Below are 57,671 nucleotides of genomic sequence, written 5' to 3'. Positions count from 1 at the left end.
CACTGGTTTCGAGCTGTGGATAACCGGTGCGTCTAACTGTGGATAACTTGGGGTGTCTGTGGATAGTGTTCGGGCTTCATCTTTTATCCACAAAATTTACGAGTTGTCCACAGCTCTGTGCACGGAAAAACCGCAGTTAATAACAAGAATTCCGCACGCCGAACCCAAGGTTTTTAAGCCGTGCCGCGAGCTCGGTCTCGAATGCGTGTGGTCAGGTCGTTGACCTGATCCTTTGAGGGCTTCTTCTCCTGAATTTCCTTAACAATCTTGCGTTCAGCGTGCAAAACCGTCGAATGGTCACGATTTCCGAACTCCCGGCCAATCGACGGCAACGAAAGTTCAGTGAAGGACCTCGTCAGGTACATCGCAATCTGGCGTGCATGAGCGACCGGGCGAGTTTTACCGGGCCCCACCAAATCCGCAACCGTTAGGTCGAAGTACTCAGCCGTGGTGGAGATGATGATCTCCGGGGTAATCTGCACCTCGATTTCGTCGGCACCGAGGATCTCCTGCGCAAATTTCAAGGTCACAGGCTCATGAATCATGGATGCGTGAGCGCTAATCTGCAGTAGCCGCCCCTCGAGCTCACGAATAGAAGACGAGGTGTTTTCCGCGATGTACTGAAGTACATCATGCGGAACGACCAAATCAGACAGCTGTGCCTTCTTCGACAGAATTGCGATTCGCGTCTCCAAGTCCGGGTATTGCAGATCCGGATTGAGCCCCCACTGGAAGCGGGTACGAAGGCGATCCTCCAGGGTCTTAAGCTCGCGTGGTGGGCGGTCCGACGACAGCACAATCTGGTGATTGGACTGGTGCAGGGCATTGAACGTATGGAAGAACTCTTCCTGTGTACCTTCCTTGCCCTCCAAGAACTGGATGTCATCGATGATGAGCATGTCCAAATCGCGGTAGCGACGCTTGAAGGATTCTTGGGCGTCGTCACGCACGGAATTAATGAAGTCGTTGGTGAACTCTTCCGAGGAAACGTAACGAACCCGCAGGTTAGGGTACAAATGCTTGGCGTAGTGGCCAATGCCGTGGAGCAGGTGCGTCTTGCCAAGACCCGAACCGCCGGAGATAAACAACGGGTTGTAGGTGCGCCCCGGAGACTCCGCAACAGCGACGGCGGCTGCGGCGGCGAACTTGTTCTGCGGACCAATAACGAAGGTCTCGAAAGTGTAGTTCGGGTTGAGGGTGGGCTCCTCGAAAGGCATGCTCATCTCGGTTGGAGTGCCGTGGCTCTCGGAGCGGAAAGGACTTGTGACCTGGCGCTGATCAGCAATAGTCATCGGATTCTCGGCAGATGAATGCGAAAGCCCCTGCGCCATTGAATCTACGGCGTCCATCGATCGGCGCGGTGACTGGGCACTCGGCTGATTATGGATATTTGGCTGGTGCGTCTGCGGCACCTGTGGCGTCTGCGTCGATCCCTGGTGCTGCTCGTGGAGATTGAAGTCGTTCGCATCTGCATTGGGGAACGGATAGTTACGGCCAGACTGGTGCTGGTGCTGCTGCTGGTTTGGCTGTTGACGCTGAGTTTGCTGCGGACGCGAAGCTGCAGATGGGGTCTGCCCCGAGTGCTGTGCAGGTGGTTGAATGGCCTCTGCTGGCTGGCTATCTTCAGCGTCGTCAGCAGGATCGGCTACGGTGATGACCGTTTCCAACTCCTCGCCGGTCAGCGAAGCTAAGACGGCCTCGATAATGCCCTTGAGCTCTTCTTTTACCAGCGCCTGCACCACTGGCGATTGAGTGCTGAGCAGGAAAAAACCTGGAAAGTCACCAGTGTGCGTCACTGACCGCAGCAGTGCCTTGTGTGGCGGGCGTAGTGGTGCAATACCCAACTCCGGCGCACCTTCTGGTGAAGTCAGGATAGAAACGACCTGCTCCCAGAGTCCACCTGGCAATTCTGGTTGTTCGCTCACTGTGTGAATGTCCTTTTACATGTTTACGTTCATCAAATTTATCGAGGCGACCTGTTTCTGTGGAGTGTTTTTGGCATGGCGAGAGCGCCATATCTGCCCATTTGGGGGCTATTTCTTGTAATTCGCCCTGTGGGGTGTTTCTACACAAGGCGCTATACGCCCCGAGCAGGACTTCCACATGTTTGTCCACACCTGTGGATAAACTTCGTCGCTAATTGACTAACAGTTTATCCACAGTTTGCCCACAATGAAAAACAGCCCCCTAGCCTGTGTTTACCTAGGTAAACGCGTTATTTTCCCTGCTCGCTGTGATTCATGGTGTGGAAGTTATCCACAGCTGATTGGATAAACACCCTGTGGATTGCAGTGCATAGGTCTGTATTTCCACAGGTCAACATCGGTACCGTCGAAAAACTTGGAAAATGATTCTCCAGGTAAATCCGGCGTGTTGATTTGAATTTCTCGCTCGATTCGACGTACTCTATCTGGGTGTTTCATATCCATTGAGATATGAGTCCGAGCTCGTGCTTGGACCCGACAGAACGCTTGTAGCTTTCAATCTGTCGGTAAGTAATTTTTCCGTGCATCACGGGAATGCGTCAGACGCATCGCTGCCTCGCACTCGAAGCGAGGGGTTTATTGGGGTGTGTTCAGCGTGGACTCGTGGTCGTTTGAGTTTCAAGGAGTGTCAACCGTGTCGAAGCGGACGTTCCAGCCGAATAACCGCCGTCGTGCACGCGTGCACGGCTTCCGTACCCGTATGCGTACCCGTTCCGGTCGCGCCGTTGTGGCAGCACGCCGCAGCAAGGGCCGTGCCCGCCTGTCCGCTTAAGTAAGAGGACGCCGATTTCGGTGCTCCCTCAGAGCAACAAGCTGCGTTCTTCGCGTGACTTCACGGTCACGGTACGACGTGGACGCCGAATCGGACGCAAGACTTTGGTCTTGCATATTCGTGACACCGCCGCTTCTGGCGGTGAAGATAAGACCGATACGCAGATTGCCAGGTTTGGTGGTCCGCGTGTCGGTCTTGTCGTATCTAAAGCTGTGGGTAACGCCGTGACTCGTCACGCTGTATCCCGCAAGCTCCGCCATGTTATGGCCGCGGCCGCGCAGGATCTCCCGTCCACCATGGACATTGTCGTTCGCGCGCTGCCCGCATCTGCCACAGCCACCAGCCAGGAGCTGTCCCACGATGTGCAATCGGCACTCGCCGCATACGAACGTCGGCGCTAATTCGCTTGACGACGGCCCGCTCGCCCAGACTCCCGGTGCACGTGTGGCTGAGAGGGCGATTCTGTTCTACCGCCGTCGTATTTCTAACCTGAAGCCAACGAGCACATGTCGTTTCGAACCGACGTGCTCCGCATATGGTCTTGAGGCCGTGCGCCGCTTCGGAGCAATTCGTGGCCTGTGGCTGACTCTCCTGCGTATCTTCCGTTGCGCACCCTGGCATCCGGGTGGCTGGGATCCAGTTCCTGCCACATTCCCCGGCCTGGGTTCGTGGTTGAAGCGAATGCACAGGTAACCTCTAGTAATGCTTAGCCTTTGACAGGGCTTTGTAGACGAAGGCGCGAGTGCGCTGTCCCCTAAAGAACGGAGTGATCTTAGACCGTGCTCAATTTCGTGTATTGGCCGATTTCGGCCATCCTGTGGTTCTGGCATAAGGCCTCAGGTTTCCTATTCGATCCCTCCTCGGGTATCTCATGGGTGCTGGCCATTATTTTGCTTGTGGTCACCATCCGTATCCTCCTGTTTAAGCCGATGCTGAACCAGCAGCGTTCTGCCATCAAGATGCAGCAGCTCGCTCCTGAGATGCAGGCCATCAAGGAGAAGTACAAGAACGATCAGCAGGCTCAGGCTCTTGCTATGCGCCAGCTACAGAAGGAAATGGGTGTCAACCCGCTCGGCGGCTGTTTGCCGATTCTGGTTCAGATGCCTGTGTTCATTGGCCTTTTCCACGTGCTGCGTTCGTTCAACCGAACGGGTACGACGGGCAATGCGCTTCGCATGTCGGTGGAGCAGAACTGGAATACGCCTAACTACGTCTTCGGTGTAGATGAGGTGCGGTCCTTCCTGCTGGCTCGTGTGCTCAATGCTCCACTGTCCAGTTCGGTTGGTATGGGCGAGGATCAATACGCAGCCTTTACTGTGCCTGGTACGCCTGCGGACTTCACCCGCATGGACATCATGATCGTTGCCATTCCGCTGATTGTTATTGCGGCACTTGCAACGCACTTCAACGCTCGCATGTCTGTTGACCGCACGCGTGCCCGCCAGGAAGCCGGTCTGGTGAAGCGCCAGGAAGGCGTTATGGGTCAGCAGATGGACATGATGAACAAGATGATGCTTTGGTTCTTCCCGATCATGATTCTTGTTACCGGTGCTTTCTGGCACATCGGTCTTCTTGTCTACATGGTGACTAACAACGTCTGGACCTACTTCCAGCAGCGCTACATCTTCGGCAAGCTGGATGAGGAAGAGAAGGAAGCTGTCGCAGCTAAGAAGGCTGCCAAGCGCGAGGCACAGGAGAAGCTCGCTCCGAAGGTTGGCCAGAAGCCAATCAATCCGAAGAAGGGTGGCAAGCGTCAGGCAGCGCAGAATGCGCAGCAGGCGCAGTCCGGTCAGGCCTCTGCAGCGAACAAGGCTTCTAGCCATCTTCCGGATGGTAATTCGGGGAAGGGACAGCAGGGCCCAGCCTCGAAGCCAGCGCCAGGACAGAAACCCGCAAATCGGAAGAACCGGAAGCGGAAAAAGAAATAGCTGAAGTGGAATCGCCCTTCGTCTACATAAGTTAATTAATCGAAACGCCCCGCAGTTGATGCGGGGCGTTTTTGCTTGCCTTCGTGCTCTATCGAGCAAACAACGTCACTGTTATTACAGGCATGTAATTTTCTCCGGGGCCTGGAGTTTGGCATCCAACTTTGATCAATGTTTCACGTGAAACATCGCTGTTGCACTGTCGTACACTAGGGGTAATGAAAAGCTCGACGGGTGACGGCACAGCTGCCCCATTGGAAAGGTTAGTGGAACTGTTGAGTAACTCCGCGAAAGACGTCGATAATCAAGAAGCCTCCGCAGGTTTGGTCGATGCGGATCTGCGTTCGGTGATAGATACCGTGTTTGGAGGGAATGCCGATCGAGCATACCGCTACCACTCATGGTTGGCTGAGGAGGCTACAGTCCGAGGTTTGATTGGGCCACGTGAAACTCCAAAGCTGTGGGATCGGCACATTATCAATTCTGCGGTAGTTGGAGAAGCGATAGGCAAAGGGCTTGTAGTTGCGGACATTGGTTCGGGGGCAGGCTTGCCCGGGATTCCGCTTGCTCTTGCACGACCAGATTTGAAGGTGGTTCTTGTAGAACCATTGCTGCGCCGTACGACTTTCTTGAACGAAGTTGTGGAAGATCTCGAGCTGGACAATGTGACCGTGGTTCGCGGCCGCGCTGAGGAGAAAGTGGTTCGCGCTGAGGTTGGCCAAGTAGATGTCGTCACTTCTCGCGCTGTTGCCCCTCTTGGGAAATTGGCGGGCTGGTCGCTTCCTTTAGTTAAATCCGGAGGCGCGATGGTTGCACTGAAGGGTGGAACTGCGCAAGAGGAGATTGATCGGGACGCAAAGCTTATTGCCAAGGCGAAGGGAACTAATCCCCGCGTTGTAGAGGTTGGCGGTTCCGTGTTGGGAACTTCGACGTACGCCGTGATTATTCAGAAGAAGTAGGTTGTAAGTCCCCCTCCCCTACTCCACTGCCGGTTCGCTTGTGTTTTGGTTTCGACATTGAGGCGCGTAGTGCCGTCGGGCTAGAGTGGGATAAGTATCGCGGTATGGCAAAGTCCTACCGGCCAAGGTGGATGTTTCACGTGAAACATTTCCACAATCGTCGGCGTCTAACGCTTGTTGGGGCTTGATGATTACGCTTTTGCAGATAGTTACTAAGTTTTTATTCGCACTCCAGTGGCCATGATTGGTGATTGCTGTGCTTGTAAGGGGAATAGTTAATGAGCCGGAAGTCCTGGCAAGACACACCCATCGCTGCGGCAGCTCAACGGGCAGCGCAAGTTAAGGCCCCGAACCGTTTATCGCTTCCACGCCCCGAACGCCCGCGCCGTATTACTATCGCCAACCAGAAGGGTGGCGTGGGCAAGACCACTTCGGCAGTCAACATCGCGTCGGCGCTCGCGCGGCATGGTCTCAAGGTGCTAGTCATCGATAATGACCCGCAGGGAAATGCTTCTACGGCCCTGGGGATTGAGCATGTTTCCGGGACCCCGTCGACGTATGAGCTTCTAATTGGCGAACTACAGATTGACGATGTCATCCAGCGTTCCCCTGAATCTGAGAATCTCTTTTGTGTGCCAGCGACGTTGGACTTGGCGGGCTCCGAGATTGAGCTGGTCTCGCTCCTGAACCGTGAGCGCCGACTTCTCGATGCAGTGTCAGATCAGTACCTGATTGACAACGGCTTTGACTTTCTCATTATTGACTGCCCTCCTTCGCTCGGTCTGTTGACTCTGAATTCGATGACTGCCGCCAACGAGGTTTTGATTCCGATTCAGTGTGAGTTTTACGCCTTGGAGGGTGTGACTCAGCTGATGAATAACGTGCAGATGATTCGTCAGCATCTCAATCCGGAGCTACATATTTCTGCTGTGCTGCTCACTATGTTCGATGGCCGCACCAAGCTTTCGGAAGAAGTTGCCAATGAGGTTCGTAACTACTTCGGTGAGGTTGTGCTACGTAATCTCATCCCTCGATCCGTGAAGGTATCGGAGGCGCCGGGATATTCGCAGACCGTAATTTCCTACGATCCAGGGTCTCGGGGCGCAGTTGCTTATCTTGACGCCGCGAAGGAATTGGCAACGCGTGGCGACTATTCCGCAGTTCCGGGTGGAAGTGCGATTGGGCAAAAACCAGCTTCCTCCCCTACCCCGTCCAATTCCACTGAGACAAATTAAAGCCACTAGGAGTAGTTACCGATGTCGAATCAAAAAAAGGAGAACCGCAAGGGAGGGCTCGGTCGCGGTATCGCCGCGCTGATCCCAACTGCTCCGGCGGCTAACCCCTCGGTAGGTGAGAGTGCCGCGGATATTATCTTCGGTCCCCGCCGTACCCAGGGGACGAAGCAGCCTGGAAGTAGCGGAGTTGCCGACGTACTGGGGGCAGCCGCGACGGGATCCGGCACCTCGTTGACTGAAGGCAAAAACGCCGGAAAATCTGCAAAATCCGGCCAGAGCAAACCTCATACCAATGAGGCGCAGAAACGTCACAGTGACGATAAGGTTATTGGTAAGTCTAGTGATGTTTCACGTGAAACATTGCCCTCGACGACGTCGGGAGCAGCGGACCATGGCAGCGCCGAGGCTACCGATGTTGACGCTTCGGCCGCAAACGAGTTTGGCGCGACCTATCGCGAGATCAACTTGAAGCTGATCACGCCGAACCCGAAGCAGCCACGAGAGGTCTTCGATGAGGAGCCCCTAAATGAGCTCGCTCACTCTATTCGTGAGTTCGGTCTATTGCAGCCGATTATCGTACGACCAATCTCTGAGGATAGTCGTGCGGCCGCACTCGAGGCAGCGCGCAAGGAAGATCCGAACGCGCCGCAACCCGAGTTTGAAATCATCATGGGTGAACGTCGCTGGCGTGCTTCTCAGCGAGCTGGGGTCGACACGATTCCCGCCATCGTTCGCGATACTCCAAACCAGGACATGCTTCGCGATGCCCTACTAGAGAACATCCATCGCGTTCAGCTGAACCCACTCGAAGAGGCCGCTGCGTACCAGCAGCTACTCGAAGAGTTTGGTGTAACTCAGGCAGAGCTGGCGGATCGAATCGGTCGCTCGCGGCCCGTTATTACCAACATGATTCGACTCTTGCAGTTGCCGGTGGAGGTACAGCGACGAGTAGCGGTCGGTGTTCTGTCGGCTGGTCACGCACGTGCCTTGCTTGGAGTTAAGGCAGGTAAGGAAGAACAGCAGCGCCTCGCCGAGCGAATTGTTGCTGAAGGACTATCCGTCCGTGCGACCGAAGAAGCAGTGACATTACTCAATGCCGGCGAGCGACCGAAAAAGCAGCACCGTGAGCCCACTCCGCAGCCGGAGGTCCTTCACAATTGGGCTGACCGCCTGTCCAATTCTTTTGATACGAAGGTGACTGCCCAGATGGGCAAGCGTAAGGGCAAAATCGTTATCGAATTCGGCAACCTCGAGGACTTTGATCGCATCATGTCACTGATGCATCTCGACGAAGAGTAAACCCGGTTACTGTGACTGAAGTATTCATCGAGAAAATTTCGCTGGCCGACATCGAGGGAATCTATCCAGAGACGATGTTAAGCCTGTTTTGGGAACAGGGCATGGAGCATATCCGTACAGCAACTGCCCTACCCCAGTTCTCGACTGAGCCGCGCGAACCTAATTTGGACCCCAGCACGCCAGAAGAGGATGAAGCGCCTAACGGTGATTTAAAGCATTCGGACGGCCAACCCCCTACTCGGCCAGGCGGAGCTAGTGAAAGCCTCTTAAATGGCGATTTAAGCCCTGATTTAGCCGCCCAGGTGCGCTTGGAGAAGGAAGCATGGCTCAATACCGTCTACCTTTCCTGGGGACCGTGCGGATATTCGCTACGACGAAAGCCACCGGCATCACTTATCGATGGGAAACCTGAGACCGTCGGCACGCTGCTCTTTGCTCCGCCACGCTTCTGCCCGACGACATTTTCCATGCCTTCCGGACCAATATCGCCGGATGCGATTGCGCTGACGAGTCTGCATTACAACGCTTTAGAGGTTGACGATGACATGCTCCGCGTGCTCATTGTGACCGCTCTGCACAAGCTCGCGCTGCGCGGGATTTCAGCGGTAGAAGCGTTTGGTTGCAGTGGCACGGCGGATTCTATGTCGGCATTTACGCCGTCGTCGCCAACGCCTGACGACGGTACGGAGAACCTAATCGCTGATTTCGAAGCGCAACTTGAAGAAAAGCTAAATCCTAAGCCGTGTATTTCAGATTCGTTGGCGGCGATTAACCATAACGCCGGTGATTTGATTCGTACGCGAACCCTTCTTGACTCCGGGTTTCGGGTGGTCACTCCACATCCGATTCATCCGAAACTCCGTATCGAGTTGGATGCGGAATTGGATTGGGACGAAGAAATCGGCCATGCGTTGGATCTAAGTGCGAAAGAACCCTTTATGCGCTCAAAGCTGTTCAGTCTTTAGCGCCGGGTTTGATTGATCAGCCGTGTTTAGGCTTTTTCCTCTTCAATCAGCTGCGCAAAGCTGTAAGCGCCGGTCATTGGCTGCTGCTCTTCATCGCCCAGGTACAGACGCTTTACAGCGACAACGATAGATTCGGCAATTACGTCACGCTGATCTGGGGAAGAAAGAATTGCGACGTCATCCTCGTTGGTCAGGTAACCAACGGCGACTTCCACCGTGGGCATCCTGGTCAGACGGAGGAGATCCCAGGTACGGGCGTGCGAGCGGCAGTCTACCAGGCACGTACGGGCAACAATCTCTCGCTGGATAAGGCCAGAGAGCTGTTCGCCCAGAATGGAGTTGGAGCCCTTCATCGAGCCAAAGTAAAAAGTCGCAATACCGCTGGCGCGGTTGTTGTGATAGTGGTCGGCCTGCAGGGAGATGAAGACGTCAGCGCCAAATGCGTTGGCCATCTCAGCGCGATCCTCGATGGACGGATTGTCGGTACGAGGACGAGACAGAATAGTCTCTGCACCTGCCGCGACAAGGCGACCCTCAATGCGAGAGGCCAAATCCCAAAGAATCTCTTCTTCAGAAATCTGACCGTAAGGGCCGTCGACCACAATGCCGGGCTCCCCTGCCCCAAGACCTGGATCAATGACAATGCGCTTTCCAGAGAGCTTCGGCCCCATCGTGCGCAGTATTTCCTTCTCGTGGAAGGCGTTTACAGAGCCACCAGTAACCCTCCTGCCCAAGTAGCTGAGCGCCCGGAGAGTAACGGGACCACAGATACCGTCGGGCTCCAGCCCGTAATTGAGCTGGTATTCACGTACAGAGGCATCGGTCTTCGGGCCAAAGTGGCCGTCTACTCGGGCATCGTGGAAGCCGAGTTCCTGCAAGGTAGCTTGGAGAACGCCTACGTCCTCACCGGTCATTTGTGACAGTGGATCGTAGGACAGTACGCGGGTGCCCAGAGTGTACGAGGCTTCTCGCAGTAGGCGCAGGGTGCTGTCGCGGATGATCCCGTCGGCATAGACACCGCGGGACTGTTGGAACGCCAGGAGAGCGTTGCGCATATCCTCATCAAAGAGGTCATCGTCACCAGACCACTGAGGCGAGTTCTCCTCCGCGGCTGAGCCCTCCCAATTGGGCAGAAGCCCAAGACGAGCCAGGGTAGAACGTACCTCGGCTACACGAGGTGACCTATCGCCCACCTTCAGAAACTCTGGCACGAAAACTCCCTTCCGAACTCCACAATTATGTTTAGGCCGTTGTGGGTCCTCACAACACTTAATCAGTATTACTGGCCAGTGAGCTAAACGAAACTTCAGTTAAGAAATCTCGCGCACTCTCAGAGGATATGGTCAGCAATACCTCTCAAGTTGGCGGCAACCTGGTTCCTTCACGGTATTAAGGAAGACGTAAACCGCCATTTCCAGCAAGATTACCAGGTCGCAGGCGCGAATTGATTGTTACGAGGGCGCGTCGGCTAGCCCGACGGCAGAACCCCAGGACTAACTCTAAATCACAACCACAACTTCAGTCACATCATAATGGGGTGTGTCCAACGAAGGTGGCAATAGCGAAGTGGCGGGTGGGCAGTCGTAACCTCGTATCGGATAAAGAGCAACCCCAAGTTCTTTTAAAGGTGCTTTTCGATGAGCGACGTGATTTCGCCCTTCGGGCGGACTCCGCGAATCTCTTCGACCTTCTTGCCGTCCTTGAATAGGAGCAGGCTTGGGATGGACATGATCTGGAACATGCCAGCCAGTGCACGCTCCTCATCAACGTTGACCTTGGCGATGACGGCCTTGCCATCGAGCTCGGTCGCAACCTCGTCCAAAACGGGAGCAATCTTCTTACACGGGCCACACCACTCTGCCCAGAAATCAACAAGCACCGGCTTATCGGATTCGAGGACATCGGACTTAAAGGTGTTGGCGGTGACGGTTACCGGAGCCATGAAATTCTTCTCCTTAGAATGAGCTCGTTTGAGTTCTTAGTGGTTTTGTTTTGTGGTCTTGATTCTAATTTTTCAACCTAGCTTCTTCAGCCTCGCGTACGGATTTGGCGCTCAAGGCGTCAAAAATTAGGGCTTCCGGTGGTGCGAGTGAAGTACTAAATTGTTAATTAATGGTGTTCTTGAGAACGCTGCAAGTGCTCGATGAGTACGGGGCGTACCGGGCTATAACACGTCCTGCTGCGCCCTGATTGAGCTACAGCTAACAACAATTGGGCTTACCGGCTATCGGATATTCCCCATAGTTGGATATCTGCAATCGTAGGGCTTATCCAACAATTGCGATACCCCAACTATTAGGTGTTTATCCAGCTAGTGCGACTGCCCTGCTGTCAGCTACCGAGCAACAGTTTCCAAGTAGTGCTCAGCATCCAGCGCAGCCTTGCAGCCAGAACCAGCGGCGGTAATTGCCTGCTGGTAATGGGAGTCAACAACATCGCCCGCTGCAAAGACGCCCTTGAGGGAGGTCTGGGTGCTCGGAGCGGCTACCTGAATGTAGCCATTCTCATCGCAATCCAGCTGATTGCGAACCATCTGCGAACGTGGCTCGTGGCCAATTGCTACGAACATGGCAGTCACATCCAGGACGGACTTCTCACCAGTGACGGTGTCTTCCAGCTCGAGACCGGTAACTGAACCCTTGTCCTCACCAAGAACCTGGGACACAACCTTGTTCGTCGCAAAGCGAATCTTGTCATTGTTCTGCGCGCGCTCGACCATGATCTTCGACGCCCGGAACTCATCGCGGCGATGGACAATCGTCACCGAGCGGGCGAACTTGGTAAGGAAGGTTGCCTCTTCCATTGCGGAGTCACCGCCGCCGATGACGGCGATATCGTGGTCGCGGAAGAAGAAACCATCACAGGTGGCACAGGCGCTGACGCCATGACCAAGCAGCGCCTGCTCGCCCGGAGCGCCGACATAACGCGGGGCGGCACCGGTTGCCAGGATGACAGCGTGAGCCTTGTGCTCTTCTTCACCAACCCAGACAGACTTGATATCGCCGGTGAGATCCATGCGATCGACAATCTCCATGCGCAGGTCAGCGCCGAAGCGCTCTGCCTGTGCGCGCATCTGATCCATCAGCTCTGGTCCCATGATGCCCTCGGAGAAACCTGGGTAGTTCTCCACATCGGTAGTCGTCATAAGCAGGCCGCCAAACTCGATGCCCTCGAACACCACAGGCTTCAGGTCGGCACGGGCTGCGTAGGTGGCAGCCGTGTAACCGGCGGGACCGGAACCGACGATGATCAGGTCGTGAACGATATCGCTCATGAAGACTCCTATAATTTTTATCTCTCACATCACATGGCGCACAGTGATGCTCAGTAGTAAGCAAATTTTTCAGCTCCGGGAAAGAAATTACCGGAACCAGCCACCTCAACCAACGTGAGGTTAGCCATCTCTATTCCCCCAGCCTCTCCCCTGCTCCGCAGTTGTTAGGCCACCTGCACTTCTTCCAATTGTCGCCGAAGCGTACGACGCGCCCGCGCCCGCCGAGACTTCAACGTCCCGCTCGGCTGCCCAATACTGCGAGAGGTCTCCTGCAGCGAATATCCAAAGATGTCCAAGTACAGCAGGGCATCCCGTTGATCCGTTGGCAGCTGCTCCAATGCGGCGGCCATAGTCACACGTAGCGGAACATCCGGGCAGGGAATCGGCTGTGAACTCATAAACGTCTCAAAATCCTCCTCCTTATCGCAGAGAGGGATCTCCCCGAAACGACCGCGGTTGTGGTCAATACACGCATTCTTCACGATGCACGTCAGCCACGTCGCCACCGTCGAACGCCCGCGAAAACTCGCCGCCCCCGCAATTGCCCGCGCCAGCCCCTCCTGTACCCCATCCAAGGGATCGAAATCATCCCGACGATAGCGCCGCGCCATCGCTACCAACTGCGGATAATAACGCCGTGCCAACACCGCGAACGCGCGACGATCCCCCGCCAGGTGCGCCTTCAATAATTCACGATCGACCTCGTCCGCAGATGCATGCTTTTGCATACCGACGACGCCACAATCCCCCAGTCGCCGACCCATGCGGGCCTTACGGTGACTGTCCCCAATTCGATTTCTTCCCCCAAAGTTCATGGCTCCTATGCAAACACGAAACCCGCGCTCTCCGCTTGGCAAAACTGCTGTGGAGACCGCGGGCTGTGGATGAATTTCAAAACGTCCCAGTAGCTGTGGATAACTTGGGACAACTTGAACTGTTGCCACCTAAGGCAAGCTCAGAGCGTTATTCCGTACCACGCACCTGAATGTCGCCAATAGCAACTGGCAGCAACGAATCCGGAGATTGCTCAGCCAGATTGCGGTCGCCGACAAGTGGGTTGTCCGCATCGGAATTCTGCGACTCAGCATCAGCATCAGCATCTGTATCAGCGTCAGTGTCTGAGTCGCTGTCGGCTACCGCTTCCGCAGCCGTCGGCAAGCCGGAGATCCAGACAACAAGGTTCTTCCACTCAGTGTCGCGGCTATCGATTTCAATGGTCGTCGTATCTGAGGTGGCAGTAGCGCTTCCGAGAACCGTTGTGTCATCCAAGTTCGTCGAGTCAGCATCTCGTAGGCCGCGAACTTCAATGTGTGCGCCCGGGGTCGCCGCGACCTTAAGTTCTCGAATGGTTGCCGGTTCATCCAGAGTGACCCGAATACCAACGCCAGGTTTGAAGTCCTCTGGACGATTGCCGAACTGGCTGAGGTAAGTCGAAGTTACCCAGAAGCTTTCCTCGTCACTATCGATGGTCAGCTCAGCCATGTCCGGATTGTCTGGACCGGCTGCCGGGTTGTCGCTGTCGGCCTGCCACTCGTTAGCGTCGGCAAGCGAAAGCGTCGTGATCGGAGCCGGGCCGCGTCGTACGGACTCGGAGTTAATCGGTGCGTCCGAGGAACGGTTAACCAGACCAAAGATGCCCGCGGCGACAAGTGCACCGACAATGACTACACCGACAACGACTGCGCCGGTGCTGAATGCGCGGGTGCGATTCTTGGTGTGGCGAGCGTTTGATTGGGCTACACCGTCGGCATCGACGGATTCGCGCGCACCGGTGTCGGGGTCGATTGCGAGAAACTCCGAAGAGTCGGGGCCGAGCGCTGCAGTGCGCAAATCCTCCGCGAGTGTGCGAGCTGGCGACTCCTGTTGGTTGAAGTTCTCCGGGCGAACCTGCTTCGCGCGGTCGATGGCAGCAGAAATATCGGAGGGGATATTTGGCACGTTGTAGAACAGCTCGTCGATGACAGAAAGCAACGCGTTGTAGTCCGAACGTTGCGAGCTATCGGGCAAAACGACGGGGAAAGCGTCGTAGATGTGGCCGTCGCTGCTGATGCGCAATTGCCCAGGCTTGTTTGTCAGGCCAAGGCAACGTCCAGATTCGTGGGCGTCGGCGATTGTCTCGGCAAGTGATGCTACTGCGAGTGCCAGGGCATCCGGGTGGGCGGCCTGATCGAACCGCTCAATACCGATACTGCTGGTCCAGTCGGCAACGATGAGCACCTCGGTGCGTGTCTTCGCCACGCTATGAATGCGGGACATCCCGGTGCCGGCCAGGTCACGCAGCTCGTTGGTCGTCGTGGCAATCTTCTGGGCAGCAACCGATGGCGAAGTGTCGTAGTACGGCAGTGCAATCGTGTCGACGAAGACAAGTGCGACATCTGAGTTGTCGGGATCTCCCATATCCATGGCGCGCCACAGGCGCAGACCTGGGGAGGTCGCGACTTCAGAACGCAGACGGAAACGACCACCTGAGACCATCTCGCCGGGTACATAGCGGGTCGGGCGAGAACCCTGCGTCGGCATCGGCGGCAACAGCGGCGAAGCGGTGAAGCCCTCGTTTGCCAGACCCGTGGCCTCGCCAATCAGGTTCGACGGGGCAATCGAGAAAGCATCAGCGGCGAAGCCACGTTCGCGCTCCATATCCTCACGGTCGGCGACGGCATTGTCGGCTGCATGAGGCTGCGGAGCAAAGCGACGTAGACCCGGAATGCGGCCGAGGAAGCCACCCAGAACGCGGACCTCTTCCAATGGAGCCTGAGCGAGCACCAGGCCGGTACCGATGAGGAAGACCACGCCGGTGACGATGGTCTGCAGTAGCACACCGAAGGAACCGAAGAAATCGAACAGCACAAGGTCGGTCAATGCGAATGCGCCCCAAGCAACGGCGACACCGACAAGCGACGCCCCCAGTGCCCACAGCACGGTGTGGACGGTCGCCTTACTGTCCAAGTGTCCGAGAGTGCGGCGCAAGAGCAAGAAGCCAATTATTGCGCCGGCGACGAAACCGAAACCGTTGGCGGCACCGAGCAACACGACGACGGTCTCATCGTCAGAAGCCAGACGAGGAGCGAAGAACGACAGAATCACCTTGACGGTGGTAATGCCGAGGATGATGAAAGTCGGGGTCCAGGCCTCTTCACGGGCGTAGAAAACACGCAAGTGCAAAAGCACAATGGCGTATGGAATAAGCGAGAACGCCGAGAAGGACAGCGTCCAGCCGAGAATCTCTGCGGTTTCGCGGGGGAACTCCAGATACGCGAAAAGACCGACGGCGATGGGGCGGCCGAATGCGGTGAAGAAGGCAACGATCGGCACCAGCGCAATCATGGTCAGGCGGGTACCGATGGACAGATCTCGGACCACTGCCCCATCGTTGCCGTCGGCTGCATTGCGGGACAGTCGCGGCATGATGGCGGTCAGCAAGGTAACGCCGATGATGCCGTAGGGCACCTGCAACAGCAGCCAAGCCTGCTGGTAAATCGTCGGCGCTGCCTTGGAGGCAGTCGAGGCAATATTGGTGGTGATGAAGTAACCAGCCTGGGAAATTGCCACGTAGGTGATAATCGCGACACCCATGCCGGTGAACTGTTTGATGCGGTCGTCGATACCCCACAGCGGACGCAAATCAATGCCCGCGCGCTTGAGGTAGGGAATCATGATGGCTGCCTGAATGACGACACCCAGGGTGGTACCAAGACCCAAAAGCAGGATGTGCGGATCGGAGAGTGAACCGTCCGAATCCGGACTCAACTGGCCGGGCAGGAACAGATATAGCAAGAGCGTGGCAATGGCCACGACGTTGTTAGCGACAGGTGCCCACGCACCGGGTTTAAAGATTCCCTTGGTGTTTAGCACCGCCATGAGCAGCGCAAATATGCCGTAGAAGATAATCTGCGGCAATAGTAAGAACGCAAATGACGTTGCCAGCGGAACGTTGACCTTACCGGCCTCGTTAAGGCTCAATCTGGTCAACAGTGGCGCACCTATCACCGCCAGCACCGTCACCACTGCCAACAGCGTCATAGAGACAGTCAAGAGACGTCTAATGAAGGCGGCACCGTGATCTGGATCCTCCTTCTCCGCGCGCACCAACACTGGCACCACCAGAGAAGTCAGCACTGCGCCGAGGACGATTTCCGTAATCAGGTTCGGCAGTGTGTTGGCGACGTTGAAGGCTGAAGCCACAGCCGGACCCAGCGTCGCGCCGATGAGCAGGTTTCGCAAAAAACCCGTAATGCGCGAAATCAGGGTAGCGATTGCCATCGAGCCCGTGGAGGCGACGATGTCCGAGTTCGACTGTCCCTGATTTGCGTCCGCCGTCGAGCCTGCGGAGGAATCGCTGGAAGCGGTTGCTGTCGCAGTTGCCGCCTTTGCTGGCGATGGTGATGCCGATTCCGTCATCGCGTCAGCGGCGGTATCGGCATTTGCCTTATGGCCGGATACGCGAGTTAGGTCCGGGGCCGCTTCGGCCGGCTGAGATTCAGCCGTTGGCCGCGCCGCCGGAACTGGGGCCGGTGGCGCGGGGCGACGAATGCGGCCTCGAAGTCCAGATTTATGCGCGTCTGAGTCAGTCACATGTCCTATTGTTGCTTAAAAGGGGGTCTATTTCCGAAAGTACTGAGACCGTTTTGCGGCAAAAAACCCACCAACAGTGACGATGACGAGGGTCACGATAGCCAAAACCCCAACCGAAGCGCCCGATTGCACGGAAATACTCACTGATCGAGAAATCGGCGTGCCGCCAGGTGATTCGAGCCACAGCAACAGGTTGTGGGAGTTGTCTCCACTATCCCGTGGCCGGTCTCCCTCTGGAGCATTGGTCGCCGGAGTGGATTCTGCATCATCACCCGACTTCGGAGTGAACTGAACAGTCACCGACCCCTTGGCGGGGATGGCGGCCTCATACTTCTCCTCCAACACCGAATCTCCAGCGCCGACGCGCACGAACGCGGGAACCGGCAGCGGCAGGCCATTACGAGCCAGCACCGCAATCGGCGACAGCTGCGTTGCGCGGGTGTAGACACCGCCGGGAGCTACCAACGTCACCGAATTGCGCAGGCGTCGATTCATAATCAGTGCCTGGTCGCTGAGTTCTTCGCTCCGCCGCTGCACGTCAGTTGACTGCAGCTGATTTCGCCGGCCGAGAGTTGTAAACGAGCGCAGCAAGTCGTGCCGCAGGGGACGGGTGAATTCATACCGCGTCAGCGCGACATTGGGATCGTTGGACATGATTGTGGTCAGGTCGGTGATCTCGCGGGAGGCCGTCTGAGCCTTCTCCACGAGCGTCTCACTCACTGGCGCGGGATCGGCAAGCTTGTCAATTGGAGTAACCGAGCCCGCATCCAGGTCGTGAGCTGAAGCGGTGATGGAGTCCATCAGCGGAGTCAGCTCAGCCAGGTTATCGTCCACGGCTTTCCGGACCGCGGCCATGAAATCTTCAGCGTCGCTAGCGCGTGGATCCCAACCGGACGGTGGTGCTGCCACCACAGCCGCACGAGGGTCATCCGAATCAGTCAGTGATTGGAACAGAGTGCCAATCGCTGTCTGCATCCGTGCAGCTTCGGAGTCGATTCGGAAATCGTAGCGTCCGAGCAGATTCGAATACGCCACAGTCTGGGGAGACCGTCCTGTTGCAGCCAGAGAGGTTGTCAGTGCCCCAGGGAGGGCGAAGGCGCGGCTACCGTCGGCAAGCACGCCACTATGGCCGGGGCGCAGTGTCTGACCATCGGCGGTGAAGGCGGTGTTGTCTGCGACTAACACGGTGGTGTCGTGCGCGGCTTCGGGTGGAGTGGGCGACGGTGGCATCGTCTCGCCGGTATCTACGCGGTTTTCGAATGCGCGCTCCGGGGTGGTCCCGTTCAGGGCCGTGGCCGCCGAGTACAGCGGGGCGCTTTCCGACGTCACGTATCCCTCGGCCGGCAAATAGAGGCCCGGCAGTGCCTGAACGTCCAAATGCTTGGCGATAGTCTGCCGACCAGCGGCGAGTGCCTCCATCGAAAGCTCGTGATCCCCCACGCGAGCCACGGCGCTGGCATCGGTGCCGCCCCACGGCAGTGACAGTGTGCAGGTGTCCTGTGTGAGATCGTGCAGCCGATTGAGCCAGGCGGCAGCATTGTCACTGGCGGGCATATGCGTGAGATTGGTGTCATCCGCGTTTCCCCAGGAATCCCGCAGTCGCGGAGAGGACTCCACAGGACTTGGGCGGCTGGTGCCAATCCAGTATTCGCGGGTCATCCTGGAGATTGCGTCGAGGGTCTCCGGGTCGATGGCGATGCAGGTCGATTCCCGCAACCTCTGCCCATCCGGGCCGGCAAAGCCCTTTTCCAACGAGGTGAGCAAACCGTCGAGGCGGCCACCGCGTTCGAGAGACTCGGCCAAAGAATTGTCGGTGAGGATGAGATTCGGCGACGAGGGTGCGTCACCGGTCTCACCGCCGACCAGTGGCACTGGCTGGCTGATGGGCCAAATCAGCGAAAACAGCACTGGGTCGCGGCGGGTGGGCGCATCGGAATTGTCGGTCTCATCGTTGTCGTTCTCATCACCGGCAGGCGGTTCCGGCTCATCACCTTCCGCTTGCGGATCCGTCACCGGAAGCAGTGCGCGTGTTTCCGCCAGCAGGCGGTCGATGTCATCTGCCGGTTGCCCGTTAGCATTGATGAGCAGCGGAAACGTGCCGGCTTCCGTGATGTCGAGTCCTTCTGGAGCCGGTGCGGAGATAGGAACACTTAGCGTAACCTCACGCTTCTCCCCCGCTTTCAGCTCGATGGGGGCACTGAAGGTCCCAGCCACATCAAACACCGATTCAGGCTCAGCGAGAATCGTCCGCGCATCTGCAGAGGAAGCCAGTGCGCCGGCCCGCTGTGGGCGCAGCGCAACATTGCTGATATCCGCATCGGAGGTGTTGTGCACCTGCACCTTGATGGTCAGCGTCGAATGTAGAGCCGCGACATGCGGAGTGAAGCTGGTTATCGAAAGCCGAAGGGGTCCCTGTTCACCGACTCGATTGGTACCACTGCCCCACAACTGCTCATCTTGCGCAAAAGCTGGGGGCGCAACGGCCGTCGGCAAGCACAGTATGAGCGCTGCGGTGGCGGCCGTGACTTTACGAACAACATTCCTTGGCAACTGCAACCTGAACATGCGCAATCACCTCGGCGTCTGCCGGCCTGCTCGCTTTTCCGCGCGGGCGAGATCGGGCAGCAGATTGTGCGCGCGCCGGGCCAGTTTGCGTTCGTCAGCGTAGGCCAACCGCTCCACCAGGGTGTCTACCGGGACCCACATGACCTGAGTGACCTCGGGATCTTCGTCGTTCAAATCGCCATCGACGTAGCGCAGAAGGTGATGGTGCACGGTCTTGTGAATCCGCGTGCCATCGGAGACAAACCAGTAGTCAATCACACCGAGCTCTTCGATGACCTCGCCGCGAATGCCCGTTTCTTCCCACACCTCACGTTCGGCGGTGGAATCGAAAGCTTCGCCGGGTTCGACATGGCCCTTAGGCATCGACCACAGCAGGCGCCCGCGACGATCGTGCCGACCAATCAGCGCGACATAAATCCGTGACAGGTTGACTTTGCCGCCATCGCCGACAGCCTCAGCAAGCCCCGAGACGACCAGTCCGCCCGCCGAAGTCTCAATCGAGGTCTGCATCGGCGCTGCATTTTGCGCGCGCGACGAGTGCGCACGGCGATTGTTTGTGCGCTTCGTCTGTGCGTGACGACGGCGATTGTTCCTATCCTGACCGTTCTTACGGCCACCGCGGTTGTTCGACTGCTTCGAGGGTCGTGCCGACTTCGGTGATTTGGAAGATTTCTTGGCGCCACCGGAGTTTGGCTTGGCCTTTTGGGGGCCATTGGCACCGGAGCCACTACGTTTCGCAGAATTTCCGCTGGTAGTAGCGTTGCTAGTGTTGGTGGACGAGGAAACGCCACCCCTTCTGCGCGGTCGCCGACGACGTCGACGGCTCTTCGCCGCCGAGTTGTCATTGCGTACCACGTTGTTCATTCCACTTAGACTACCGGGTTTATAGGTATAAGCGGGTATTGTGTCGGTCGTGACACAATCGACTCCTTCAACGACAAATGGTGACCAGCCCGGGGGGACTACACCTCACGGTGCTACTCCGGCGACTGCTGACGCAGACCCACAGGTGCGCAGGACGGCAATGCTGGCAGTGGCGGATCAGGCGATCGCCAAGGAGTCGGAGATCCTCGATTCGCTGGCAGCCGCGTTTAGTGCAGCTGGCCATCGCCTGTACCTCGTGGGCGGTTCTGTGCGCGATGCTCTCTTAGGGCGACTGGGCGTGGATCTCGATTTCACCACCGACGCGCGCCCGGAGGTGACACGCGCAATCCTCGATGACTGGGCGGACATTGTCTGGGATACCGGCATTGAATTCGGCACACTCTCCGCGGAACGGCATGGCCGTCAGGTGGAGATCACCACCTTCCGCGCGGATACGTATGACCAGGTCAGCCGGAATCCGGAGGTCACTTTCGGTGACACGCTGGAGGGCGATCTAATCCGCCGTGATTTCCGCTGTAACGCCATCGCCGTGGAGCTCCACGGTGACGGCACCCGCACCTTCCTCGACCCGCTCGGAGGTTTCGAGGATCTTGTCGCGGGTGTGTTGGACACCCCGGGGGCGCCGGAGGTCAGTTTTGGCGACGACCCCCTGCGGATGCTGCGTGCCTGCCGCTTCGCATCCCAGCTGGGGTTCGACGTGGCACCGCGTGTGCTCAAAGCGCTGAAGGAAATGTCCAGCGAAATTGACCGCATCACGGTCGAGCGCATCTCCACCGAGCTGAACAAGCTCATCCTGGGTGCGGACCCAAGCCGAGGTATCGACCTGATGGTGGAATCGGGGTTGGCCGACCGCGTGCTGCCGGAGATCTCCGACATGCGCATGACGCAGGATGAACACCGCCAGCACAAGGATGTCTACCAACACTCTCTGCAGGTCATGCGGCAAGCTATTGACCAGGAAGAACCCGGTGAACCGGACCTCGTACTGCGCTGGGCGGCACTGCTGCACGACTGCGGCAAACCCGCTACCCGTGCCTACAACGAGCAGGGAAACGTCACCTTTTACCAGCACGAAGTTGTCGGCGCGAAGCTGGTGCGACGCCGCCTTCGGAAACTGAAGTTCCCGAAGAAGACCAACCACGAAATCTCGCAGTTGGTCTACCTGCACATGCGCTTCCACGGCTACGGCGAAGGCAAGTGGACGGACTCGGCGGTGCGACGTTATGTCAACGACGCCGGAGATCTGTTGGAACGACTCAACAAAATCGTGCGGGCCGACTGTACGACGAGAAACCGTCGTAAAGCAGCACGCCTCGCACGAGCCTGCGACAGCCTGGAAGCGCGAATCAAGGAGCTCGCCGAGCAGGAGGACCTCGCACGCGTCCGCCCCGACCTGGATGGCAACGAAATCATGGAAATTCTGGACCTGAAGCCCGGCAAAGAAGTCGGACAGGCCTGGAATTACCTGAAAGAGCTGCGATTGGAGTCCGGTCCGCTGGAGCGTGAAGATGCTATCTTGGCGCTGAAGAAATGGTGGTACGAGCAGTCCGGTGAGCAGGCTGAAAGCGAAAGTGAGAGCTAATGGCATCGATTAATCCGGAAAATCTCTACGGCGACCGGCTTTTTACCAGCCTCGAGCGCAACGACCCGGCTGCCGGTATGCTGCTGCTCGCAGCACCCGGCATGCTCTCGCCGGAGTTTTCCCGCTCGGTGATTTTCCTCATTGAGCACGATGAACACGGCACCCTTGGTGTCGATCTCACACAGCGTTCGCAGACGCCGGTGCACAATGTGCTCGAGCCTTGGGCGCCGCTGATGGCCAAGCCGCCGGTGCTCTACGTCGGGGGTCCGGTCAACCAGACACAGCCAATCTGCATTGGTGTGGTGCGAAATGGTGCCACCCTCCCAGAGGAGACCGACAGTATTACCGGTGCCCCGCTGATGGAACGCATCGCTCACAGGTTTGCGCTGGTCAACCTCGGTGCGGAGCCGGAGGGCGTACGCGACCGCATAGATGGCGCACGCATCTTCGCCGGTTACGCAGGCTGGGATCCGGGGCAGCTGGAAGACGAGCTCGAGCGCGGTGACTGGTACGTCGCCCCTGCCCTGCCCTCAGATGTACTCGCGCCTGCTGCCGCAGACATCTGGGGTGATTGCATGCGCCGTCAGCCCTGGCCGCTGCCACTGTATGGCACCTATCCCGTAGATGTACGTGACAACTAGATGAGTGAGCACATCAATACCGAAGGAATCAGCGCTGAAGGAAGTAGCGCCACAACCACAGCAACTGGCGACCGCAGCGACATAGCTGCCGGCATCCGGCAGACACTGCCCGTGGGCATGGGACTCATTCCGCTAGGGCTCGCATTCGGCCTGCTCATCGCACAAACTGGCTTTAGCTGGTGGTGGGCACCCATCTTCTCCTTCGTGGTCTACGCGGGGTCGATGGAGTTCCTCGCTGTTGGCCTGGTTATGGCGCATACGGGTCTGCTCGGCTGTGCCGTGACGTCCTTTATGGTCAACTTCCGCCACGTCTTCTACGGACTGACGTTCCCACGCGATCGGATACAGTCTCGTCTCGGCCGCGCATACTCCACATACGCGCTTACCGACGAGTCGTATGCCATCGTCTCTGCAGCAAATCCGACCGAAAAGATGTCGGGCCGCCGACTGTTGACAATTCAGATTCTCTGCCAGTTATTGTGGGTGGGCTCCGGTATTGTCGGGGCTCTAACCGGCGCAGCACTGCCCGAGGGTATCCGCGGTGCCGAGTTCGCACTGGTGGCGCTCTTTACGGTGCTGGCCATGGACGCGTTTGAGACTTCCAAGGATTGGTCACTGCCCCTGTCCGCTATCGTCTGCACGCTGGTGGGCTGGCTGATTAACCCGAACCAGATGCTGGTTATCGGACTGCTGATGTACTTCGGCCTGCTGCTGTTGCGCGTGTGGTCGCCGCGGGTGGATCGGGTGATGCGCATGACGTCGGCAAGCAAGCCGCGTACGACGGAGGGAGAGCGAGCATGACTGCGTTGCCCGATTCCGGCTATGTGCTTGCCGCGCTCTTTGCGATGGGAGCGGTGACAGTTGCGCTGCGTGCGCTGCCGTTTGCGTTCGTGCGCACTCTGAAGGGGTCTCCCCTGTTCGAGTTCCTCGGCACGACCATGCCGGTTGGAGTCATGGTGGCGTTGGTTGCCTACACCGTCTTCGGGCGGCTAGGACTCAGCGGTGAGAGTGGCGACCCCGGCGCTGCCTGGGCCGTGCCCGTAGCACTGGTGGTCACCATTGGCCTGCACTGGTGGCGGCGTAACACCGTGATTTCGATTTTTGTAGGCACGGCGCTGTATATGGTCCTCGTGAACCTTGTCGCGTGAGGTGCGCTGTGTGTGGGACGGTGCCAGCGGACCAGTGGCTAGCGGCAGTGGCTAGAACTGTGCCGGTACCTGACCAGTGAAGTCCGGTAGTCCCGGAATCTGGGGCAGCTGCGGGGATTCCGGCAGATTCAGTAGTTCGCCGAGATTCGGGCTCTCGGGCAGGTTCGGGACGCCTGGGATGTCCGGCAGGCTCGGGCTGTCGGGCAGGCCAGGCAGCGATGGAGTGCCCAGCGTGCCGTCGAAGGCATTCTGAACATCACTGGTGTGAGTTTCCTTCGTGCCGTAGGTGTTAGCAGCGACGCTGAAGTCAGGTCCAATGGATGCCGAGGCGTGAACGCTCTGGCGGTCATCGGACCAACCCCACTTTGTGCCAATAACACCCGGCAGCGTGGCGGTGCCGTAATCCTGACGGTAGCCATCCGCTGCCACAGGTGACGCGGTGCTCATAGCAACCAGCACCGGGTCAGAAGAGTTCTCACGCTTCTTGGCCTCCAAGAACTTCACAGTGTCCGCGCTGGACGTTGTTGAATTTCCCCAGTGATCTGCACCATGGGTGTTGCTGAGGCCGTACTCACGCGCAGTGGCGTTGATGGAATCCGGGTAACGGCCATAGAGCTCACTGGCGATATTGTCATCGGAGTAGCGAATCATCTCTGTGGCCTTCGCCTTGTCCGCCTCTGTGCCATGTTTGAAGACGTAGTCCGCAATGTAGAGCTTGACAATCGAAAGCCCCGGACGAGCCTCATTTTCGTTCGCCGTACCGTAGTGCGTGCCACTTGGGGTGTGGGTAAAGCTGATCTGGGTTCGCCCCGGAGCATCAATAGTGCCCTGCGGAGTCAGTTTTGGCTGCGGAGCCGCAGCGACGTTTCCAGCTGCCAGCGGAAGGCTGGTGACAGCGATGACACCGGTAAGACCCATGCGAATCGCGCGGGAAGGCCGTGGAGTAAGACGATGAGTCTTTTGCGAAACTACCCACCCACCTGCAACGACCCGAACCACAGCTATGGTTTCCGTCGGTTTCCGTTCCCGGTTCCGTCGGCAGGTGGGCCGGGGCGGTGTCGGAGGTGGGGGCACACCACGTGGTTCGTCCCCAGTCCTAGCCCCTATCCGCGAGAGGGACAGGATAACGCCACGACCGGAGACACACCCCGCCGCCAAAGTCACAAGCAAGTTTATGTTGCTGGAGGTCTACGCGACGCGCTTAGCGCATACGCTGTGACAGCCCATAGCGCGGAGCCAAAACCACCGCGCCCCTTGTTTAAGGAAGAGCCTGATTACTCGGGGATCTCGCTGAGTTGGGCCTCAATCCGATCCAACCGCTCGGTGATGTTGCGTAGGTGCTCCACGATGAGTTGGTTGGAACCATCGATCGCCGTCGCCGTTTCGCGTCGTGCGCTGGTGACGGTGCGTACCACCCAGACGGTAAGAGCAACGAAGATCGCGAGTGGTAGTGCGGCGGCGAGGATGACAAGAAATACGGTAGCGGTAAGTGTCACGAAGATTCCCTTTTCTGTTCTTGATTAATCAGGTGCCTAATGTGGTCTGGAGTTACTTCAAGCTGAAACGGAGCGACCCAGTAGTGCTTCCTCACTCGGCTCTCTCCGAGCTGTTCCAGGCCACTCTCGATGAGTCCAGCAGCTTCCAAGCGGTTGAGGTGCTGGTAGAGCAGTGGCCGAGACATCCCGAGTCGGCGGGCCAGCTCACTGACATGGGTCGAATCCGTCTCTAGGGAGGCGATAATTCGCAACCGAGGCTCACTTCCGAGAGCACTGAGCATCTGAGCGAGCCGTGCTGCGTCCATCATCCCTCCGTATCGTAATCGAACGATGTCAGGTGTAAGTATATGCTTACAGTCGGCGGTGTGCAAGTTCTGCCGGGTCTGGCGGAGACGCTGCCCGACTTAAGACGTGGCCGGTGTCCCATCACGTCCCCTCTTCACCCTCCCCAAGAAGAAACCCAGCCGCAGCACACACCACAGCTGGGTTCCTTCATGGCTTACAGCGTAGCCAGCAGCTACAGCCGCTCGATGTCTACATCGCCATCGAGAATCCTCGGCTCTACCTCCATGTGGATCCCGCGGTAGGGAAGTAGTGCGCGGATAATGTCGTGGGTGATGTCGATGCCTGGAGATGGTTCGTCCCGCAAAAGGTGGTACAGGCTAGGGCAGTAGTCCACGCCGGGAAACTCGTCCTTTGCTTCGGGAACGCACCCGTCCGGGTCAAAAGTCGTGCAGCGAATGATCAGGTCGTCGTGGACACTATTGGGTAGATTGATGGTGAGTCCTGGTGTGGTGGCAGACGTGTCTGCAACCGTGGCCTCGTTTACAGACCGGGTAAGCGGGATTAGGCCGCGGGCGGACTCACCGCCTTGGATGCGGGTGAGTCCCGCACGGTTTCCGTAAGTGTCGGCCAGGGTGACAAACGTGACGCGCACGGGGGCTGTGGCTACCGCGAGCGCCGAGAAGCCGGTGAGCACTCGGTCGTTGACCAGCCTCTCCGGTAAACGTCAGAGTGTGGTTGTAGAGCGCGGCGGTGGCCATTGACACCATGGTGCCTTCCACCTGCTTTCGCTCTCGCAGCGTGGCGGTGATGAGTTCGAGTTCATCCACGGTGGTTTCGGCGGTGAAGTACTGGCAGTACAGCGGTGCTGTGAGGTCAAGTGTGGACATGGTTCGTCCCCTTTCTTGTGTGGTGTGGACGGGTGCTGGGCGCAGCGTGCAGGCGATTAAATTGCGTATCCGCAAACTGTCCGCGCGGTGGATCGGGCTACACCGCGCAGGTACTGGAGTCGGTCGTGCATCGGTCGTAATTGCGTATCCGCAAACTGTCCCAACGATGGTCACGCTAGACGGCTCGGGTCGTGCGTCAAGCTCCACGCAGGTCGCGGGCTGGGCGGCTAACCACAACCGGGGGCAGTGAATCTACATGTTGGGGTGGCCTGTCCTTCAGGCCACAAGACGGGGCTGTGGTGGGCGTGGTGGGTAGGGTTAAGGCCGCGAATGTCGCCGCCTCGGGGGTACTAAATATGGCATGTCCCTTTGTCGATTTCCCCAACATGGTGTGGTGGTTCGTCTCGGCACCGATTGCGGAACCGCAAACATGCAGGTCATATAAGGAGTTTGTGTGACGTTGGCGAGATAAACCCACCGCCTTGCCAGATTGCAGATCGGCAAACAAGACTACGCGTAGCGGGATGCACTACTTGACTCTCAAGACGTAGCATCAGCTACACCCGCTGCACTCCACTCTCAAAGGTCAGGGAGGAAAGACCGAATGCCCAGCAACTACACCGCCGCCGACTTTGATGCGATCATCGCCAACTACACACCACACGCGGTTCGCTCAGAACCGTGGAGCCACGTTGCCGACTTCACCCGCGAGTGCGTGCGCGCACTTGACCTCACCCCGGACAACACCAGCCGCGACGCACTGCGCAACACGCTCAACTGCGTGTCCAAGCTCGCCGCGTGGGTGTGGGTGAGCTACGGCGTGGTCACCGTCGAGACCGTATTCCACCCCGACATCATCGGAAACTACTTCCTTGCCGGTGACGGCAAGAACCTCAGCCCATCTACCGCAGGAACCCAGCGCTCGCTACTGTGCCGGGCGGCAGAAGTGCTCAACGACGACTGGAATCCCGACTACCAGCACCCGATCACCTACGAACCAGCACTCCAGCCCTACGACAGCTATGCCACCGACCGGCTGTGGGACTGGGCTGAGTCGCAACCTACCGCCGCCCGCCGCCGCAACTTCACCACGGTGCTAGCGCTCACCCTGGGCGCGGGGCTACGCGCGGGAGAAATTTGTACGCTGCGCGGCAAAGACGTACGTGTTGACGGCGACGGAGTGCTGCTATTTCCGCACGGATACCGCGGTGCTGGCCCGCGCGAGGTGCCACTGCTGAAAACTCATACCGAGGTACTTCAGCCGGTCATTATGGCGACCGGCCCGGAGGACTACCTGTTTAGACCAGGCCGCGACAACGAGAATGTCAGCCAGCTCTCGGCCTATCTTCGCCGGGTAACACCGAGCACGTCGCCAGAGATGGTGCCGGATACCCGCAGGCTGCGCAACACCTGGATCATCGACCGCATTGCGGCCGGAGTTCCCGCTGATGTGCTGTGTGCTGCGGCAGGACTAAAGTCCTTGCATCAATTCGAGGATTATGTGGTTGAAGCCGGAGCTAACCGCCGCCACGCCTACCGGCTCCTTCTCGCAGGTGGCTCTACCCACGGCACCCCAGGTGGCGGGCTGTACGTGCTCTAGCGCGCCCGCATTATCCTGCCCTGAATCAGGCCAAGTGAATTGCGGATACGCAAAAGTTAATTGCGGATACGCAAAACTGGTCTCATGGCGCGCCGTGTACACCAGGGACGAACCACTCTGTGACCTGCGGGTTTATAGAAGAGCTGCGATAAGAAGGCACCGCCACCTATTTCATGGTGCGGGTGTGCTCACCTCGTGAGCCATGAACGACAGCTTTGTAACTAATACCCGCCTCACCAGTGTCGGAAACATGCAGTTTCCAACCCTCGGGTCACTGACTGCCGTATCGGTGGCTGCTATGGCGCGGCCACAAGGGCTTGCCTGTGGTGACCTCGATATTGGCAATGACACGTCCCGTCGGGATCATCTCGCCGCGGATGATCCGGGTGATGGTGGAGGTGGGGATACCGCAGGCCTCGGCCAAGTCCTTGGCACTGGGGTAGCTCCCGTCCAGGGTGAGCTGCTGGACGTTGCGGGCAAAGTCCTGCAATTTCCGCATGACCGGATCGTGGGCCTCGATATGGGCATTAGGCCAGTTGGCGTAACGCCTGACCGGAGCCTCGGCGGGAAGGTCGGAAGCCACGAGACCACTTCCTTTGAACAAGAAGAAAAAGACGAACCGCCTAAGTCTAAATACAATGAGGTCTACGCTGTGATCGACACACTGACGACACGCGGATTACTGCCACCTACAACTCCCACCGCCCAGCGCAACCGCAAGCGCGTACTCGCCACGTACTTTTGCTACATGCGCGACCGCTGGTACGACGACATCGACGTGGACGGCTGTATCTACCTGCTGCGCGATGGCGGAAAGATCCGCACCTACTTACAAGCCCGTGACGAGGATTTATCCAAGCCCAGTCTCAATGCCACCCGCCGCATCCTCAACCGCTGCGCAAGCCATGTCATTGGGCTTAAAGGTGCGCTGGAGTGGGCAGAAGAATTGCCGGAGGTCTTTTACCCGGCAGCTAAGTCTCAGCGTCTCGCCTACAACGCCAGCGAACTTATCCGAATCGACGACTGGGTTCACTCCCGCCCGCGCCGCGAGTCGCGGCGCGTGGCCTGCGTTATCGTGTCACTGGCTTTAGGTGCTGGCATGTCCACCGAGGAAATCTATCACTGCCGATACGGCGACTTCACCGACTTTGGCACGGTTCTAGCGGTTCATGCCCGCGGTGGTCGTGGGCTAAAGCCGCGTACAGTTCCGCTGACTTCACCTTTCGACGACCTCATGCGCCAAGTGCTGCATGGTGTGGGCGAGGATCGCAGGGACGAACCACTGGTAAAACCCAACTCAGCGCGCCGCCGCAACGATGCCACAGGCCCACACCTGATTGCTGACTTCATCCACAAGACCAGCCAAAACCCATCGAGTACCGGCCTTGCCCCGACACTGCCCAGGCTGCGCTATACCTGGATCGCTACTCATGCCGCCGAGCGCGTGGACTTTAACCAACTGGTCTATGCCACCGGATACATCCAGCCCTTCCGCGACACGTTTCACCACATGATCGTTGAATCTGGCGCGCTCACCGAGACCGAATACCGCGAGTGGATAAGCGGTAGTAGGGACGAACCGGACTATCCGCCGCTGCGACTCGTCGAACCGAATACAGGGGGCGAAGGCTAGGTGGCGAACTTCAACACCACACCCACCCCGCTGCTGCGCCTGGACGGAGCTAGCGTGTCCTGGGCGCTGAGCATCATCGACCGCACCGACATCTGCCACCACCTTGACACCTGGCGGCGCGTAGACGGCTACGACCCCTCCAAAGGAGGACGGCCAACAACCGTCACCGACCGCACCATCCTCGCGCTCTACCTGATTCTGGCCCGCTCTGGTCAACCCATGCACTTGACCACCATGACCACGCTGCTGGCCTCGCCCGACACCACTGAGAAAGCCCTGGAACTGCTTAACCTGCCCAGCCGCGATAGGGCACGACGGGTAGGTGATAACTACGCCACCCAGCACAACATCTGGTATCACCGCCTGTGGCGAGCACTGCACAGCTTCCTGCACGTCATTGATCCCTTCGACAACATCACTCACCACGCCCGGCTTACCCGCAGCGAGTTCAACCGGCTGATGGACGAACAATCCACTGAGCGCCGCGAAGAAAAGTGGCAGCGCGCCACCTATGTCTTCAACGAACTGGTCATGTCCAGTACCGAGGACATGCCTGAGGAATACCGCAACAACTGGCAGGGAGACCTCACCCTAGATGGAACACTTATTCCAGGTGTTCGCCGTGGCAACAACCGTTGGACGAACCGGCCGGACGATCTTATGTCTTCTGAGCCGGAAGCAGGCTGGTATTCCCGCGACGAACAGCAGGAAACACACGGCGAAAACAAGCGCCGGAAGAACGCCAAGCACGTCTGGGGTTGGGAGGCCACACTTGTTGCAGGTGTCATTCAAAATCAAGGCCCATATCGTCAGCCACACCTGATTATGGGCATGGCTTTTGACCGGCCCAGCCACAACCCTGCGATCCGCGGGCTGGAAGCCATGCGGCACCTCACCGACGATCCTGAGACACCTAAGGGCACAGTGGTAGGAGATCGTGCGTACTTCGCGGTGGCTAAGACCAAACACTTCCATGAACCACTGCGTAAAAAGGGATACACGCTGGTGGGGGACTATAAATCCAACCAGCTGGGAAAGCGTGGATCCTATGAAACCATGGGGCTGGTCGAAGGCCACTGGTATTGTCCTGCCATGCCGAAACCGCTGGTGGAAGCCACTGAAGACTTCTATGCGGGACGCATTGACGAGGCCACCTACAACCAGCGGATCAACGAACGCCGCATGTTTGCCATGCGAAGAAAAGGCAAGGATCTCTCTGGTGATAGCCAGATGTTTATGTGTCCGGGACGAGGTAAAGGAAAGACACTGGCATGTCCCTTGGTGGAAAAGAGTCAGCGCCAGGACGCGAAAGCCAAAGGACTACCCACGATCTCCGGGCCAAACCTCATTGCTGCACGCAAAGAAAAAGGAAAGTGCTGTACCAATAAGGCCTCGGTAACCATCCCAAATAAGGAAGGTATGCGCTACCGGCAAACTGGCCCTGCTTTCAAGACACCGGAATGGAAGAAGATTTATGGCATCTGGCGCAATGTGATTGAAACTCGCAACGACTATGTAAAGAACAACCGCGGTGGTGCAGCAATTGGTGACCACACGAGAAGACCTGTGCGTGGTTTCGCTGCGGCTTTCTTCTATACGGCTTTAGGTGTGGTTGCGGCCAATGTATCCATGATCCGACGTTTTCTTGGCCGGGTGGAGCGAGACGAAAAGACCCCACCGCCTGAAAGCCGTGAGCCACAGCCGCCGCGCGATCCGGCGCGCGAGAAGGCAAGCCCGAACGCGCCGCCTGTGCGCGAGGCAGCTTAAGACCAACTAAATACTTTTATCCATCTAGCTCGGAAAACCGATAAGGGGTTCCGGGCTAGAAGTCGTTTTAGAGGGGACGAACCATGCTGTGTTTGTTATTGGTCAACACCCGGATCAGAGCGAAAACGACCAAACCCACCGCGGTGAAGCGGTGGGTTTAGCTATGCGGAGCAGTTTCGCAAATGATTTAAGCTAGATTCGCAAAACCGTCACGATGACGAGCGTTCATAACAAAAAAACCAATCTACACGCGCAGGTGACCGACGCGCTGCCAAGCTGGATCGTAAGCGGTGTCGACAACGTGCTCTCCGTCGGTCCACGTCTGCGCAACAGCTCGCAGACCCGCCTCCGCATCAGATGCCGGGTCAATAAAGAAGTGCAGCAGAGCCATACCGTCGGACTGCTCAGTTGCGACAAAAATACCCTTGTCCTCAGCGATGGCTTCAGCGGCAGCGGTATTGAACTCGGAGAGGGATTCCTTCGACTCGTCCGTCGGCAAGCCCTTGTCGTCAATGTGAGCGAGCATGAGCTGAATCAGCACATGCTGCGTCATAGTCGGGCTCACCAGCTGCGTAATCGGAGCGCGAGTAGCGACGACGAGCGGCTGGCCGTTGGCTTCGGCATCAATGGTGAGCCACTCCGGGCACTCTTCCGCGAGCTGCTCGACGACACCGCCCAGCTCCGGTAGCGGGATAGCATCTTCCGGCTCCTCGCCAGCGAAGGCGAAACCGCGCAGCCACAGGCCGAAGTCCTCCTCTCCCAGAGCCAGCTGCAGCAGTGTGAAACCTAGCTGAGCTACCAAGCGCTCACCGTCCTCCAACTGAGCAATTGCCGGGAACAGCGGGTGGAATAGGCGAACGTCCACTGCCCCATGACCACTGCTAACAGCCACGCGGGCGTCTGCCGGATCGACCTCGGCGGGAGCATCGGCCTCGAGAGCACCCTGTGCAACCAACGTAGCTGCGACATCCCCCAGCGACAGCTTCATCGCCGGATCCGCTTGGCGGAGGTCGGTGAAAGACCACACCGCGCCGTCGTCAGGCGCGGCCTCCAGCCAACGGCGAGCGACCGGGCGCAGCTCCGGATCGCCGGCAGCGCTCACAGTCAGAAGATGGCGAGAATACGGAGCGCCAGCCTCAAACCCCCAGATGAGCCGGTCATTAATAGCGGCGATGCGGCCGCCGACCTCCTTCTGGACATCAATAATGTCCACATCGGCGGCGTTCGGGGCACCATCGATACCGAGCTGGACACTAAACATCGAGTCGAGCGCATCGGCGCCAAAAGAGTTCCACCACGACCAGAACTCATTGATCGCGGTCTCTTCTGCGGCGCGCTGTTCCGGGGAGAACGGAGCCGGATTCTCGTTAGCCATGCTGAATCTCACACTTTCGTTTGCTCGTTTAAAACCGAACCTTATGTTGTGCGCCCCAGTATATGTGCCAAGCCGGATTCGCCCCTCGGGTCCATGCGCTAGACCGCGTTAAGCGGGTTGTGGCTCCGGCTCAGCTTCTGCTTCCTTGCCCCAGCGAGCGGCGTAGACCGCACAGATCATCAGCTGAATCTGGTGGAAAATCATCAGCGGCAAAATGTAGAGGCTGGCATCGGCACCGAAGATAACGGCAGCCATGGGCAGACCGGTGGCCAGGGACTTCTTCGAACCGCAGAACTGAATCGCAATGCGGTCCTTGCGGTCGAAGCCCATCTTATTTGCGATGAATCCGGACAACCGCAAAACGAATTCCACCAGCACGACCGAAAGCACACACAGGATGACAATGTCCCCTGCCGGCACCTTCGACCAGATGCCCTGCACCATGCCCTCGGAGAAGGCTGCGTAAACGACCATTGCGATGGATAGGCGGTCAACGTTCTTAGTCGTCTTCGCGGCGGCAAACTTCAGGGTCCAACGGCGAGTGAGCTGGCCGATTGCGAATGGCAGCAGCAACTGCAGCGAAATATCCAAGAACACCGACGAATCCACATGAATGCCGCCACCGGTGGCCATCAACAGCATCACCAGCACCGGTGTGACCACAATGCCCAGCAGGTTAGATGCCGAGGCACTGACGATGGCGCCGGCGACATTGCCCTTGGCGATGGACGTGAAGTTCACACTCGACTGCACCGTCGACGGTGCCAGCGTCATGTACAAAATGCCCAGGTAGAGGCCAGGAGAAAGAATCCAATCCAGGGGTTTCATCAGCAGGCCGAGGATTGGGAACAGCACGAATGTGAAAGCCAGAATGGTTATGTGCAGCCGCCAATGCTTAACACCGGCCAACGCATCCTGCGGGCTCAGGCGCGCGCCATAGAGGAAGAACAAGAAGCCAATGGCGATCTTTGTGGCCCAGCTGAAAACCTCAGCGGTAGTGCCGCTTGCAGGAAAAATAATCGCCAGTATCGCTGCAGCAACGATACCGACGATGAGGGGATCTGGACGCCAATTCACAATTCGTTGCCACATGGACAAATAGCTTAGTGGGCAACCAGATGTTGTCTTACTATTTTGCAGAAGCTTTTCTCTGCAATAATTTTTTACTTCTTCTGCTCAGCTGCCTTGCGCAGCGCATCCTTGTCCACAGGCTTGAAAGTGGCATTCGCGGATGAGCCCTTGTCCGTGCACAGTCCTTCCAGGCCACAGGAGCTGCAGCCACCGGAGACACCGCAGTCTGCTGCCGGGTTGTCGGAGCAGCAGGCATCATCAGCCGCAGTGTCGGCGGCATCAGTGGCGGCGGAGTCACAGCCACAGCCGCTGTCACCGTCACCGCACCCACAACCGGAGCCGGACTCGGCGGAGACCTTGGCGTCGTAAAGCGCGATGGTGTGCGAGCCGATAGCCGCACCAATGCCGAGCATGGCGATACCGGCGAGCAGAGCGACGGCGTACCACAGCCACATCCAACCAGAGGCCTCCGGGCGGATGGCGAGGAAGCCGAGCATGGTGGCACCGAGGAAAGCGACAGCGGACACAGCCCACGGCGGGCCGGCAACGCGGTGCGTAATATCCCAGTTTTCCTGGGACTTTCGAGCCTCAGGCGCACGAATTCCGATCCAGTTATTACCCGGTAGCTTCGCCGACCATGCCAAACCAGCGACAACGGCTATGCAAACAGCCAGAACCAGGGTAATTACAGGGATGACAATCATGCTTCCAATTTATATAGGTGGTTGAGCACGTGCCAAACGCACCTATTAGACTGTGAGACCATGACCAACAGCGAAAAGTCCTCGTCCTCGGCAGAAGCCACCGACTACCGCTACTCCCCCGAGCTGGCGACTCAGCTAGAGGGAAAGTGGCAGGCGTATTGGAAAGATAACGGCACCTTCTACGCCCCCAACCCGGTGGGCGATTTGGCAGCTGCCGACGGCTCGACTCCGCCGAAGGACAAGCTTTTCGTACAGGACATGTTCCCGTACCCGTCCGGTGTCGGTCTGCACGTAGGCCACCCGCTGGGATACATCGCCACCGACGTCTTCGCGCGCTTCCACCGCATGCAGGGCGCAAACGTGCTGCACACCCTGGGCTACGACGCCTTCGGCTTGCCGGCGGAGCAGTTCGCAATCCAGACCGGTACGCACCCGCGCGTGACGACGGAAACGAATATCGCCAACATGGAGCGCCAGCTGGGCCGCCTGGGACTTGGCCATGACCGCCGCCGTGTTTTCGCGACCACTGACCAGGACTACTACAAGTGGACGCAGTGGATTTTCCTGCAGATTTACAACGCCTGGTTCGATGAAGATCAGAAGAAGGCTCGCCGCATCGATGAGCTGATTCCACTGTTGGAGTCGGGCGAGATGGCTACCAAGGATGGTCGCGTCTACGCTGAGCTCAGCGAGACCGAGCAACGCGAAGCCGTGGATGAGTTCCGTCTGGTCTACCAGTCGAATTCGATGGTCAACTGGTGTCCGGGCCTCGGCACTGTGCTGTCCAACGAGGAAGTGACCGCCGAGGGCCGTTCGGAGCGCGGTAACTTCCCGGTGTTCCGCAAGCGGCTGGGCCAGTGGATGATGCGCATCACCGCATACGCTGACCGTCTGGTCGACGACCTGGAGCTGCTGGACTGGCCGGACAAGGTCAAGTCCATGCAGCGCAACTGGATTGGCCGCTCCCGCGGTGCCGAGGTCGACTTCACAGCCGAGGTCGGCCCGAAGGTCTCCACCAAGATCAGGGTCTTCACCACTCGCCCGGACACTCTCTTCGGAGCCTCCTACATGGTGCTCGCTCCTGAGCACGAGCTGGTGGATCAGCTGGTCGAAGCCGGCAGCGGTACCTACGAGGGCGTGGATGAGCGCTGGACCTTCGGCAAGGAAACCCCAGCCGAGGCCGTCGCCGCTTACCGCGCCGCAATTGCCTCCAAGTCCGACCTGGAACGCCAGGAGAACAAGGAAAAGACCGGTGTCTTCCTGGGCGCTTACGCCACCAACCCGGTGAGCGGTGAGCAGGTGCCGGTGTTCATTTCCGACTATGTCTTGATTGGCTACGGTACCGGTGCCATCATGGCTGTCCCGGCCCACGATGAGCGCGACTACGAGTTCGCCACTGCCTTCGGTCTGCCAATCCGCGAGGTTGTTGCAGGTGGTGACATTGCAAAGGAGGCGTACGTCGGTAACGGTACGTGCGTGAACTCCGCCAATGATTCCGGCCTGGACATCAATGGCCTGGACAAGGACACCGCCATCGCCACCGTCATTGAGTGGTTGGAGAAGGAAGGTGCTGGTCACGAGAAGGTCCAGTACAAGCTGCGCGACTGGCTATTCGCCCGCCAGCGCTACTGGGGCGAGCCCTTCCCCATCGTCTACGACGAGGACGGTCACGCCCACGCGCTGCCCGAGTCCATGCTTCCGGTCGAGCTGCCAGAGGTCGAGGACTACAAGCCGGTCACCTTCGACCCGGACGATGCCGACACCGAGCCAAAGGCTCCACTGGACAAGGCCACTGACTGGGTCAATGTCGAGCTCGATCTCGGCGATGGCAAGAAGAAGTACCGCCGTGACACCAACGTCATGCCGAACTGGGCAGGTTCCTCCTGGTACCAGCTGCGCTACATCGACCCGAATAACGCTGAGGAGTTCGTTGACCTGGAAAACGAGCGCTACTGGACCGGCCCCCGCCCAGAGACTCACGGTAAGGACGACCCAGGCGGCGTCGACCTCTACGTCGGTGGCGTCGAGCACGCAGTGCTGCACCTGCTCTACTCCCGCTTCTGGCACAAGGTCCTCTTCGACCTCGGCTACGTGACCTCCAAGGAGCCGTACCGCCGTCTGTTCAACCAGGGCTACATCCAGGCTTACGCCTACACCGATGCCCGTGGTGTCTACCAGCCGGCGGATCAGGTTGTTGAGCGCGATGGTAAGTTCCTCATCCCGGGCGGCGCCGAAGACGGCTCTGACCTGGAGGTCTTCCAGGAGTACGGCAAGATGGGCAAGTCCCTGAAGAACGCTGTCTCCCCCGACGAGGTCTGCGACAACTACGGCGCCGACACCCTGCGCGTCTACGAGATGGCCATGGGTCCGCTGGACACCTCCCGCCCGTGGGCGACGAAGGATCTGGTCGGCTCGCAGCGCTTCCTCCAGCGCGCTTGGCGCCTGGTGGTCAATGAGGACTCCGGGGAGCTCGCCGTCACGGACGCAGCGCTTTCCGACGACGACCTCAAGGCGCTCAACCGCACCGTGGAAGGGGTTACCTCTGACTACGCAGAGCTGCGTGACAACACGGCCGTCGCAAAGCTCATTGAGTACGTCAACTACCTGACTAAGACCTACGGTTCGGCCGGTGCACCGCGCGCCGCCGTGGAGCCGCTGGCCCTCATGCTTGGCCCTGTGGCGCCGCATATTGCGGAGGAACTGTGGAGCCGTCTCGGCCACACCGAGTCCCTGGCACACGGCCCGTGGCCGGCAGTTGACGAGAAGTGGCTGGTCGACGACACCGTTGAGCTGCCAGTTCAGATTAACGGCAAGGTTCGCGCTCGCATTGACGTGGCTACCGATGCTTCCCGCGAGGACATCGAGGCCGTCGCGCGTGCCGACGAAAAGGTTGTCGCAGCTGTGGAGAACGCCGGTGGCAATATCGTGAAGGTCATTGTCGTTCCGGGCAAGATGGTCAACCTGGTTGTGAAGAAGTAGCCGGGAGGCTAATGCCTACAAGAAAGTGTCTGGGTTTATGTCAGTTTGAAGCCTAAAATCGGCTCAAATTTGACATAAACCCAGACACTTTCTCGCTTGAGACTTTCTCGCAAAAGCCTCAAGGGGTGGCTCCGAGGCTGGCCGCCTCTTACCCCTACTTAACGCCCAGAATCAGGACGCCGAATGTGGAGAGCATCCACATCAAAGTGAAGGGCATGAGCACCCAGCACATAGCGAGCCACGCGCGCCAGTTGCGGAAGTTTTTCCACTCCACGTAGGTCTGCCAAAAGCCCAAAAGGCAGCCGACCAGGGAGATTACGCCCGGGACAACGGGGAAAAGGATCTCCCAAGTGCGGGAGCAGAGGAAGCTGGACTTACCCGCATCACAGGTGGGGCCACCGACAATGGCGCCGGCGATGCCAATAATGAGGCCCGCGAGCAGCGTCGTAAGAATCACACCCGCGGTGTAGATGTAGGCGCGCTTGCCGGAATACATCTTGCGCTCAAGCTCGTCGAAGATTTCATCCTCATTGCGCCCTGGTGTACTGCGTTCCGATGAATTATCCACCATCTGCTCCCCTCGCCTCTAAATGCCGTCTGATGTGCCTGCCATACTAGGCCGGAGTAATCAGCATTGGCACCGGGCTGTGGCGAACGATGTGGTTAGTCGACGAGCCGATGAAAATTCGCCCGAATGGGCCAAGAGTAGACGAACCCAAAACGAGCAAGTCTCCCTTTTTCCACTTGATGGACTGAATGGCCTCTTCCCAACCGTTGCCGGACGCCACTTCCGCATCAACGGAAAGGTCTGGGTAACGGGTATGTGCGCGGTCGATACCGCGGTCGAGCAGCCCCATAGCCTGCTCGCGCCACTCAATCATCAGGTCAGAGGAGGGGCCGTAGCCGTTCTCCGTCGGGTACATGGTCGCACCACGCGGCGTAAACGAGACCAAACGCAGGGGAACTTCCCAGCGATATGCCAGGTCAGCAGCCTTATTCAATGCGTGGTGCGACTGTGGGGTGTCAATGTAGCAAATGCTGACACGGGTCACACCGTGCTTAGAAAGCTTCGCGCCGGGGATCGCCAATCCCAGCGGGATTGGCGAGTAATGCAGCAGCGCATCCGAGGTTGATCCCGCAGTAAAGCGACTGCGGTTCTTGGCGGTCCAGTCCTTGGTATTGCTTCGGCGGGTGCCAAGCAAAACCACATCGGCTTCGAATTCTTCGGCTTCGTTGCAGATAGTTGTGGATTCGCTGGAGGATTCGATGATCCGTACGGCATCGTCGTCAAGCATGCCCTTGCGCAGGCCAGCGAGCTTTAGCTCATCCTTGATGATTTTTTCAAGAGACTCGGTTTCGTGGGAAACCCAGGAGTCATTGGTGCTCAACCGAGCCAGTGAGGTCAGCGGCCAGCCACGCGACAGTGCGCTGACAACGCGAATCTGCACCTTCGTGGTGCGAGCTAACCAAGCGGCGTAAGCAAGCGTTTCGGTGCCGTACTCGCCTGGACGCCACGCAATCATGATACGAAGCGGGCGGGAAGCCATCGCTAATCCTCCTGTGATTACTCAGAAATATCCAAGTGGTGCTTCTGGGTAATAGCCTACGTGGATAGGCGGGCATATTTAAAACGGCACCGAGGAAGTGTAAAAGCTATGTATCCTGCCTGTGGGCTTAAAGGTGGCAGGGCTAGCTGGAAAAGAGACTAGACGCTTGGGTTTGTCTTTGGGTGCTCCGGGTAGTTTTCGAGGATCTTGGACAGAATCGTCTCAAGACCAGCGCCAAACTCCAGCTCTTCCTGGGTCAGCGTGCTGAACATCTCAGCCATCTGCTGATTGCGCTCTTCAGAAACGCGGTGCAGCTCTTCACGGCCACGGTCGGTCAGTTCAACGCGGACGCCACGGCGGTCTTTGCTGTCGCGGACGCGCTCCACCATGCCGGCGACCTCCAAGTGGTGCACGGCGTTGGAGGCGGTGGGCATGCGGATGGCCTCGGCCTCAGCCAACTGGCTGATACGGCAGGCACCCAGTGCCTCCAGGGTCATCATGATGGACAGCTGCGCGCGGCTGAGCTGGGACTCCGAGGAGCGGCGGCTGTAGAGCAGCTCAGCGCGAGTCAGAAGAGGGCGAATGCGCTTAGCGAGCGACAGAGGAGTAACGGCATCAGGATTGCCAATCGAGCCCGAAGATAATGTCATAGCGACGATGTTATATGCGAACAGTGCTAGTTGCCAATACGAAATTTATTTGGGGTGCTATTTATTTTTCTACAACTGGTGATTTCGGCAATGAAATCACCAGGAATCTTCCACCAATCATCTAAAGCCCCAGTACAAAGCATTAAACCTATCTGCGTATAAGGTTTTTTCGGTGCTGGCAGAAACCCCCTAAAGTGTCACTTCTTCTGTACTTAGAACTTTGGGTTGGAGGTAGCCATGCGGCTACTCTCGCGAACCCTTTTGGCTTGTGATATATCTCGCGGATCAACCCTCGCGGGTGTATTGCTGTCAGCTTTACGACGACTGCAGCGCACGCATCCATGGCGGGGACGAGATGGGCGCAGCAGCGAGTAGGGCGAGAAGGCGTGGAAGAGACGCGGGGAGGATAGGGGAGAGAGAAGCACAAAAGCGCCAGCGGCTACCGCATGGGTAACCGGCTGACGCTTTTCAAGGAACATGCTCTCGGAGCTGCTGGCTTATACCTTTGAGTGCTTGTGCCTTTTAGTCTTCGCCCTTGATGAACGCTTCGAGCTGTGCTCGCGCAACATCGTCGGCAAGCTGCTTCGGCGGGGACTTCATCAGGTAGGAAGAAGCGGCGTAGACCGGGCCGCCGATGCCGCGATCCTTGGCGATCTTGGCAGCGCGAACAGCATCGATGATGATGCCAGCGGAGTTCGGGGAGTCCCAGACCTCGAGCTTGTACTCAAGGTTCAGCGGCACCTCGCCGAAGGCCTTGCCCTCGAGTCGGACGTAGGCCCACTTGCGGTCATCCAGCCAGTCCACCCAGTCGGACGGGCCGATGTGGACGTTGCGGTCATCGATCTTGCCGGCCAGTGGACCGGTGAGATTGGAGGTGACGGCCTGGGTCTTGGAGATCTTCTTGGACTCGAGGCGGTCGCGCTCGAGCATGTTCTTGAAGTCCATGTTGCCGCCGACGTTGAGCTGCAGGGTGCGCTCGAGGCGAACACCGCGGTCCTCAAATAGCTTGGCCATGACGCGGTGGGTGATGGTTGCGCCGACCTGGCTCTTGATGTCGTCGCCGACAATCGGAACCCCTGCGTCTTCGAACTTCTTGGCCCACTCCGGGTCGGAAGCGATGAAGACCGGCAGGGCATTGACGAAAGCTACACCAGCGTCAATGGCGCACTGTGCGTAGAACTTGTCAGCCTGTTCTGAACCGACCGGCAGGTAGGAGACCAGGACATCGACCTTGGCATCCTTCAGCGCCTGAACAACGTCGACCGGTTCAGCCGGGGATTCGTCGATGGTGTCCGCGTAGTACTTGCCAACGCCATCCAGGGTCGGGCCGCGCTGAACCTCAACGCCGAGAGTCGGGACATCGGCAATCTTGATGGTGCAGTTCTCGGAGGAAACAATGGCCTCGGAGAGGTCCTTGCCGACCTTCTTGTCGTCAACATCGAAAGCTGCGACGAACTCGACATCGGAGACGTGGTAGTCGCCGAAGACGACGTGCATGAGGCCAGGAATGGTCTCATCGGGCTTTGCATCGCGGTAGAACTCGACACCCTGCACCAGGGAGGAGGCGCAGTTGCCGACGCCGACGATAGCGACGCGAATTGAACTCATTTGGTAATTCTCCTTGAAACTATGTGCTCGGAGGCTTTGACCTCGCGCCGGGAACTCACACCGGGAACTCGCATCAGAACCTAGCATCAGAACCCGCACCAGGGCCTTACGCCAGCGGTGCGGCCGTGAGTGGGTGCACGCATTGAGGTAACGAGCGTGACGTTATACCTTTATGCGTTTTTTGCCGATGCCCGAACCGTGAGGGGGCATGTGTTTACCGATAAAGCGGGGGTGAAATCAGCCCGCACGCGCCTGCTAATCTGTCTTCGTGATGACATGGCAGGGCGAGATCGATCACTCCTTGCTCAAAAAGCAGTTATTGGAGCAGTGGCGTGCAGGGGAGATTTCACGGAAATCACTCTGTGATGCCGATGCTCGGCTGGTCGCTGCCGCGCGTTTTCACGGCAGAAAGTCCCAGGAAGAGTGCCCAGTATGTCGCAAATTCGACCTCCGACTCGTATTCTGGGTGTTCGGAGAAAACTTGGGCCGTCGTTCCGGCTCTGCTTGTACTGAAAACGAATTATCCGCAATAGTTAATGAATATGGTTCGTGCACCGTCAAAGAAGTTGAGGTGTGCCCCGACTGCAAGTGGAGTTTCCTGACCCGGACACTTCAGGCAGCTCGAGAAGAGTCAGAAAACTAGGGAGAGCACCCGTGAGCAATGATCGACCCGATAGTCCAGGCGGTCCTAACAGCCCTCACGAGGGCCAGGGTTCTAATTCATCAGGCGAGTGGTGGGATCAGCCGGATGCTGATTCCTTCAATACGCACGCACGCTCCGATGACGCATCGCTTGACGACGATTCCAGCGACAGCATTGATGCTGTTTCGGTCGGTGGCAGTGACGAGGGTCTGGCTACCGATTCAGAGATGACGTCGGCAAGCGAGCCGGACCCGGAGAAGGGGCAGTACGCCCCAGATGACCATGAACCAGATGACCATGAAGAGGAAAGCTCGATGGCGCAAGAAGAACAGCCGACTGATAATAAGCGGCGAATTTTAGCGTGGCTCGGTCTAGCCGTGGCGCTGGTCGTGCTGTTGCCGGTAGTTGTGTTCGGTGTTGCTTATGCGACAACGGACGTGCCGGAGCCAGAGGAGTTGGCCAATAGCCAGATTGCGGTGATTTATGACCGCAGTGGTGAAAAGGAAATCACGCGCATCGTCCCCGAGGGCGGTAACCGAAGCAACATCACTATCGACAAGGTGCCGGATGCTGTACGCAATGCAGTGCTGGCAGCTGAGGATCGTGATTTCTATACCAACCCGGGTTTTTCCTTGACTGGTTATGCCCGTGCGGCTCTGGGAGTCGTGACTGGTAATTCCAGTGCCGGTGGCGGCTCGACCATTACGCAGCAGTACGTCAAGAATGCTGTGGTGGGCAATGAGCGCACGCTGACCCGTAAGGCCAAGGAACTGGTCATGTCGGCGAAGATGGCGCGGGAGTGGACTAAGGACGAAATCCTTGAGGCCTACCTCAACACGATTTACTTTGGTCGTAACGCATACGGTATCGCGGCAGCGTCGAAGGCCTACTTCGGTAAGGAAGTCGGTGAGCTGAATGCCGAAGAGGGTGCTGTGCTGGCAGCCTCGATTCAGCGTCCATCTGCACTGGATCCGTGGACTAACCGCCCGGAGGCTGAGCAGCGTTGGAACTACGTCCTCGATGGCCTGGTGGAGATGAACATCGTCTCGCCGCAGGACCGCGCGGGAATGCAGTACCCGGAGACCATCGATCCGGCGTTGGCGCCGAAGCAGGCTCCGGAGCCCGGCCCGGCTGCCATGATTAAGAATCAGGTTCTGGCTGAGTTGGAGCGCGAAGGTATCTCCGAGCAGGAGGTCAACACTGGCGGTCTACGCATTACGACGACCATTGACCCGACGGTGCAGCAGGCTGCCCTGGATGCGATGGAAAACTACGTCGATCAGTCAACGGGTTTGCGTGCCGCCATCGTTTCGGTGGAGCCGAAGACCGGTGCTGTCCGCGCCTACTACGGTGGCGACGATCCGACTGGTTGGGACTACGCAAACAGCGGTCTGCAGACCGGCTCTACTTTCAAGATTTTTGCGCTGGCAGCAGCTCTCGATCAAGGTATTCCACTGACCGCGCAGTACTCTTCGGCACCTGTGCAGTCCGGTAACGTCACTCTGCACAACGACGGCGGTGCCGGCGGTGGCGTGCTTCCGCTTTATGAGTCCCTGAAGCAGTCGCTGAACACCCCGTTTATTCGCCTGCAGCGCGACCTGAAGAATGGTCCGGATGACACCGCCAAAATGGCTCATCGTCTGGGCGTGGCTGAGTCCATCCCGGGTATTGAAAAGACTCTGATGGACGACAACGGTCACTCGCAGGACGGTATCGCCCTGGGTCAGTACCTCTCACGTCCGCTGGATATGGCCGTTGGTCTGGCTACCCTGACTAACGATGGCGTCTATCAGCAGACTCACTTCGTAGAGAAGGTCGAAAACTCCAAGGGCGAGATTGTTTACGAGTCCAACGCTGACAAGGGCGACCGTCGAGTTTCCAAGGCAGTGGCCACCAATATGATATCGGCCATGGAGCCTATTGCCGGTTACAGCAACAAGCCCTTGAGTGGTGGTCGCCCGTCGGCCGCCAAGACCGGTACTACGCAGTTGGGTGACACCGGCCAGAACAAGGATGCGTGGATGATCGGTTCGACACCGCAGCTGTCGACTGCAGTGTGGGTTGGCAACGTCGATGGTTCGGCGCTCTACAACTCCTATGGTGGCATCATGTACGGCTCGCAAACCCCGGGCGATCTGTGGAAGTACACCATGGATAACGCACTGTCTAACGAGGACTTTGAGTACTTCACCAAGCCGGAGCCAATCGGTGGTGTCGCAGGTGCGCCGCAGTACCAGGCGCCGTCGACCTCTGACTCTGGCTATGACCAGGGCTATGCCCCGGAGACCACAGAAGAGGAGTCGGCCGAGGAGTCGACCTCTGAGTCCTCCGAGGAGCAGCCTGCACCGCTTCCGGTTCCGGGTGGCGATGGCGGAGGCGGTGGCGGCGGAATCGCTGACCTACTGCCCATCCCGATTCCGGGAGGCGGTGGTTTCGGCGGTGGCAATGAAGGCGGCGGAGACCCCGGTAACCCTGGAGGTGGACAGTAAGTGGACACGTGGGTGATTTTCACCATCGTCTGCGTCGCGATTGGCTTCCTGATGTTCGGCACGGCCTTTTGGGGCTTCATGCAGAAGTGGAAACCGGCAATCATTTGGGCTCTGTGCCTGGCAGCTTTCCTATTCGCGACAGTCATTCCGGTGATTATTGCGTTGGCACATGCTTCCTCGACATCAATGTAGGACGCAGGCCAGGTAGTCAGTTGCTAGAGCGTTAACTGCCCACCAAGCACGCGACAACTTCACAATTCAAAGAGGCGCACGCAGTAGCTCTGTGTGCGTCTCTTTCTATTCGGCGCCCTGACACCGCTTGCCAGTACTGCTTGCCGATGGCGCCTGCGATTAGGACATATACCTCTGCCTGCGGTACCCTGGCAGGGTTGCTTGACGCAACGATCCTCCTGCTGCATAGCGGTTGGCATGAAAGACAGTGCCAGCGCACCACGCTGTGTAGCCGAAATACAAGAACTAGACCATAGGAGGTGATGAGGTCCGTGCGTCACTACGAAGTAATGATTATTATCGATCCGTCTCAGGATGAGCGCACCGTAGGCCCGTCCCTGGAGAAGTACCTCGACGTTGTCCGCAAGGAGAACGGCAAGGTGGAGAAGGTGGACATCTGGGGTAAGCGCCACCTCGCCTACCCGATCGAGAAGAAGGAAGACGGCATCTACGTTGTCGTCGACCTCACCTGCGAGTCCGCAACCGTGCTGGAACTCGACCGTCGTCTGAATCTGAACGACAGCATCCTGCGCACCAAGGTGCTGCGGGTTGATCGTTAATCTGCGTCATATTTGCGTAACCAGAGTGCTCGAATGGGACACACCGGTAATGCGAAAGTCGTAGGATAGCGGGCGAAAGCCCCATCATCAGCTCGACAGAATACAACCGAGGAGAAGAAGCATGGCTCAGGGAGACGTACAAATCACGGTGGTTGGCAACTTGGTTGCTGACCCGGAGCTTAAGTACACCCAGAATGGCACCGCCGTGGCGAATTTCCGCGTTGCGTCGACTCCGCGGGTGTACCGAGATGGCCAGTGGGTTGACGGCGAGGGCATGTTCCTCACCTGCAGCCTGTGGCGTGAGGCAGCGGAGAACGCTGTCGAAAGTCTCTCCAAGGGCATGCGCGTCATCGTCCAGGGTCGTCTGCGCCAGCGCAGTTACGAGACCCGCGAGGGCGAGCGTCGTACCGTCTTTGAGGTTGAGGTCGATGAGGTGGGCCCGTCCCTGAAGTTCGCTCGAGCTCAGGTCACGCGCACTCCACGCAACGGCGGTGGAAACTTTGGCGGCGGCAACCGCGGCCAGGGTGGAAATGCCGGTGGTGGTTTCGGCGGTGGCTTTGGTGGAAACCAGGGCAACCAGGGTGGACAGAGCGATCGCGGTTTTGGTGGCGGAGCTCCTGCGGAAGATCCGTGGAACTCAGCTCCTCCGGCCGGTGGCGGCTTCGGCGGCGATGAGCCTCCGTTCTAAACTCCTTCCAGCCACGGCACTACGTGACTAGTTTGCAGCAGATTTAGCATCCACAATTCTCAAAATCTTTTAAAGACATATCCAGCGAAAGGCAGGGATCATGAAGCTGATCCTCACCGCCGACGTTGACAAGCTCGGTGTCGCAGGCGACATCGTTGAGGTCAAGGCCGGCTACGGACGTAACTACCTGCTTCCTCGCGGACTGGCAATTGTTGCCACCCGCGGCGCAGAAAAGCAGATCGAGGGCATTCGTCGTGCCCAGGAGGCTCGCGCTATCCGCGACCTCGACCATGCACGTGAAGTCAAGCAGAAGATTGATTCGCTCGACAACGTCTCCGTTGCTGTGAAGGCTTCGGAAAATGGCAAGCTGTTCGGTTCTGTCACCAAGGGTGACATCGCCGATGCAGTTCGTAAGGCTTCCGGTCAGGCTATCGACAAGCGCGCAGTCGTGCTTGCTCCGAGCCAGATCAAGTCCCTTGGTAAGCACACCGTTGACATCGCGCTGCACCCGCAGATTACCGCGCATGTTTCCGTACAGGTCGTCGCCGCGTAAGTTCGCGGTTTAGAGTTTTTACTTTGACGGCGGCTGACGAGCACCGCGTTTAAAGACTGCGCGGGCTCTGAGGCCCAATGACAACAGCACACGTGAAGCTCTGATCTTTCGTAGTGAAAGGTCGGGGCTTTTCGTGGTTTAAGGCTGGTTTAAAGCCTTTTACGCAGGTGCTGGAAAGAGCGTCTACGACTTGTCCACAGGCTAACGACGATTGCTGTGGATAGACCTGTGGGTAACTTGCCTGGCTGCCGTGGATAACTTTTCTGGAGAGCGCGAGATTTTTATTAATTCATCGTTAATAATCTCCGCATGAGCAGCATCGATGCTAAAGGGGTAGCAGAGGATTACATTTGTGCAGGATTAAGGCAAATACGCACTGACCTGCGTAGATAGAATATTTTCGGATTGAAACTCCGCTACCCCCGTTAACATTCAAGCGGCGGTTTAGGGTTACGGACCGTTCACCTGGACTTTTCTTGATTGTGCACATGTTCTCCCCAGGCTTATCCACAGGTGCTGTGGATAACTTCGGGGATAAACACCGTAGAAGATTGTTTTCTGGGGACTCCAAGGGTACTTTTACAGGTCCATCAATCCGCTCGAACAGGTATAACTGCGGTAGGTAGTCAGGTGTCCACTGCTGGCGGTCCGAACAGACATATTGAGTGTGATGGTCAGTCAGCAACAGGGTTGAAAAGGCACCTAAGTGGTCCAGAAGGGGAGGAGCTGCTCACGATGAGTCAGCCTGTAGGTGATAGTGGTCATTCCGGAGCAGGGGACGAGGCGTCCTCCTACTCGGTGAATTCCCACGATGATTCCTTCGATGACGTTCCGCTGCCCCCGGAACCGCCGGTAGAGGATGCGCCACCGGAGGAGTATTCTTTCTCGCAGAGCTCGGGCAACGGATCGTCGGCAAGCGGATCTGGGGCGCGGGACTGGGAGCGAGACCGCGGTCGTGGCGCTCGTGCGAGTGCCGTCGCGGGCGCGACTTTTGAGCGCACGCCGCCGCACAATATCGAGGCGGAGCAGAGTGTGCTCGGCGCGATGCTGCTGAACTCAGAGGTCGTCGCGGATGTGTACGAGCAGCTGACGCCGGAGGATTTCTACCGGCCAGCCCACCAGACGATTTACTCGGCGATTTTGCACCTCTACGGTGAGTCCTCGGAAATTGACCCTATTTTGCTGGCAGGTCGTCTGGATCGAACTGGAGACCTGGAGCGTATCGGTGGTCCGCTGTACCTGCACACCTTGGCCTCCCTGGTTCCAACGGCGGCGAATGCGCAGTTCTATGCCCGCATTGTTGCGGAGAAGGCGACAATCCGTCGCCTGGTCGAGGCCGGCACGAAAATCGCCCAGATTGGCTATGCGGGCGCGGAGGACACGGAGCCGGAGCAGCTGGTGGATGAGGCGCAGCAGCTCATCTTCAGCGTTGGACGTGAGAACACGAAGAATGACTACGTTCCCATCGCCGATGTCCTGGATGACACACTGGAGGAACTGGATCTTATTACCCAAAACGGCGGTCTGGCGCAGGGTGTGCCGACGGGAATTACTAACCTGGACAAGCTGACGAACGGTCTTCACCCAGGTCAGATGGTGATTATTGCGGCTCGCCCGGGTGTGGGTAAGTCCACGCTGGCGATGGACTTCATGCGTTCGGCCTCGATTCGCAACGGCATGACCAGCGCAGTTTTCTCGTTGGAAATGTCGCGCAACGAAATCATGATGCGCATCATGTCCGCAGAGGCGAAGATCAACATGGCTTCTTTGCGCTCCGGTGACCTGGATGAGCGGGACTGGACCAAGTTGGTCGAGGTCGGCGACAAGATCCGCGATGCTCCGCTGTTTATTGATGACTCGCCGAACCTGACCATGATGGAAATTCGCGCGAAGGCACGTCAGCTGAAGCAGAAGCACGATCTGAAGATGATTGTGGTCGACTACCTGCAGCTGATGAGCTCGGGTAAAAAAGTCGAGTCCAGGCAGCAAGAGGTCTCGGAGTTCTCCCGTCAGCTCAAGTTGTTGGCGAAGGAGCTCGAGGTACCGCTGATTGCAATTTCGCAGCTGAATCGTGGTCCGGAAGCTCGCACAGATAAGAAGCCACAGGTCTCGGACCTGCGTGAGTCGGGTTCGCTGGAGCAGGATGCCGATATCGTCATGCTGATTTACCGGCCGGACTCGCAGGAGGCTGACCATGAACGTGCTGGTGAGGCGGATATTATCGTCGCAAAGCACCGTGGTGGACCGACCGGAAGCATTGCTGTGGCCCACCAGCTGCATTACTCCAGGTTCGCCAACCTGGCGGAGGAGCCCAGCGGTTCTCTCTAGGTGCCTGGCCTAGCCACCCAGAATTAGTGCAATCCGGGTGGCTAGGTAAGGTGAGTGACAGTCAATGGGGCGAGTTTTCGTGCGTTGATGGTTTTGAAGGTTTTGAGGGTTACGCGGAGTCGTCGGGAAGCGGGGAAGCACTATGTCACCAACTGCCGCTCCCGTGGCAGCGGAGGCCAAAGCGAAAAGGCAGAAGAGTGCGCCGAAACAGCGCGTCGGTTGGGTAGATGCGGCTAAGGGGCTGTGCATTCTTTTAGTTGTGCTTGGCCATGCCATCACAGAGCTGCAAGCGCACGGTTACTACACGGCGCAGTGGGCGGGGATTAACTTCTTCCTCGGACCAATCCGTATGCCGCTGTTTTTCCTGTTATCTGGTCTGTTCGCCGGTAAGGCACTCAAGGAGTCGTGGCATAAGTTAGCCAATCGCCGAATCTGGGTGATGGTCTATCTCTACGTGATTTGGGTTCCACTGCGTGACTTCGTGCTTTTCCTCATGCCATATACGCACGTGGATGCCGATGGCATAGTGTCTCCGGCGCCGATTACAGACCATAGCGCGTGGGGGCCGCGAATTTACAACACGCTTCACGCGATCATCGAACCAACTTCCTACCTGTGGTTCCTGTGGGCGCTGGCGCTGTTTGCAATTCTCACACGAGCATTTCGCTGGGTACATCCGGTGATTCAGCTCATCGTTACAGGCCTCATTAGTGCATGGGCACCTTTTGCCTCGTCCAGCTGGTCGTGGGACTTCGTCAGCAAAATGCTGTTCTTCTACGTGCTGGGCATGTACGGTGCGCCCTGGGTTTTCCGGATGGCACAGCGTCGCAGCGGCCTCTCACTGCTAGTGACACTGACGGCGTTCCTGTCGGTGGCAATCTGGGTGCAGGCGACCTACTCGAGCTTTAACGAAGGCAACGTCGGCTTCACCCGCGTGTACCTGTCCACCACTGGCGCACTGGCTGCAATCAATGTCATGGCGATGCTGCAGAACACTCGCCTAGTTGTGCCTTTTGAAAAGGTTGGCGGCCGAACGCTGCCTATCTTCCTCATGCACATTCCAATGTTGGTTGTGGTCATGATTATTTGTGACCTCATCCTGCCGAAGGACCCACACTTAGTCATCATGACGCCGCTGGTGACTATCATTGCGGCGATGCTGTGTCTTGGTCTGCACAGGTTGCTGCTTGCCATCGGTGCCGGGTGGCTCTTTGTCCGTCCTGCGTGGGTAGTGCGCATGACTACGCCGGGGCAGCGTGCCCTTCAGCGCAGTCAGAATCCTTCTTCCCTGCCTGAAGGCGAGGCTCCGCGGCAGCCTAAGAGCGAACCTGCTTCCTAATTCAGCTCAACAAGGCGGTAGCGTGGAACCGGGAGCCGATCAGGCGGCAGAAGTGACACAGAGAATAGCCATGAAGAAATGAGAAAGCCATGCGTCTAGCAACGTTGCGATACCAGGGTGCAACCCGCGCCGCTGTTCTCGGCGACGGCGTAGCGGTCCTTTTTGATGACCACTGTCTCGGAGATGTGTTAGCGCGGCCAACGTGGCGTCGTGAAGCGGAAGAACTCTTGGCGGAGGCGGGGAACAACCCTGACAACGTCATGGCGGAGAGCGCGTGGGCGTTCGCACCGCTGATTACGCGGCCGGGCAAAATCGTCTGCGTCGGCTTGAACTATGCCGCACACATCGACGAGATGGGGCACCAGCGCCCCGAGGTGCCAACGTTATTCGCGAAGTTTGCCGATGCCGTCGCCGGTGCGAAGGATGATATCCGAGTGCCGGAGGCCTGCGCGGAGAAGCTCGATTACGAAGGCGAGCTCGCGGTTATCGTCGGCGAGACCTGCCTGCGGGTGTCGGAGGAGCAGGCACAGGACGCTATCGCTGGGTACGCGATTATGAATGACTTCACTCAGCGCGATTTCCAGTACGCTACCGCGCAGTGGCTACAGGGGAAGACGTTGCAGCGCGCCAGTGCTTTCGGGCCGTGGATGCTCACGGCCGATGCTTTCGATGCGGACTCCGCGCGGGTGCGCACATACGTCGACGGAGAGCTGCGCCAGGATGCACCGATTGCGGACCTTGTTTTCTCCCCGGCGAAGTTGATCGCCTACATCTCACAGTTCGTGCAGCTGAACCCGGGCGATGTCATCTCCACGGGAACGCCGGCGGGTGTTGGCCACGGCATGAGCCCGCAGACCTACCTTCAGGATGGCCAGGAAATGGTCATCACCATCGATGGCCTGGGTAAACAGGCCAACACTGTCCGCATCAACCACTAGCACGCGCCGCTTTACGACGTTCCCGCGAACCCGGCGGGAATGAAACGACCCCCGCGTGCGTTGTGGGAGACTAACGGGTAAAAACCTACGTAAAGAACGTGAAGTTAGAACACGACGTTAAAGAGTAAGAGGAGTTAGACCCATGGCAACTGTTGATATTACGAACGAGACTTTCGCTGAGACTATTCAGAACAACGACATCGTGCTCGTTGATGCCTGGGCATCCTGGTGCGGTCCGTGCCGCCAGTTCGCCCCGATTTATGAGAAGGCTTCCGAGAAGCACTCAGAGGTAGTGTTCGCAAAGCTGGACACCGATGCCAACCAGGAGGTTTCGGCAGCCCTGGGCATTCAGTCGATTCCGACGCTGTTTGTTTTCCGCGAGGGAATCCTGCTGTTCCAGCACTCTGGTGTGCTGCCGGAGGCCGCCCTGAGCGATCTGGTTGGCCAGGCTTCGGAGCTGAACATGGATGATGTCCGTGCGCAAATTGCCGAGCAGGCCGCACAGGATAGCGCTACCGAGTAAACTCTGCGGTTCAGCCCGCATACTGTGCGTTTTCCGACTTGGAGCACTTCCGCGTAAGCCCCCGCGCCTGAACTAGCCCTCAAGCGCGCGGGGGCTTTTTGTATCTAGTCCGCGCGCTGGCCACGAATGAGCCAGCCAATACCAAAGCCAGCGAGTGCTGCTACTAGCGCCCACAGGGCTGGAGCGACTTTGTTTGAGTCCTCCTCAATCGACAGTGGTGCGCTGGTGCGGGCGTGCTTTGTCTCCTTCTCACCTGTTGGCAGAACCTGCCCGTCTGGGAACACGTGCTTGACAGCTTCGGTGAGTTCGTTGGCGGTCAGGTTTTTGCCCAGAACCGCGATAGCGTAACGGTCATCGTCGCCAAGGAATCCGGCAGTGGTGTGCTGCTCTTCGTACCAACCGGACTTGTTGGCAATCGTTTCCTTCGGTAGCGCTGCACGCAGACCGAAGTTCTGGTCTGCATCGCCGTAGGAGTAGCGCGGCAGTGAGTACATCAGCTGACGCATGTATTTGGTCTCCGTGTCGCTCAGCCCGCCTTCTTCGCTCAGCATCCGGTCAAAGTAGGCAACCATGTCGGCTGGCGTACTGGTGGTAGCTCCCCACATAGGTGAGCCGACAGTCTTATCCGACAGGCCGTAGCGCTGCCGGACATTGTCAACGATGCGTACACCGCCGTAGGAATCCCACAGCTCGTCAGTTGCTTCGTTGTTGGAGTATCGAATCATGTCGTCGCGCAACATGGCGTCGGGGTTGCCCTCAACCGGCATATCGCCCTGGCCAGCGACGATCTCGCCCTTCTTCGGCTGCGTGTAGTTGGAATAGGCCACAACGTCGGCGACGAATACCTTCATCAGGCTGGCAAGGCGAAAAACATCATCACAGTGTGAGTTGCAGATGAACTCACCGGTCTGGCGATCCAGAATGCCCATGCCGAGCATGCCGCCCTTAGCATCGAACTTCTCGGTCACTTCGTCGAGACGAGTTTGCACGCCAAGGCCCCACTGGGTCTTCGCCCCTGGCACAAGTGGGGGAAACTCCTTCGGCTCACTTTTCACAGTGCTTTCCGACGGCTCCGTCGAGGACGTTTCCGATGTCGGTGAAGAGGTTTTCTCTGCCGACTTCTCAGCCGACTGTTCCGCCGACTTCTCTGCGGTTCGCCCTGTGCTCTTCTCGGGAGCCTTTTCAGCTGGCTTTTCGGTGGTCTTCTTGGTTTTTGCGTCGGAGGGCTTAGCCGGCTCCGTTGACGATGGAGCTGCTACGACTACCTGCGAAAATGCACCGGTATCGGTGGAGTCAGCAGTTGCGGTGACTGTCGCGTTAGCCAGCGGCGCAGTTGCTGACAGAGTAATTACCGCGGCGAGACTCGCGGCCAGTCCGCGGTACGCGCGTTGAGGGCAATGAACCATGTTTAGAGAGTTTACAACTCTGGGGGAGTCTTGCTTGTCGGTAACCAGCTCTTTCCGTTTGCCGAGAGAGAGCGAGCTAGCTCACGTACAATTTTTTAAGAGATGGAATCTTCTCGGTTCCGATTAGTTATTCCGCATATGTTGAGGAAGGTTGGATTTGCATGGCTAATCCATTTGCCAAGGGCTGGAAGTACATGATGTCTTCGTTCGATAAGAAGATCGAAGACAATGCGGATCCTAAGGTTCAGATTGCACAGGCAGCTGAGGCCGAGCGTCAGCGCCATCAGGAGATTCAGCGTCAGGCTGCGGCTATCATCGGCAACCGCAATCAGCTGGAAATGCAGCTGGGGCGGTTGACCTCTGAGCGTGACAAGATTACCGAGAACACCCGGCAGGCACTCGCCAATGCGGATCAAGCTCGTGCCAAGGGCGATGAGGCCACTGCACAGAAGATGGAAAGCACTGCTGAGGTGTTTGCCACCCAGCTGGTGAATGTTGAAAAGGAGCTGGAAAATACTACGCAGCTCCACCAGCAGGCCGTATCTGCTGCTGAGGAGGCACAGCGTCAGGCGCAGCAGTCGCAGGCTCGCTACGAGCAGATTAAGCAGGATATCCGCAAGCTGGAGTCGCAGGCCGATCAGGCCAAGATGCAAGAGACCGCGTCGAAGACTCTCCAGAGCATGCAGGGTATTTCCGAGGATCCGAATGTGCCGACTTTGGATTCGGTCCGTGAGAAGATTGAAGGCCGCTACGCTAATGCGTTGGGCGCTCAGGAGCTCGCGGAATCCTCACAGGCAGGTCGTATGGCTGAGATCGAGACTTCGACTCGCGATGCCGCTGCTGACATGCGTCTGGCCGAAATTCGTGCCCAGATGAATAATGAAAGCGCTGCTCTCGAATCCGGTTCTGCCGCGAAGGATAATGCCGGCGAGCTGGAGTCCTCCGAGGCTGCCGAGGCCGTTGAGGACACCACAACAGACGCAGACGAAGTGAAGTAGCCTTCACTAGTTGCCAACAATCGCCAACAAGAAAGTGTCGGGGTTTATGGCAGTTTGAGCGGGAAAAACCACCCTAAACTGCCATAAACCCCGACACTTTCTCGCGTCAGCCGCACCAGCAGCGACAGTAGCGCCGGCAGCGCCGAAGCCGCCGAAACTGCCGAAGCCGTGAGACGCGCTACTTCTCCAATTCGCCGTTCTTCCGCGCGAGCAGCACCCCGCGGATACCGGCGTGGAAACCATCGCGCAGATTGACGCGCTGCGTCTCCGTCAGCGTGTATTCGTGCAGGGTTTCGCACGCAAACTGCAGCAGCGGACGATCAATGTCCGGCGGCAGCCCACCACCAGAGAGCAAGTGGGCACTATCGCGCGCCTGCTCGTTCGCAATATTCTCGTACCACCAGTTCGCGTACTGCTGTCCCACATCGAACGGCGTCTGGAAACCCGCGGATGCCCACACCTCGTTCGGCAGGGGCACGTATCGACTACGCAGCTTCCTCCTTGGCGCCATCATCGAAGGATTCGGCCGCGGGCTTGGTTTTGGTGTACTCGCGTTGGCACCGTCTTCGCTTGTCGACGGCTCCGTCGCCGACTCCCCACTGCCGGTTGCAGTCGACGACGCGGAATCGGAGGCAGACGCGCCTGCATGCTCGGCTCCGGTGTTGTTCACAGTGTCGTTACCAGCCCCACTGCCAGTGTTGACTGTCGCGCCGGGCATGGTCGCTGGAGAAGGCTGTGCTGGCTGCGTTGGCTGCGCTGGTGAGGCAGCCGAAACGCCCGAAGCAGCGGAATCCACCCGTGTAGCTTCCGAACCGCCGGTGCGCTCTACCTCAGCGCGGTGCTCAGCCTGCGCCGGGATTTCCCGGGCACCCATCTTGGCCGCGTGCTCGACCTCGTTGAACTTCGGCGAGTCGGCCTTGGCCGTCGGCGTGGCTGCGGCATTGTCTTCGCTGCGACAGTCGGAGTCGCTGTCAGCCGTGGGGGATGGCACAACGCGCTGGTCCTGCGGAACCTCCGGAGTGCCGGCCTCCGGCGAAGCAGCGTCACCGTCGGCGGCGGAGGGAGTGTTCTCCGTGCCGTCGTCAAGCGAGCCCTCGCCCGGAGGAGTGATGCGCGTATCCGGCACGCAGGTAGCGCCGAGATCTTCGATTGGTTCGGCATCGCCCAGCGGCTTATTCGTGCGGACGACCGGCGGGATTGGGCCTTCGAGGACATTGAGCTGCATGGCGTCGGCGAAGTCCTCGCGGGGATCGAGGATTGTCGTCGAATCGCAGGCATGGCGAAGTGCACCGGACATGGAGTCCCAGCCGAAGCCGTAGAGATGCACACGCACACCGGCAGCCGAAGCCTCAGCGACGCCGGGCAGCATGTCCGCATCGCCCGAGACCAGCACGATATCGGAAACTTGGTTGCGCAGGCCGGCGACAACCATGTCTGCGACGAGCCGAGTATCGACGGCCTTCTGCGTCCGTCGGTCACCCCATTCAATGAGCTGACCTGCGCGCAGCTGCACACCATCAATCGTGCGCAGTGAGCGCTGGTAACGATGCGGCCCCGACTCCGGGATGCCGTCGTACCAAAGTTGCCGCTGAACTGGCTGGTTCAGCTGCTGGTTAATCATTCGGTCAAGGACACTAACTACTTCTCTAAGGTCGATTTCTAATTGCCCGCGGGCTCCGGTTTCCCACGAGTTGTAAAAGCTCGCCAGTAAATATGACGTATCGACGAACACCAATGTGCGTTCAAGCATGGCTCCTAATTCCTGATTCTTTATTAACTAAATAAGAAAACCGGTTACATCGACAAGGATGCCCGAATAATTCATTCTATGCGCTAAACATGTTTAACTTCAGGGACTATTCTTAATAAGCCGCATTGCTTTGACCGTTCTTCGCGGGTTGGCAGAAGTGCGAGCCGACGAGAAAGCACCGATCAATTTAGGTATTGACGTGCAAAGAAATCGCCCCGCGAAGAGTGCGACCACACAGGAGAAGGGGAGTTACAAACAGGTATGAGACGCTGGTTCGGCCTATTGGTTCTCATTACTGTGTTGGGGCAAGCGGTTTTCAACGGCGGTCGCGTGCTGCTTTCTTGGCGAGTCCTCGATTTTGGCGGTTCCGCCGCCACCGTCGGTTGGTTCACTGCCGCATTTTCACTTGTACCTCTTATTATTGCGCTTCCCGCCGGCAAGCTTGTCGACAGCCATCGTGCCACCGAAGTCATGTACTCCGGTCTCGTCGCCACCGTCATCGCTGCAGCAGTAATGTCGCTCTCGCCGAACCTACCTATTCTTCTGATCGGCTACGTGGCCCTGGGTTTTGCCCACATGACCACGCTCATCGCCGCTCAAGGCATGGTTTCGCACCTGCGTGGCGGCGTCGCCGGGCTTGATAGCCTCTTTGCATACTTCACGCTTGGAATCTCCGTCGGGCAGTTCCTCGGCATCGTCGGTGCGGGTCTGCTCACTCCCAACCACGACGGCAGCGCCATGACCGCCACCACTTCCGCGCTCTGGACGATGACGGGAATCGGTGCGATCGCCCTGGTCATCGGCTGGCCGGTCGCAACTGCTTATCGATGGCACGAAGCAAATGCAGCCGCCGAAGTGCAAGCTGCTAGCTCAACTGAGTATTCTCCGGCGTCGACTGTTAGCGGCCGCAGCCGGATGGAGGAGAGGCGACCGGCGCAGGCCGAAGCCAGTGGCGCATCGGTCTTAAGCATCCTGCGTATCGATGGCATGTCCAGCGCCATGGCTGTCTCAATTGCGGTCATCGTAGCCATTGACCTGTTGACGGCATATGTGCCGGTGCTGGGACGTGAACTGGGCTTTAGTGTTGCCGAGGTGACGGCGATCCTTGGTGCGCGTAGTGGTCTTGCGATTATTTCCCGAGCCCTCATGCCGACTGTTTTGCGCAAAGCTAATCGCAATCGGGTCCTTATCATTGCAGTTTGTGCCGGTGTCATGCCGCTTTTGGCTATGCCGTGGCTGCAGAGTGCGTGGCTCATGGTTATTGCTGTTGGTATCTGCGGTTTGGCCTGGGGCTTTGTGATGCCCATGTCGATGACGTGGGTGAGTTCCCTGGTGGATGCCGAGGTGCGTGCTCAGGCGTTGTCCATCCGGCTAATGGGTAACCGCTTGGCGCAGGTCATCCTGCCGCCGGTTGCTGGTGTGGGTGCTACCGCGATGGGTGCAGGCAGCGTGTTTCTGGGGGCGGGTGCGCTGATGGGTGTCGCATCTGCCACTGCTTGGCGACGACTCGCAGGTGACAAGGCGGCTCTGACTAAGTAATTGGTCGATTGCTGAGTTGCTGAAAAGCAGCGCCCGAGCCGTAGGAAGGCTCAAATCTGGCGTACAGAGTTAACTAAAGTGATTCGTTTTCCAGGTCCTACCAGCGGATTCGCTTAAATAGGGGCATGTGTGTAATGTATCTGGAGGTCAGCGCGGCCAGGCAGTTTATGTGTTTGGTTGGCTGATGTGGGGGAAATGTTTTCGTGCGGTTAGCCGCTGGGAGTCGTTGGTTTGACTTTCTGGTTAATTGTTTGTTAATGTTTTCTCTCGCTGCTCA

Annotated in this window: 51 protein-coding genes; 29 read left to right on the top strand and 22 right to left on the bottom strand. The window is 58.1% G+C overall.

Going from position 1 to position 57,671, the window contains the following annotated elements; genetic code table 11:
* Positions 1–173: 173 nt before the first annotated feature.
* The gene (gene dnaA / locus HMPREF1206_RS02005) at positions 174–1,925 is read right to left on the bottom strand and encodes a chromosomal replication initiator protein DnaA (RefSeq protein WP_016421739.1); all 1,752 of its coding nucleotides are present in this window, start codon (positions 1,923–1,925) and stop codon (positions 174–176) included.
* Between the two features lie 694 nt (positions 1,926–2,619).
* On the opposite strand from dnaA, the gene rpmH reads away from it, so the two are divergent.
* From rpmH to HMPREF1206_RS01970, 8 genes are all read left to right on the top strand, one after another.
* Complete coding sequence (rpmH, locus tag HMPREF1206_RS02000; protein WP_005511646.1) at positions 2,620–2,757, top strand: 50S ribosomal protein L34; 138 nt, start codon at positions 2,620–2,622, stop codon at positions 2,755–2,757.
* A gap of 20 nt (positions 2,758–2,777) precedes the next feature.
* Positions 2,778–3,158 carry a ribonuclease P protein component gene (rnpA, locus tag HMPREF1206_RS01995; protein ID WP_016421738.1) on the top strand — a complete coding sequence of 127 codons (381 nt, stop codon included), beginning with the start codon at positions 2,778–2,780 and terminating at the stop codon, positions 3,156–3,158.
* Complete coding sequence (gene yidD, locus HMPREF1206_RS10885) at positions 3,118–3,450, top strand: membrane protein insertion efficiency factor YidD (RefSeq protein WP_016421737.1); 333 nt, start codon at positions 3,118–3,120, stop codon at positions 3,448–3,450. The genes rnpA and yidD overlap by 41 nt, the downstream gene beginning before the upstream one ends.
* Positions 3,451–3,536: 86 nt before the next feature.
* Positions 3,537–4,685 carry a membrane protein insertase YidC gene (gene yidC / locus HMPREF1206_RS01990; protein ID WP_016421736.1) on the top strand — a complete coding sequence of 383 codons (1,149 nt, stop codon included), beginning with the start codon at positions 3,537–3,539 and terminating at the stop codon, positions 4,683–4,685.
* Positions 4,686–5,005: 320 nt separating this feature from the next.
* Positions 5,006–5,641: a 16S rRNA (guanine(527)-N(7))-methyltransferase RsmG gene (gene rsmG, locus HMPREF1206_RS01985; RefSeq protein WP_231367212.1), complete on the top strand. Its 636-nt coding sequence runs from the start codon at positions 5,006–5,008 to the stop codon at positions 5,639–5,641.
* A 278-nt stretch (positions 5,642–5,919) separates the two neighbouring features.
* Positions 5,920–6,876, top strand: a complete 957-nt coding sequence (locus HMPREF1206_RS01980; protein WP_016421734.1) for a ParA family protein — start codon at positions 5,920–5,922, stop codon at positions 6,874–6,876.
* Positions 6,877–6,897: 21 nt separating this feature from the next.
* On the top strand, positions 6,898–8,175 hold the full coding sequence (locus HMPREF1206_RS01975; RefSeq protein ID WP_016421733.1) for a ParB/RepB/Spo0J family partition protein: 1,278 nt from the start codon (positions 6,898–6,900) through the stop codon (positions 8,173–8,175).
* An 11-nt stretch (positions 8,176–8,186) separates the two neighbouring features.
* On the top strand, positions 8,187–9,140 hold the full coding sequence (locus HMPREF1206_RS01970) for a hypothetical protein (protein ID WP_016421732.1): 954 nt from the start codon (positions 8,187–8,189) through the stop codon (positions 9,138–9,140).
* Positions 9,141–9,166: 26 nt separating this feature from the next.
* Here the strand turns inward: HMPREF1206_RS01970 and HMPREF1206_RS01965 are convergent, their stop codons facing one another.
* The 7 genes from HMPREF1206_RS01965 to HMPREF1206_RS01935 form a co-directional block, all read right to left on the bottom strand.
* Positions 9,167–10,351 (bottom strand): N-acetylmuramoyl-L-alanine amidase, encoded by a 1,185-nt coding sequence (locus HMPREF1206_RS01965; RefSeq protein WP_016421731.1) that lies wholly within the window; start codon positions 10,349–10,351, stop codon positions 9,167–9,169.
* 410 nt (positions 10,352–10,761) lie between these two features.
* Complete coding sequence (trxA, locus tag HMPREF1206_RS01960; protein WP_016421730.1) at positions 10,762–11,082, bottom strand: thioredoxin; 321 nt, start codon at positions 11,080–11,082, stop codon at positions 10,762–10,764.
* A 393-nt stretch (positions 11,083–11,475) separates the two neighbouring features.
* Positions 11,476–12,414 carry a thioredoxin-disulfide reductase gene (gene trxB / locus HMPREF1206_RS01955; RefSeq protein WP_005511625.1) on the bottom strand — a complete coding sequence of 313 codons (939 nt, stop codon included), beginning with the start codon at positions 12,412–12,414 and terminating at the stop codon, positions 11,476–11,478.
* Between the two features lie 164 nt (positions 12,415–12,578).
* Positions 12,579–13,142, bottom strand: coding sequence for a sigma-70 family RNA polymerase sigma factor (locus HMPREF1206_RS01950; protein WP_042389015.1), 564 nt, complete (start codon positions 13,140–13,142; stop codon positions 12,579–12,581).
* Between the two features lie 235 nt (positions 13,143–13,377).
* The gene (locus HMPREF1206_RS01945) at positions 13,378–16,986 is read right to left on the bottom strand and encodes a murein biosynthesis integral membrane protein MurJ (RefSeq protein ID WP_016421728.1); all 3,609 of its coding nucleotides are present in this window, start codon (positions 16,984–16,986) and stop codon (positions 13,378–13,380) included.
* 27 nt (positions 16,987–17,013) lie between these two features.
* The gene (locus HMPREF1206_RS01940; RefSeq protein ID WP_016421727.1) at positions 17,014–19,551 is read right to left on the bottom strand and encodes a hypothetical protein; all 2,538 of its coding nucleotides are present in this window, start codon (positions 19,549–19,551) and stop codon (positions 17,014–17,016) included.
* A gap of 6 nt (positions 19,552–19,557) precedes the next feature.
* The gene (locus HMPREF1206_RS01935) at positions 19,558–20,415 is read right to left on the bottom strand and encodes an NUDIX hydrolase (protein ID WP_172620226.1); all 858 of its coding nucleotides are present in this window, start codon (positions 20,413–20,415) and stop codon (positions 19,558–19,560) included.
* Positions 20,416–20,575: 160 nt separating this feature from the next.
* Between HMPREF1206_RS01935 and HMPREF1206_RS01930 the strand changes: the two genes are divergently transcribed.
* From HMPREF1206_RS01930 to HMPREF1206_RS01915, 4 genes are all read left to right on the top strand, one after another.
* Positions 20,576–22,018: a CCA tRNA nucleotidyltransferase gene (locus HMPREF1206_RS01930; protein ID WP_016421726.1), complete on the top strand. Its 1,443-nt coding sequence runs from the start codon at positions 20,576–20,578 to the stop codon at positions 22,016–22,018.
* On the top strand, positions 22,018–22,659 hold the full coding sequence (locus HMPREF1206_RS01925; RefSeq protein WP_016421725.1) for a YqgE/AlgH family protein: 642 nt from the start codon (positions 22,018–22,020) through the stop codon (positions 22,657–22,659). Before HMPREF1206_RS01930 ends, HMPREF1206_RS01925 begins: the two co-directional genes overlap by 1 nt.
* A 117-nt stretch (positions 22,660–22,776) precedes the next feature.
* Positions 22,777–23,460 carry an AzlC family ABC transporter permease gene (locus tag HMPREF1206_RS01920; protein WP_042389007.1) on the top strand — a complete coding sequence of 228 codons (684 nt, stop codon included), beginning with the start codon at positions 22,777–22,779 and terminating at the stop codon, positions 23,458–23,460.
* Positions 23,457–23,807, top strand: a complete 351-nt coding sequence (locus HMPREF1206_RS01915) for a branched-chain amino acid transporter permease (protein WP_016421723.1) — start codon at positions 23,457–23,459, stop codon at positions 23,805–23,807. The genes HMPREF1206_RS01920 and HMPREF1206_RS01915 overlap by 4 nt, the downstream gene beginning before the upstream one ends.
* Before the next feature lie 51 nt (positions 23,808–23,858).
* On the opposite strand, the gene HMPREF1206_RS11260 is transcribed toward HMPREF1206_RS01915, so the two are convergent.
* From HMPREF1206_RS11260 to HMPREF1206_RS01895, 4 genes are all read right to left on the bottom strand, one after another.
* Positions 23,859–24,806 (bottom strand): hypothetical protein, encoded by a 948-nt coding sequence (locus HMPREF1206_RS11260; protein ID WP_052317792.1) that lies wholly within the window; start codon positions 24,804–24,806, stop codon positions 23,859–23,861.
* 275 nt (positions 24,807–25,081) lie between these two features.
* Positions 25,082–25,303, bottom strand: a complete 222-nt coding sequence (locus HMPREF1206_RS01905) for a hypothetical protein (protein ID WP_005323143.1) — start codon at positions 25,301–25,303, stop codon at positions 25,082–25,084.
* Positions 25,300–25,584, bottom strand: a complete 285-nt coding sequence (locus tag HMPREF1206_RS01900; RefSeq protein WP_230310978.1) for a winged helix-turn-helix domain-containing protein — start codon at positions 25,582–25,584, stop codon at positions 25,300–25,302. Before HMPREF1206_RS01900 ends, HMPREF1206_RS01905 begins: the two co-directional genes overlap by 4 nt.
* 236 nt (positions 25,585–25,820) lie before the next feature.
* Positions 25,821–26,282 carry a hypothetical protein gene (locus HMPREF1206_RS01895; protein ID WP_016421719.1) on the bottom strand — a complete coding sequence of 154 codons (462 nt, stop codon included), beginning with the start codon at positions 26,280–26,282 and terminating at the stop codon, positions 25,821–25,823.
* Between the two features lie 113 nt (positions 26,283–26,395).
* On the opposite strand from HMPREF1206_RS01895, the gene HMPREF1206_RS11075 reads away from it, so the two are divergent.
* Both HMPREF1206_RS11075 and HMPREF1206_RS01890 read left to right on the top strand, forming a co-directional pair.
* Positions 26,396–26,725 carry a hypothetical protein gene (locus HMPREF1206_RS11075; RefSeq protein WP_172620223.1) on the top strand — a complete coding sequence of 110 codons (330 nt, stop codon included), beginning with the start codon at positions 26,396–26,398 and terminating at the stop codon, positions 26,723–26,725.
* 354 nt (positions 26,726–27,079) lie between these two features.
* On the top strand, positions 27,080–28,075 hold the full coding sequence (locus HMPREF1206_RS01890; protein WP_016421717.1) for a tyrosine-type recombinase/integrase: 996 nt from the start codon (positions 27,080–27,082) through the stop codon (positions 28,073–28,075).
* 271 nt (positions 28,076–28,346) lie between these two features.
* Here the strand turns inward: HMPREF1206_RS01890 and HMPREF1206_RS11435 are convergent, their stop codons facing one another.
* Positions 28,347–28,574, bottom strand: a complete 228-nt coding sequence (locus HMPREF1206_RS11435) for a helix-turn-helix domain-containing protein (RefSeq protein ID WP_369707169.1) — start codon at positions 28,572–28,574, stop codon at positions 28,347–28,349.
* Positions 28,575–28,727: 153 nt separating this feature from the next.
* On the opposite strand from HMPREF1206_RS11435, the gene HMPREF1206_RS10875 reads away from it, so the two are divergent.
* Both HMPREF1206_RS10875 and HMPREF1206_RS01880 read left to right on the top strand, forming a co-directional pair.
* Complete coding sequence (locus HMPREF1206_RS10875) at positions 28,728–29,708, top strand: hypothetical protein (protein WP_147580925.1); 981 nt, start codon at positions 28,728–28,730, stop codon at positions 29,706–29,708.
* Entirely contained in the window at positions 29,709–31,475 is a 1,767-nt protein-coding gene (locus tag HMPREF1206_RS01880; RefSeq protein ID WP_016421715.1) for a hypothetical protein, read from the top strand.
* Between the two features lie 244 nt (positions 31,476–31,719).
* Here HMPREF1206_RS01880 and HMPREF1206_RS01875 read toward each other — a convergent pair whose 3' ends face one another.
* The 3 genes from HMPREF1206_RS01875 to HMPREF1206_RS01865 all read right to left on the bottom strand — a co-directional run bounded on the left by HMPREF1206_RS01875 (position 31,720) and on the right by HMPREF1206_RS01865 (position 34,625).
* Positions 31,720–32,850 (bottom strand): DUF695 domain-containing protein, encoded by a 1,131-nt coding sequence (locus tag HMPREF1206_RS01875; protein WP_016421714.1) that lies wholly within the window; start codon positions 32,848–32,850, stop codon positions 31,720–31,722.
* A gap of 108 nt (positions 32,851–32,958) precedes the next feature.
* Entirely contained in the window at positions 32,959–33,942 is a 984-nt protein-coding gene (locus tag HMPREF1206_RS01870; RefSeq protein WP_016421713.1) for a bile acid:sodium symporter family protein, read from the bottom strand.
* Positions 33,943–34,013: 71 nt separating this feature from the next.
* Positions 34,014–34,625, bottom strand: a complete 612-nt coding sequence (locus HMPREF1206_RS01865; RefSeq protein ID WP_016421712.1) for an SdpI family protein — start codon at positions 34,623–34,625, stop codon at positions 34,014–34,016.
* Positions 34,626–34,685: 60 nt separating this feature from the next.
* On the opposite strand from HMPREF1206_RS01865, the gene leuS reads away from it, so the two are divergent.
* The gene (gene leuS, locus HMPREF1206_RS01860) at positions 34,686–37,604 is read left to right on the top strand and encodes a leucine--tRNA ligase (RefSeq protein ID WP_016421711.1); all 2,919 of its coding nucleotides are present in this window, start codon (positions 34,686–34,688) and stop codon (positions 37,602–37,604) included.
* A 154-nt stretch (positions 37,605–37,758) separates the two neighbouring features.
* Here leuS and HMPREF1206_RS01855 read toward each other — a convergent pair whose 3' ends face one another.
* From HMPREF1206_RS01855 to HMPREF1206_RS01840, 4 genes are all read right to left on the bottom strand, one after another.
* Positions 37,759–38,175, bottom strand: a complete 417-nt coding sequence (locus tag HMPREF1206_RS01855; RefSeq protein ID WP_016421710.1) for a hypothetical protein — start codon at positions 38,173–38,175, stop codon at positions 37,759–37,761.
* A 43-nt stretch (positions 38,176–38,218) separates the two neighbouring features.
* A complete protein-coding gene (locus HMPREF1206_RS01850; protein ID WP_016421709.1) occupies positions 38,219–39,151 on the bottom strand; it encodes a universal stress protein in 933 nt (310 codons plus the stop codon).
* 158 nt (positions 39,152–39,309) lie between these two features.
* A complete protein-coding gene (locus HMPREF1206_RS01845; protein WP_016421708.1) occupies positions 39,310–39,801 on the bottom strand; it encodes a MarR family winged helix-turn-helix transcriptional regulator in 492 nt (163 codons plus the stop codon).
* A gap of 522 nt (positions 39,802–40,323) precedes the next feature.
* Positions 40,324–41,409 carry an inositol-3-phosphate synthase gene (locus HMPREF1206_RS01840; protein WP_016421706.1) on the bottom strand — a complete coding sequence of 362 codons (1,086 nt, stop codon included), beginning with the start codon at positions 41,407–41,409 and terminating at the stop codon, positions 40,324–40,326.
* Between the two features lie 271 nt (positions 41,410–41,680).
* Between HMPREF1206_RS01840 and HMPREF1206_RS11070 the strand changes: the two genes are divergently transcribed.
* The 10 genes from HMPREF1206_RS11070 to trxA (HMPREF1206_RS01795) all read left to right on the top strand — a co-directional run bounded on the left by HMPREF1206_RS11070 (position 41,681) and on the right by trxA (HMPREF1206_RS01795) (position 51,701).
* A complete protein-coding gene (locus HMPREF1206_RS11070) occupies positions 41,681–42,052 on the top strand; it encodes a DUF5318 family protein (protein ID WP_224783765.1) in 372 nt (123 codons plus the stop codon).
* Between the two features lie 11 nt (positions 42,053–42,063).
* Positions 42,064–44,541: a transglycosylase domain-containing protein gene (locus HMPREF1206_RS01835; protein WP_016421705.1), complete on the top strand. Its 2,478-nt coding sequence runs from the start codon at positions 42,064–42,066 to the stop codon at positions 44,539–44,541.
* Positions 44,542–44,733, top strand: coding sequence for a hypothetical protein (locus HMPREF1206_RS01830; protein WP_016421704.1), 192 nt, complete (start codon positions 44,542–44,544; stop codon positions 44,731–44,733).
* A gap of 311 nt (positions 44,734–45,044) precedes the next feature.
* A complete protein-coding gene (gene rpsF, locus HMPREF1206_RS01825) occupies positions 45,045–45,332 on the top strand; it encodes a 30S ribosomal protein S6 (RefSeq protein ID WP_005511978.1) in 288 nt (95 codons plus the stop codon).
* Between the two features lie 121 nt (positions 45,333–45,453).
* Complete coding sequence (locus tag HMPREF1206_RS01820) at positions 45,454–46,020, top strand: single-stranded DNA-binding protein (protein WP_005511984.1); 567 nt, start codon at positions 45,454–45,456, stop codon at positions 46,018–46,020.
* A 100-nt stretch (positions 46,021–46,120) separates the two neighbouring features.
* A complete protein-coding gene (rplI, locus tag HMPREF1206_RS01815; protein WP_005511982.1) occupies positions 46,121–46,573 on the top strand; it encodes a 50S ribosomal protein L9 in 453 nt (150 codons plus the stop codon).
* Between the two features lie 735 nt (positions 46,574–47,308).
* Complete coding sequence (gene dnaB, locus HMPREF1206_RS01810; RefSeq protein ID WP_016421703.1) at positions 47,309–48,901, top strand: replicative DNA helicase; 1,593 nt, start codon at positions 47,309–47,311, stop codon at positions 48,899–48,901.
* 142 nt (positions 48,902–49,043) lie between these two features.
* On the top strand, positions 49,044–50,240 hold the full coding sequence (locus tag HMPREF1206_RS01805) for an acyltransferase family protein (protein ID WP_016421702.1): 1,197 nt from the start codon (positions 49,044–49,046) through the stop codon (positions 50,238–50,240).
* A gap of 89 nt (positions 50,241–50,329) precedes the next feature.
* Positions 50,330–51,178, top strand: a complete 849-nt coding sequence (locus HMPREF1206_RS01800; protein ID WP_016421701.1) for a fumarylacetoacetate hydrolase family protein — start codon at positions 50,330–50,332, stop codon at positions 51,176–51,178.
* Positions 51,179–51,320: 142 nt separating this feature from the next.
* Entirely contained in the window at positions 51,321–51,701 is a 381-nt protein-coding gene (gene trxA / locus HMPREF1206_RS01795) for a thioredoxin (protein ID WP_016421700.1), read from the top strand.
* 104 nt (positions 51,702–51,805) lie between these two features.
* Here trxA (HMPREF1206_RS01795) and HMPREF1206_RS01790 read toward each other — a convergent pair whose 3' ends face one another.
* Positions 51,806–53,107, bottom strand: a complete 1,302-nt coding sequence (locus HMPREF1206_RS01790) for a serine hydrolase (protein ID WP_016421699.1) — start codon at positions 53,105–53,107, stop codon at positions 51,806–51,808.
* A 161-nt stretch (positions 53,108–53,268) separates the two neighbouring features.
* Between HMPREF1206_RS01790 and HMPREF1206_RS01785 the strand changes: the two genes are divergently transcribed.
* Positions 53,269–54,105, top strand: coding sequence for a PspA/IM30 family protein (locus HMPREF1206_RS01785; protein WP_016421698.1), 837 nt, complete (start codon positions 53,269–53,271; stop codon positions 54,103–54,105).
* 178 nt (positions 54,106–54,283) lie between these two features.
* Here the strand turns inward: HMPREF1206_RS01785 and HMPREF1206_RS01780 are convergent, their stop codons facing one another.
* Positions 54,284–55,855 (bottom strand): NYN domain-containing protein, encoded by a 1,572-nt coding sequence (locus HMPREF1206_RS01780; protein ID WP_016421697.1) that lies wholly within the window; start codon positions 55,853–55,855, stop codon positions 54,284–54,286.
* Between the two features lie 261 nt (positions 55,856–56,116).
* Between HMPREF1206_RS01780 and HMPREF1206_RS01775 the strand changes: the two genes are divergently transcribed.
* Positions 56,117–57,394: an MFS transporter gene (locus HMPREF1206_RS01775; RefSeq protein ID WP_016421696.1), complete on the top strand. Its 1,278-nt coding sequence runs from the start codon at positions 56,117–56,119 to the stop codon at positions 57,392–57,394.
* Positions 57,395–57,671: the final 277 nt, after the last annotated feature.

The sequence above is a fragment of the Corynebacterium sp. HFH0082 genome (assembly GCF_000411235.1).
GTDB lineage: Bacteria > Actinomycetota > Actinomycetes > Mycobacteriales > Mycobacteriaceae > Corynebacterium > Corynebacterium jeikeium_D.
The sequence above is the reverse complement of the archived record's forward strand: the minus strand, read 5'-3'. Positions and strand labels throughout refer to the sequence as shown.

What these genes read in the sequence shown, in the direction of transcription:
- trxA (WP_016421730.1), bottom strand. Translation starts at nt 11,082, where the DNA reads ATGGCTCCGGTAACCGTCACCGCCAACACCTTTAAGTCCGATGTCCTC.
- HMPREF1206_RS01870 (WP_016421713.1), bottom strand. Translation starts at nt 33,942, where the DNA reads ATGTGGCAACGAATTGTGAATTGGCGTCCAGATCCCCTCATCGTCGGT.
- leuS (WP_016421711.1), top strand. Translation starts at nt 34,686, where the DNA reads ATGACCAACAGCGAAAAGTCCTCGTCCTCGGCAGAAGCCACCGACTAC.
- HMPREF1206_RS01925 (WP_016421725.1), top strand. Translation starts at nt 22,018, where the DNA reads ATGGCATCGATTAATCCGGAAAATCTCTACGGCGACCGGCTTTTTACC.
- HMPREF1206_RS01845 (WP_016421708.1), bottom strand. Translation starts at nt 39,801, where the DNA reads ATGACATTATCTTCGGGCTCGATTGGCAATCCTGATGCCGTTACTCCT.
- HMPREF1206_RS01915 (WP_016421723.1), top strand. Translation starts at nt 23,457, where the DNA reads ATGACTGCGTTGCCCGATTCCGGCTATGTGCTTGCCGCGCTCTTTGCG.
- HMPREF1206_RS11070 (WP_224783765.1), top strand. Translation starts at nt 41,681, where the DNA reads ATGACATGGCAGGGCGAGATCGATCACTCCTTGCTCAAAAAGCAGTTA.
- dnaB (WP_016421703.1), top strand. Translation starts at nt 47,309, where the DNA reads ATGAGTCAGCCTGTAGGTGATAGTGGTCATTCCGGAGCAGGGGACGAG.
- HMPREF1206_RS01840 (WP_016421706.1), bottom strand. Translation starts at nt 41,409, where the DNA reads ATGAGTTCAATTCGCGTCGCTATCGTCGGCGTCGGCAACTGCGCCTCC.
- HMPREF1206_RS11075 (WP_172620223.1), top strand. Translation starts at nt 26,396, where the DNA reads ATGAGTTCGAGTTCATCCACGGTGGTTTCGGCGGTGAAGTACTGGCAG.
- HMPREF1206_RS01850 (WP_016421709.1), bottom strand. Translation starts at nt 39,151, where the DNA reads ATGGCTTCCCGCCCGCTTCGTATCATGATTGCGTGGCGTCCAGGCGAG.
- HMPREF1206_RS01865 (WP_016421712.1), bottom strand. Translation starts at nt 34,625, where the DNA reads ATGATTGTCATCCCTGTAATTACCCTGGTTCTGGCTGTTTGCATAGCC.
- HMPREF1206_RS01785 (WP_016421698.1), top strand. Translation starts at nt 53,269, where the DNA reads ATGGCTAATCCATTTGCCAAGGGCTGGAAGTACATGATGTCTTCGTTC.
- HMPREF1206_RS01780 (WP_016421697.1), bottom strand. Translation starts at nt 55,855, where the DNA reads ATGCTTGAACGCACATTGGTGTTCGTCGATACGTCATATTTACTGGCG.
- HMPREF1206_RS01930 (WP_016421726.1), top strand. Translation starts at nt 20,576, where the DNA reads ATGCTGGCAGTGGCGGATCAGGCGATCGCCAAGGAGTCGGAGATCCTC.
- HMPREF1206_RS01820 (WP_005511984.1), top strand. Translation starts at nt 45,454, where the DNA reads ATGGCTCAGGGAGACGTACAAATCACGGTGGTTGGCAACTTGGTTGCT.
- HMPREF1206_RS01920 (WP_042389007.1), top strand. Translation starts at nt 22,777, where the DNA reads ATGGGACTCATTCCGCTAGGGCTCGCATTCGGCCTGCTCATCGCACAA.
- HMPREF1206_RS01775 (WP_016421696.1), top strand. Translation starts at nt 56,117, where the DNA reads ATGAGACGCTGGTTCGGCCTATTGGTTCTCATTACTGTGTTGGGGCAA.
- HMPREF1206_RS01980 (WP_016421734.1), top strand. Translation starts at nt 5,920, where the DNA reads ATGAGCCGGAAGTCCTGGCAAGACACACCCATCGCTGCGGCAGCTCAA.
- HMPREF1206_RS01855 (WP_016421710.1), bottom strand. Translation starts at nt 38,175, where the DNA reads ATGGTGGATAATTCATCGGAACGCAGTACACCAGGGCGCAATGAGGAT.
- HMPREF1206_RS01900 (WP_230310978.1), bottom strand. Translation starts at nt 25,584, where the DNA reads ATGCTCAGTGCTCTCGGAAGTGAGCCTCGGTTGCGAATTATCGCCTCC.
- trxA (WP_016421700.1), top strand. Translation starts at nt 51,321, where the DNA reads ATGGCAACTGTTGATATTACGAACGAGACTTTCGCTGAGACTATTCAG.
- trxB (WP_005511625.1), bottom strand. Translation starts at nt 12,414, where the DNA reads ATGAGCGATATCGTTCACGACCTGATCATCGTCGGTTCCGGTCCCGCC.
- HMPREF1206_RS01950 (WP_042389015.1), bottom strand. Translation starts at nt 13,142, where the DNA reads ATGCAAAAGCATGCATCTGCGGACGAGGTCGATCGTGAATTATTGAAG.
- HMPREF1206_RS01805 (WP_016421702.1), top strand. Translation starts at nt 49,044, where the DNA reads ATGTCACCAACTGCCGCTCCCGTGGCAGCGGAGGCCAAAGCGAAAAGG.
- HMPREF1206_RS01935 (WP_172620226.1), bottom strand. Translation starts at nt 20,415, where the DNA reads ATGAACAACGTGGTACGCAATGACAACTCGGCGGCGAAGAGCCGTCGA.
- HMPREF1206_RS01875 (WP_016421714.1), bottom strand. Translation starts at nt 32,850, where the DNA reads ATGGCTAACGAGAATCCGGCTCCGTTCTCCCCGGAACAGCGCGCCGCA.
- HMPREF1206_RS01940 (WP_016421727.1), bottom strand. Translation starts at nt 19,551, where the DNA reads ATGTTCAGGTTGCAGTTGCCAAGGAATGTTGTTCGTAAAGTCACGGCC.
- HMPREF1206_RS01800 (WP_016421701.1), top strand. Translation starts at nt 50,330, where the DNA reads ATGCGTCTAGCAACGTTGCGATACCAGGGTGCAACCCGCGCCGCTGTT.
- HMPREF1206_RS01790 (WP_016421699.1), bottom strand. Translation starts at nt 53,107, where the DNA reads ATGGTTCATTGCCCTCAACGCGCGTACCGCGGACTGGCCGCGAGTCTC.
- yidD (WP_016421737.1), top strand. Translation starts at nt 3,118, where the DNA reads ATGTGCAATCGGCACTCGCCGCATACGAACGTCGGCGCTAATTCGCTT.
- rplI (WP_005511982.1), top strand. Translation starts at nt 46,121, where the DNA reads ATGAAGCTGATCCTCACCGCCGACGTTGACAAGCTCGGTGTCGCAGGC.
- HMPREF1206_RS01890 (WP_016421717.1), top strand. Translation starts at nt 27,080, where the DNA reads ATGCCCAGCAACTACACCGCCGCCGACTTTGATGCGATCATCGCCAAC.
- HMPREF1206_RS11435 (WP_369707169.1), bottom strand. Translation starts at nt 28,574, where the DNA reads ATGCGGAAATTGCAGGACTTTGCCCGCAACGTCCAGCAGCTCACCCTG.
- HMPREF1206_RS01975 (WP_016421733.1), top strand. Translation starts at nt 6,898, where the DNA reads ATGTCGAATCAAAAAAAGGAGAACCGCAAGGGAGGGCTCGGTCGCGGT.